Below are 42,405 nucleotides of genomic sequence, written 5' to 3'. Positions count from 1 at the left end.
GTTGCCGGAATTCCAGAGATAACCCTTTTCCAGATAGGAGATCGCCGTCTTCATATCCGGCTTTTCCACGAAGGCATCGACGGTGCTGAGGTCTTTTTCGCCATCGATCGCCTCACCCGGCTTGATATAACCGTAGGAGGTGCGCGGTTCGGTCGGCACTAGGCCGAAGACGACGATATTGCCCTGATCGGCGGCTTTTGCGCCGAGTTTCACGGCCTCTGAAAACTTGTCGGCATCGAGCACCACATGATCGGCGGCAAGCGCCAGCACCAGGCATCCGGGCTCGCGGCGCTCGGCCAGCACGGCAGCGGCGGCCATGGCGGCGGCGCTGTCGCGGCGGGCGGGCTCCAGCACCACGGTTGCCGGCAGATCGATCTCTTCGGCCTGGCGGCGTGCGAAGAACCGGAAATCCTCATTGGTGATCACCAGCGGCTCGGCATAAAGGCCCTTGTCGCCCACCCGCTGCAGCGTCTGCTGATAGGTCGAAAGATTGCCGACCAGCGGCTGGAACTGCTTGGGCAACTGATCGCGCGATACCGGCCAAAGCCGCGAACCAGCGCCGCCAGCAAGAAGAACCGGCGTGATCTTTCGAGAGTGTTCCTTCACAACAAAACCTTTCCAACTCTAAAAATTTCCCGGCGCGCCGGACAATATACATATTTCGAAATACCGCCATCATCGGTTCACGGGCGGATAAGCGCAAGCTCATAAATTCGCCTTGTGAAAGCTTGGTGAACGGACGATGGGGCATTTAGAGGCATGTCGATTGCCTGCGGACCCACCCCCGCTAACGCCAGGCGGCGGGCGAGGTTCCACTCGTGACAGGCACGGCAGGCGGCGAAGCGGATGGTGAGCGGGAATTAATCGATTGAATCGGCCGCAAATTTCATCACGCTTAAATTTGCTGCACTGAACAACATTCAAGGCTTGGCAGGCGCGCGAAAAATACAATAACAACGGCTGATATTTTTAGACTGTTATCGACACGAAAGCACGCTCAGCCCATGTCCGACACGACGAAACCCGCCAGCACCAGAACATCGGTTACGGATCAGGAAGCCCTGGATTTCCATGCGGAAGGCCGGCCGGGGAAACTGGAAATCACCCCGACCAAACCGATGGCGACGCAGCGGGACCTGTCGCTCGCCTATTCGCCGGGCGTGGCCGTGCCGGTGAAAGCCATCGCCGAAAATCCGGCGACCGCTTACGACTATACCACGCGCGGCAACATGGTTGCGGTCATCTCCAACGGCACCGCCATCCTCGGCCTCGGCAATCTCGGCGCACTCGCCTCCAAGCCGGTCATGGAAGGCAAGTCGGTCCTTTTCAAGCGCTTCGCCGATGTCGATTCCATCGATCTCGAGGTCGATACCGAAGACGCCGATGAGTTCATCAATTGCGTGCGTTACCTTGGCCCCTCCTTCGGCGGCATCAATCTGGAAGACATCAAGGCGCCGGAATGTTTCATCATCGAAAGCCGCCTGCGCGAGTTGATGGACATTCCCGTTTTCCATGACGATCAGCATGGCACCGCCATCATCGCCGCCGCCGGCCTCATCAACGCCATCGAACTGACGGGCCGCGACTTCAAGACAACCAAGCTCGTCTGCAACGGCGCGGGTGCGGCGGCAATCGCCTGTATGGACCTTATCAAGGCCATGGGGTTCAACCCTGAAAACATCACGCTCTGCGATACCAAGGGCGTGATCTATCAGGGCCGCACCGAAGGCATGAACCAGTGGAAATCCGCCCACGCGGTGAAAACCAACAACCGCACGCTGGCGGAAGCCATGAAGGGCGCTGATGTGGTATTCGGCCTCTCCCAGAAGGGCGCTTTCAGCGAAGAGATGATCCGTGCCATGGCGCCGAAGCCGATCATCTTCGCCATGGCCAATCCCGACCCGGAAATCACCCCCGAGGAAGTATCGCGCATCCGCGACGACGCCATCATGGCGACCGGGCGTTCGGATTACCCGAACCAGGTCAACAATGTCCTCGGCTTCCCCTATATCTTCCGCGGCGCGCTCGATGTCCGCGCCAGCCAGATCAATGACGCGATGAAGATCGCGGCGGCACAGGCGCTGGCCGATCTTGCCCGCGAGGATGTTCCTGATGATGTGGCCGCCGCCTATCAGGGCAACCGCCCGCGCTTCGGATCGCAATATATCATTCCGGTTCCCTTCGATCCGCGCCTGATCTCGGCCATTCCGGTGGCCGTGGCCAAAGCCGCCATCGAAACCGGCGTCGCCCGCCGCGAATTGCCCGATCTCGACGCCTATGCCCGCGAGCTTTCCGCCCGCCGCGACCCGATGGCCTCCACCACGCAGCGCCTTTACGAGCGCGTGCGCCGCTCGCCGAAGCGGGTCGTTTTTGCGGAAGCCGAAGAAGAACAGGTCATGCGCGCGGCGATTTCGTTCACCGCGCAGGGCCTCGGCACCGCCATCCTGCTCGGCCGTGACGATATCATCAAGGCCAATGCGGAGCGCGCCGGCATCGATCTCGACCGCGCCAATATCGAGATCACCAACGCCCGCCTTTCCAGCCGCGTCGATGCCTATGTCGATTATCTCTATGCGCGTTTGCAGCGCGGCGGTTTTCTGCTGCGCGACGTGCAGCGTCTGGTTCACAACGACCGCAACCATTTCGCCGCCTGCATGGTGGCTATGGGCGATGCGGATGCCGTGGTGACAGGCGTTACCCGTAACTATTCAACGGCGCTGGAAGATATCCGCCGCTGCATCAACACCAAGCCTGGCCATCGCGTCATCGGCGTTTCGCTGGTCGTCTCGCGCAACCGCACCGTCTTCGTTGCCGATACCGCCGTGCATGATATGCCGAATGCGGAAGACCTTGCCGATATCGCCGAAGAAGCAGCCGGCCTCGCCCGCCGTTTCGGTTACGAGCCGCGCGTTGCCATGCTCGCCTATTCCACCTTCGGCCAGCCGACCGGCGAACGCTCCGACAAGGTGCGCGAGGCGGTGAAAATTCTCGACAGGCGCAACGTCAATTTCGAGGTCGACGGCGAAATGTCGGCCGATGTGGCGCTGAACCATCACCGCATGCAGAGCCAGTATCCCTTCGCCCGGCTTTCCGGCCCGGCCAATGTGTTGGTCATGCCCGCCATTCATTCCGCCTCCATTTCCACCAAGATGCTGCAGGAACTGGGCGGCGCAACCGTCATCGGCCCGCTTCTTGTCGGTCTCGACAAATCGGTACAGATCACCTCGATGGGCGCGAAGGACAGCGACATCGTCAACATGGCGGCAATCGCGGCCTATAATGCCGGACGATAAGAACAGGGCGTGCGGTTTTTTTCTTCTCCCCGCCGCGGAGAAGATGCCCCAAAAGGGGCAGATGAGGGGGCACGCTCTCCCCATATCGCTGGCCTAGCCCCCTCATCCCGCTGCCGCGACCTTCTCCCCCAAGGGGAGAAGAGACGAGCCGGATGCGCTCGCTCCGCACATGGCCATCCGGTCCTCAGCGACATCCGGACTACTCTCCCGCTCCTAACAAACTGGCACATAGCAAGGGAGGAAAAGAACAGGATTCTACAATTCAAAATTATTAGGATAATTTTTCCCTCCAAAAGATTTATTGGAACCGGATTTTATTCATACTATTTTTCACGCAATGCCAATTCTCGCTCTTGGCGGGTGCCTCATGTAGTTTCCACCTACAATCAAAAGGAAATACCCATGGCCCTCTCTTTCTCCAGATTTGCCGCGAAACTCATTGCCGGAACCGTTGTCATCGCTTCGATGGCCACTGCCGCTCACGCGGATGCAACGCTCGACCGGATCAAGGGTCGCGGCAAGCTCACTGTCGGCGTTATCCTTTCCGGCGCGCCTTTCGGCTTTATCGATCCTAAGACGCAGGAGCAGAAGGGTCTCAACATCGACGTAGCCAAGGCGCTGGCAGCCGGCCTCGGTGTCGAGCTGGTCACCGAAACCGTGACCCCGCCCAACCGCGTGCAGTTCCTGCAGCAGGGCAAGGTCGATATTCTGATCGCCAACATGCAGTACACGGAAGAGCGCGCCAAAACGCTCGATTACGTACCGACCCCCTATGACCGCCAGGGCGGCGCCGCCATCGGCCGCAAGGACAGTGGCATCAAGGACTGGTCGGACCTGAAGGGCAAGATCGCCTGCGTTTCGCAAGGCTCCAACTACACCCAGCCGCTGATCGAGCAATATGGCGCGCAGGTAAAGGCGCTGCCAAGCCAGCCGGAATCGCTGCTGGCGCTCAAGGGCGGCAATTGCGACGTCTCCGTTCACGTCAACGGCACGCTGAGCCTGATGCTTCAGGACCGCGCCGATGAGTGGAAGGATTACGGCATCCTTATCCCCACCGACCTGATCCCGTCTGATTCCGTGATCTGGCTGCGCAAGGGCGAAAGCGACACGCAGGCCGCTCTCGACAAGATCGTCAAGGAACTGCACGCCTCCGGCAAGATGCTCGAATTCGCCAAGGCCAACCGTCTGCCGAGCATCGGCTATATGGAAGAGCAGCAGAAGAAGCTTTCTGCCGCCCAATAAGGACAGGTGCAGGACTTTTCCGTTATCTGCACGTCCCCATCGCAGGTGATGACGGCGGCAAAAGGGTGGAGTGATTTCCCCTGACCATCAGGAACGGCCGGTTTCGCCTGCCGTTCTTTTCTGCTTTATAACAAGGCAGGCCATTCTGGCGCCGCCCGCCGGGCGACACCCGCAATAACAGCATGGATTTCCGATGCAGGATTCATTTACAGCGCGCTTCATAGAACTGGCCGCGCATCTGGGCCTCAACTATGACTTTCTGAACAGCGGTTACGAGGTTCAGATCTGGCTCGACGGCATGAAGATGACGTTGATCCTCGTCGCCGTCGCTTTGCCGCTCAGCCTCGTCTTCGGCTTCATTTTCGCGGCCATGCTGACATCGGGCAAGGTCTGGCTTGCCGGCCCCGTCCGCGCGTATGTGGAACTGACGCGCAACACACCGACGCTGGTGCAGCTGATGTGCGGTTTCCTCGTGCTCAACATGCTGATTTCTAACGCTCTCGGCGGCGCGCAGAACAATCCGCTGACACCCTTTTTCTGGGTCGTCGCCATCACCGGCCTGCACATTGCCGCTTTCCATGCGGAAGCGTTGCGCGGCGGCATCGAGGCGGTGCCGGCGACCACCATCGAGGCGGCGCGTGCGATCGGTTTCAGTTCCTTCGAGATTTTGCGTTATGTGGAGTTTCCGCTGGCCATCCGCACGGCGCTGCCCTCCATCATCAACAACCTCGTCAATCTGGTGAAGCTCACCACGGTCGGCTCGGCAATTGCGGTGGGTGAAATCACCTATGCCTCGATCCTGATCTGGACGCAGCGCGACAATGTGGTCGAGCTGATGATCGTCATCCTGATCTTCTTCAGCGTCATCAATTTTATCGTCGCAAGGGCCGGTCTCTGGCTTGAGCGGCGTCTTGCGGTTCCGGGGTTCGGTCAATGAGTGCGGTGGTCTCTCCAACACAGGCGGTGAGGAAGCCACCTTTCGGCACCATTCTGCTGCTCGGCGTGTTGATTGCCGTCATTCTGTGGCTGATCCTCGACCCGTCCCTCGGTCAGGTGCTGCTGCAATGGCTGCCCTATCTGGCCAAGGGTTTTGCAATGAACGTGCTGATCAGCATCCTTGCGATCGCCATCGGCACCTTCATCGGCGTCCTCCTCGGCATCATGGAGCTTGCGCCCTACCGCCTCGTGCGCGCGCCGGCGCTCACCTATGTCCAGATATTCCGCAACGCCCCGCATCTGGTGCTGATCTTTGCCGCGACCTACATCTTCCCCTTCGAGATCGTCGCTTTCGGCAACTACATTCCATTCCCGGACTGGATCAAGGCCGTCGTCGGGCTTGCCATTCCGGCCAGCGCCCATATCGCCGAAATCACCCGCGGCGCCATCCAGTCCATTCCGACGGCGCAATGGGAAGCGGCGCAGGGCCTCGGTTTTTCGCGTAACCAGACACTGCGCTGGATCATCCTGCCGCAATGCGTGAAGCGCTCGCTGCCGCCATGGATGAACCTCTATGCGTCGATCACCATGGGTACGGCGCTCGCCTCACTGGTCGGCGTGCATGAGTTGCTGCATGCCGCAACAGACGCAAGCACCGCCGTGCAGCGCAACGATTTCACCGTCGTGGTTTACCTCACCGTTCTGATGGCGTTCTTCCTGTTCTGCTATCCCGTATCCCGTTTCACGCAGCGCCTCGAGCGGCGCTTCGCTTCCCGCTGATTGGAACAAGCCATGTCCGCACCCGCACCACAAACCGCCGCAAAAGCACTGGTTGAACTGGAAGGCATACACCTGTCCTTCGGCGACAATCAGGTCCTGAAGGGCATCGACCTTACGGTGAACAAGGGCGACGCCGTCTCCATCATCGGCCCTTCCGGCTCCGGCAAGTCCACCATCCTGCGCTGCATCAACGGCCTGCTCATTCCGCAATCGGGCAAGATCACCGTCGGCGGCACGCGAGTCGACCTGCTGAAGACCGAGGCTGAGCGCATCGCGCTGCGCAAGCGCATCGGCATCGTGTTCCAGCAATTCAACCTCTTTCCGCATTTGACGGTGATGGAAAATATCACCATCGCGCCCATCAAAATCCTAGGTACGCCGAAAGCTGAAGCCGAGCGCCATGCCCGCGAATTGCTGGAGAAAGTGCGCCTTTCCCAGAAGGTCGATGCCTATCCCGGCCAGCTTTCCGGCGGCCAGCAGCAGCGCGTGGCGATTGCCCGCGCACTTGCCATGCGGCCGGAACTGGTGTTGTTCGATGAGGTCACATCCGCACTCGACCCGGAAACCGTGGGCGAAGTGCTCGCCGTCATCCGCGATCTCGTCAATGACGGCATGACCAGCATTCTCGTCACGCATGAAATGCGTTTTGCCGAAGAAATCAGCGACAATATCGTCTTCACCGAAAACGGCCTGATCGTCGATCAGGGCACGCCGGAGCACATCTTCTACAAGTCGACAAATCCGCGCATCAACGCCTTCGTCAAGGGGCTCGGCGGACAGGTGGCGCGGGTCAATGACGGCGAAGGGATTTGATGCCATGGCCGCCGACGAAAAACTCACCCTTCATCTTGCAGAAGCGATTGCCGCCTCCGATCCCCTGCGTGATGAGGATGCGGTGGCCATCGCCCGCACGGCGCTGATCGATTTTTTCGCCTGCGTGCTGGGCGGCGCTGCCGACAGAAGCACGAAAATCCTGATCGACAGCTTTACACCCGGAACGTCAGGCACGGCGGGCATTATCGGCCACGATCTGCGCACGGATACCTTCACCGCCGCCCTCATCAACGGCCACGCCGGGCATGTGCTTGACTATGACGATGTGCACGGCAGCGTGCGCGGCCACCCGACTGTCGCCATCATTCCCGCTTTGCTGGCTGTCGCGGTCGAAGAGGGCTCCACGGCCGATGCCTTCATCGCCGCCTATATCGTCGGGCTGGAAACCATGGCGCGTCTCGGCCTCTCGCTCGGCACCAGGCATTACGAAAACGGCTTCCACGCCACCGCCACGCTCGGCCCCATCGGTGCCGCGGCAGCGATTGCCCATCTCCTGAAATTCGATCCGCAGACAACGGCCGTTGCGCTCGGCCTTGCCGCCACGCAATCGGCCGGGCTTCGCCTGCAATTCGGTTATGACGCCAAGCCACTGCATGCCGGGCTTGCCACGCGCGCCGGCCTCACCGCCGCGCGGCTGGCGCGATCCGGCTTTCAGGGCGCTCCGGATTTTCTGGAAAACCCCATCGGTTTTTATTCCGCCTTCGCCTTTGGCGCCGAGCAGCCGAAACGTGTTCTCTCCGGCTGGGGCGCACCCTGGCAGATCGTCTCGCCCGGCCTCACCCTAAAGGCCTTTCCCTGCTGCACCGCCAGCCATCCCGTTGCCGTCGGCGCGCTGGCGCTGCGCAACAGCAATGATCTGACGCCGGACGAGATCGAAACGGTCACCATCACCTTCCCGCCGGGCGGCGATGCCGCCCTCGTTGGCCCCGCCACGCCCACGACCGGCATCGATGCGCGCTTCAGCGCCGAATATGTCTTTGCCGCAGCGCTGACGGATGGAGCGCTCGGCATCGGCCATTTCGACGAACGCCCGACGCGCGACGACCTGCTTGCCCTTTCCGCCAAAGTCTCACGCCGGCATGACGAGACCGCCCGCCGCCTCTCGCCCGATCCGACCACCCGGTTCGTGGTCATCGACGTGACGAGGAAGGACGGCACGGCGCTGTCGCGCCGTGTCGACGGCCTTCCTGGCATCGATGACCCGACCGAAAAATTTGCCGACGCGACCCGCGGCAATGAGAAATTCGCCGGCATTCCGGCACTGGTGCGGTCCATGAAAACCGCAGCTGACCTCAGAAAGCTCGAAACGCTTCTGGTATCGCAAATATAACTCGACCGACATGAAGGCATGATCACCATGACCACCACGACACGCAAAAGACAGATGCATCTCGGCCTTTTCCTGCAGGGCGCGGGGCACCACGTTTCCGGCTGGCGTCACCCCGATGCCGAAGCCGGCAGTGAAAATTTCGATCTGCTCACCCGTCTTACGAAAATGGCCGAAGCCGCGAAGTTCGACATGGTATTCTTGGCCGATGGCCTGACCAGCGGCGTCGACGCCCATCCCTCGATGATCGCGCGTTTCGAGCCGCTGACCCTGCTTGCCGCGCTGGCCATGGTCACCGACAAGATCGGGCTGGCGGCCACCGCCTCCACCACCTATGGCGAGCCCTACCACACCGCCCGCGCCTTCGCTTCCATCGATCATCTGAGCCATGGCCGCGCGGCGTGGAACATCGTCACCACCTCTTATGCCCGCACGGCGGCGAATTTTTCCAAGGACCATCCCGAGCATGACGAGCGTTATGCGGTGGCGGAAGAATATGTGAATGTCGTTCGCGGCCTGTGGGACAGCTGGGATGACGACGCCTTCGTCAAGGACAAGCAGGCGGGCCGCTACGTCGATCCGGAAAAGGTCCATATCCTCAACCACGAGGGCAAATATTTCACGGTCAAGGGACCGCTCAATATTCCGCGCTCTCCGCAGGGCCACCCGGTTCTCATCCAGGCCGGCTCTTCCGGGCCGGGGCAGGATCTCGCCGCCCGCACCGCCGATATCGTCTTCACCGCCCAGCAGGCGATTTCCGAAGCGCAGGCCTTCTATACGAGCCTTAAAGCCCGCGTGGAAAAATTCGGCCGCGATCCGGCGAGCGTCGCCGTGATGCCCGGCTTCATGCCGATCATCGGCAGGAGCTTTGAAGAGGCTGGCGAAAAACTGAAGGAACTGAACCGCTGGACCGATATCAAGAGCGCAATGCCGCTGCTTGAAGAACGCATCGGCCACAGCCTCACTGATTACGATCTCGACGGTCCGCTGCCGGACCTGCCGATTTCCGACCAGCTGCGCAGCCGCGCCGAACTTCTGACCGAACTGGCGCGCCGCGAAAAGCTGACGATCCGGGAGCTTGCGCTACGCGTCGCCGCCGGCCGCGGCCACCATATCGTCATGGGCACGGCCAAGGATGTGGCAGACCGGATGCAGGAATGGTTCGAAAACGGCGCGGCCGACGGCTTCAACGTCATGCCGCCCTTCTTCCCCGGCGGGCTGGAGGAATTCAACCGCGAGGTCGTTCCGCTGCTCCAGGAGCGCGGCCTGTTCCGCAAGGACTACGAAGGCTCGACGCTGCGCGACCACCTCGGTATCGAACGACCGGCGCTGCGGTGAAAAAGCAATGCGGATGCCCGTTCAAAGGCATCCGCATCCACCGAATCTCATTCTCAAGCTGAAGCGGGCCTGAGCCCGCTCCTTACGCGGCCGCTCTTGCCGACGTCTGGTCGCGCCGGGCCGTATTCGGAGCATCCGGGCGGGTGGACGATCCGTCTTCCCGCTGCACCGTACGGCGGTTCAGCTTGAACAGGCTGACAAGCTGCGCCAGCGCATCCGCGCCCTGCGCCAGCGTTGTGCTGATCACCGTGGTACGGGCGCTCATCGCCGCATTCTCCTGCGTCATCCGGTCCAGCCGGCTGACCGCCTTGTTGATCTCGCTGATGCCGACGGCCTGCTCGTCCGCCGCCTTGGCGATCATGTCGACATTGCCGTCAATGTGCCTGACCAGCGCGTCGATCTGCTTCAGCGCTTCGCCGGTTTCGCCCACCAGCCTGACGCCTTCCAGAACCTCGGTGCCGGAATTGTTGATCAGCGCCTTGATTTCCTTCGCGGCATTGGCGGAACGCTGCGCCAGCTCGCGCACTTCCTGCGCCACGACAGCAAAACCCTTGCCCGCGTCACCCGCACGCGCAGCTTCCACGCCGGCATTCAGCGCCAGCAGGTTCGTCTGGAAGGCGATTTCGTCAATCACACCGATGATCTGGCTGATTTCCCGCGAAGCCGTCTCGATACGCTGCATGGCATCGACCGTCCGCTCCACGACCTCGGTGGAAGCCACGGTAGATGTCCGCGCGCGCTGAACGAGCTTGCGCGTCTCTTGCATATTTTCTGTCGAGGAACGGACCGTCGCGGTGATTTCTTCGAGTGCTGCCGAAGTCTCCTCGAGCGCCACGGCCTGCTCACGCGAACGGTCGGCGAGATTGACGGAGGCTTCGCTGACTTCCTGGCTGCTGCGGGTCAGGTCTCCGGTCTGGCCGAGAACGTTTTCCAGCGTCTTCTGGAATTCAGCGATGGATTTATTGAAATCGTGGCGCAGCCGTTCGAACTCGCCGACGAAGGGTTTGTCCAGCGTAATACGGATATTGCATTGAGAAAGCCGCTCGAGCGCAGCACCAAGTTCCTCGACCGCATGCATCCGGTCCGTCACATCGAAAGCGAATTTCACTACCTTGAAGACGCGGCCCCGATCATCGATGATCGGATTATAGGAGGCCTGAATGAAGACGCGTTTGCCATCCTTGCCAAGGCGCATGAACTGCCCCGTCGAGAAGTGGCCCTTTCCGAGTTCCTTCCAGAAATCCCGATAGTCCTGCGACTGGGCATAGGCAGGCTCGCAGAACATCGAATGATGTTTCCCGATGATGTCTTCCGCCGTGTAACCGAGCGTCGCGAGGAAATTTTCGTTGGCGCTGAGAATTTTCCCTTCGGGCGTAAATTCGATTATGGCCTGCGCGTGGGAGAGCGCCGCCAGTTTCCCGTCATCCTCAGCGCTCTTGCGCTTGATCGAGGTGATGTCGGTTGCAATCTTGACCACCTTGTAGGGCTTGCCGAAACGGAACACGGGATTGTAGGAAGCTTCGATCCAGATTTCGTCGCCATTCCGGGCCCGACGTCGATACTGACCCTGATCGTATTCGCCACGCGACAGCCTCGCCCAGAAGCTCTTGTATTCAGGCGAGGCCGCATCTTCGGGAGACAGGAACATGCTGTGGGTACGCCCAACGATTTCAGACTGCTGATAGCCGACGGCCTTGCAGAAATTATCGTTCGCTTTCAAAATCTTGCCGGTCAGATCGAACTCGATGATGGCCTGTGAGCGGCTAAGCGCATCAAGCACCGCAGAAGCGTCAAGACCAAGTTTAGAAAAGTAAGACATCTTTTTGAAACCCCCAAACAGTAATCCATATGCAGACCTGCTCCACCCTCGAAATATAGAGATGAAAAACGGTCGGCCCGCCTGCACGCGAAACTAGCCGGACACTGTTAAATAGCGATTAATAATGAACTATAACTATTGATCCGGAACATCAATCGACCGCGAGTATGCTTCATCGCGAATATATTCGCCTTGTTTATTTCGGACCGCTTATTTGCCACAGTGCTGATATTTCTGCGCCGGCAATACGATACGGCCTTTCATCGGGGCGGCATTCATTGTTATGCGGGGTTGAAAGATTTGTGTTGCAGGAGCGCCGATGACCAAAACCCTGAAATGCGATGTGCTGGTGATCGGCACCGGCATTATCGGTTCCATGGCGGCGCTTTATCTGCAGAATGCCGGACGCGAGGTGGTGCTGCTGGAGCGCGGCGAGGTTGCCCGGGGCGCGAGTTCCGGCAATGCCGGCATTCTGGCCTTCCCCGAAATCATCCCCATTCCCGCTCCCGGCATCATGAAAAAAGCGCCGCGCTGGCTGTTCGATCCGCTCGGCCCGCTCAGTGTGCCGCCCGCCTATGCAGCGAAGATCGCACCCTGGCTGTGGCGTTTCTGGCGCGCGAGCGCCGAGCGCAACTTTCGCCATGGGCTGAAGTCACTCACAGACATCAACCGCCTGGCTGCCGTGGAAATGGCTCATGTCGCGGCGATGCCGGAACTTTCGCATCTCGTTTCGAAGACCGGCACGCTCGATCTTTATGACAGCGAGGCAAGTCTCAATGCTGCCCGCAGGGACTGGGACGAAAAGGAAAACGCCGGTTTCACCTTTCAGCGCGTCGGCCGCCCCGAAATCGAGGAACTGCAGCCGGGTCTCGCGCCCCAGTTCCGCCATGCCATGTTTTCGCCGGATGGCCTGCAGGTCTCCGACCCTTACGATTTCACCCGCGCCATTTTCGATCTGGTAACGGCCCGCGGCGCCAGCCTGCGCAAAGGCGAGGCCGAACGCATCGATGCCGTGGGCGAAAGTACGATCGTGACGCTGGAAAATGGCGACAAGATCGATGCCGACAAAGTGGTGATCGCCTGCGGCGCCTGGTCGAGAAAACTTGCCGCGACGCTCGGCAACGTCGTGCCGCTGGAAACCGAACGTGGTTATAACACCACGCTTTCCCCCGAGGCTTTCAACCTGACGCGCCAGCTTTATTTCAACGATCATGGCTTCGTCGTCACTCCGCTATCGACGGGCATCCGTATCGGCGGCGCGGTCGAACTCGGCGGGCTGGAATTGAAGCCGAATTTCCGCCGTGCGGAAGCCATGCTGAAGAAAGCAGGACGTTTCCTGCCCGGCCTCAAACTGGAAGGCGGGAAACAATGGATGGGGTTCCGCCCGTCCATGCCGGACTGTCTTCCCGTCATCGGCACGGCACGCGCCACCCCGTCCGTCATCTATGCCTTCGGCCATGGCCATCTGGGGCTGACACAATCGGCAGCAACCGCCCGTCTGGTAACGCAACTGGCCAGCGGAGAGGATACGGAAATCTCGATCGATCCTTTCCGGCCGGGACGTTTTTCCTGAGTTCGGGAAGACGGAGCTATTTCACCGGCTGTATGGAACCGTCCGGAAACACCACCTCGGCGAAGGACGGATAGACCTTGCGCAGGATCGTGACCTGCTGCTGGTCGCTCACCCGCAGCAAATACCAGTCCGCACCGTCCATCAGCGCCAGCGTGTGGGATTTCGCCTCTATCGTCTGGCCGCCGGTTTCCATCACCGTCCTGGTCGGAATGAGCGCATAGGGCGTTCCATCGGACGTTTGCGCAAGGCTGATCGCCTGCGTATCCATGGTGAACTCGGTTATCTTGACCGCGGCGAGCGCCATCTGCATCTGCGCGGTCAAGGCGCCACGCAATTGCTCCGCGGTAATACCCGCTTCGCCTGCGATGAATTCAAAGATTTTCGGCGGCACCGTCTTGCCGACGACATCGAAATCCTGCGTGCTCAAAGCCGTCTGAAATCGCTCTATCTGCGTACGAAGACTATCCTGCTCGGCAGGTGAGAGATCGCGTGACAAAGCGGGATGCGCAATCGCCACCAGCAGAAACAGACAATATAACAGACGCTTCATGGCTTGGCCTTTCCGGTTATCCGGCATCGCCCGGTCCCCGGGAACGGGAACCGCTCATGAACGGGATCGTTCAGCGCAGCAAAAAGAAACCCGCAGCCGACAGCACGACGAAGACGACCAGGCCACCAAGGAAGCCGGCGGTGGTGAAGAAACCCGCGACCATGGCCAGCATCAGCACGCACAGCATCATGGTGCCGTACTTCGTCAAGGCCAGAAAACCGTTATAGGTCTTTTCGTGCTCGGCATAGTTCATCTCGGCGCCGACTTCGACAGGACCCGTGTGGTGTTCGCTCATTCCGCTTCCCCTTGTGCTCCATCCGTCATGCCCGTCACACGGTAAATCTGCCCGTGGACGATCACGGGCCAATGCCGGATTCTCCGTCACCAGAGGTAACATGAAGTCGCCGAAAAGCGCAATGCGTTCTCAGCGAAAGAGCGGCAATGGCATGCACCGTGACAGCTCAACCGGGCAAAACATGTCATTGGGCAACATTCTTTCGCAAACGGTTGAAAACGGCGGTCCGCCAAGCTGTTTCATGGTGGTTTTGGTTGCTTTTCGAACCGCCTGACCATACACGGGATTCTGTGGGGAGGAACTCTGGAGCCTGTGGCAGCGGAAGCACGTGGAGGCGTGGCCGCAGCAGGGGCACCGGGCTTTGCTCTCCGCCATAAACCCGCAAAGGGCCCGTAAAGGGAAGAGGGGAAAGTTATGAAATCGCTTTTAAAACTAAGCGCGCTGATAGACCTTGCAAGCGAAGCTCTGGGCAAGGTTGCCGGTTATCTCGTGCTCATCTGCTGCCTCGTCAGCGCCGGCAATGCCATGGTCCGTTATGCCTTCAATTACAGTTCGAACGGCTGGCTGGAAATCCAGTGGTACATGTTCGCTTTCATCGTGCTGATCGGCGCATCCTACACGCTGCGCATGAATGAACATGTGCGAGTGGACATCATTTATGGCGCGATTTCACCGCGCAGCCGCATCTGGGTGGACATTATCGGCATCGTGCTGTTCCTGCTTCCCGGCTGCTTTTACCTCGCCTGGCTTTCCTGGCCTATGTTCACGCTATCCTGGCATCAGAGCGAAATGTCCTCCAATGCCGGCGGCCTCATCCGCTGGCCGGTGAAATTCATCATCTTCGCCGGTTTCGCACTTCTGGTTCTTCAGGGTTTTTCCGAACTCATCAAGCGCATAGGCGCCCTCAACGGGCTTTATGCGCTCGATACGAAGTACGAAAAACCCCTGCAATGATCGCACCGATCTGAACCTTCAGGATATTTCCCATGTTCGAATATGGTATTCTTCCGCCACTGATGTTCCTCGGCATGATCATCTTCATGCTTTACGGATTTCCGGTTGCTTTTTCGCTCGCCACCGTCGGTCTCGTTTTCGGCGTCATCGGCATCTTCACGGAGCATTTTTCGCCGGCCTTTCTTCAGGCCCTGCCGCTGCGCATCTTCGGCATCGTCTCGAACGACCTTCTGCTGGCCATCCCCTTCTTCACCTTCATGGGCGCGATCCTCGAGCGATGCGGGCTTGCAGAGGATCTGCTTGAAGGAACGGGCAAGCTGTTCGGCGCCATTCCCGGCGGCCTTGCCTATGCCGTCATCATCGTCGGCGCGATCCTTGGTGCGATTACCGGCACGGTTGCCGCCTCGGTCATCACCATGGGCGTCATCTCGCTGCCGATCATGCTGAAATATGGTTACAACCCGCGACTTGCCACCGGCGTCATCGCCGCATCGGGAACGATCACGCAGGTCATCCCGCCTTCGCTGGTGCTGATCGTGCTTGCCGACCAGCTCGGTAAATCCGTTGGCGACATGTATCTGGGCGCTATCGGCCCCTCGATCCTGCAGGTCGCCATCTTCATGCTCTTCATCCTGTTCATGTCGGTCGTGCGGCCGAAGGACCTGCCGGCGCTGCCGCCGGAAGCGCGGGGAGAGCTCAACCGGGCGCTGGTGTTTCGCGTGCTGGCAGGCATGATCCCGTCCATCGTGCTGATCTTCCTCGTGCTCGGCACCATCTTCCTCGGCCTCGCAACGCCCACCGAAGCTGGTGCGCTCGGGGTCGTGGGCGCCATGGCGCTGGCCGCCGCGCACCGCCGCCTCACCTGGGACCTCATCAAGCAGGGCATGCATTCCACCATGCATATCACCTCCATGGTGGTGTTCATTCTGGTCGGCGCCACCTGCTTCTCCCTCGTCTTTCAGGGCATGGACGGTTCGCTCTGGATCGAGCATATGCTGTCGGGCATTCCGGGCGGCCCCATCGGCTTCCTGATCTTCGTCAACATCTTCATCTTCTTCCTCGCCTTCTTCCTTGATTTCTTCGAAATCGCCTTCATCGTCATTCCGATGCTGGCGCCAATCGCCCAGTCGCTCGGCATCGACCTCATCTGGTTCGGCGTTCTGATCTGCATCAACATGCAGACGAGCTTCATGCATCCGCCCTTCGGATTTGCGCTGTTCTACCTGCGCTCCATCGCGCCGCGCACGGTCAAGACATCGGATATCTACATGGGCGCGATTCCCTGGCTCGGCATGCAGCTCATCCTCGTCGCCATCGTGATCTTCTGGCCGGAATCCGTCACCTACTGGCTGGACAAGGCGCCCGAAGTCGATCTGAATTCCATCAAGATCGAAGTGCCCGCCTTCGGCAATCAGGGTGGCAACACCATGCCCAATTTCAGCCAGCCGGGTGGGTTACCGGGCATGCCGAATCTTGGCGAGCCCCCGAAGATCGGACCCTGATCGGCGTCTTGTAAGGGCTAGGCGAAACGCTTATAGTTGCGGAGTGGAAGACGGGAGTGCACACCCGTCTTCCGTTTGCTTATCTGCTTAGAAAATTGAACCGGACGGAGACAGACCAGCCCGTCCGGTTCTTCCTAAACCAAAGCGTAATGCTCAGCGTTTTCCACATCGCATCACCTCCACAGTTGAGAGCAAGGCCTTTGCCGAGGTCGGCGTGGCCAATCCTCGCCGACACTCCAGCTGGCCCGGAGCCTGCTGCTTTTGCCCACAACGGAATTGATCGTAAATCATCCTTTGTTGTCGGATGCGTGAAGGCATGCGCGCGCAACAAAAACCCCGGAGACCGAAATCCCCAGGGCCTTTGCTCGGTCCGCCGTCACCGAATAATCAGAGCTTGCCGTTACGCTGCTGGATCATCATGAAAGTATCGAACGTGTATTCCGCAAGCTGCATCCACAGATAACCTTCGCGCTTGAAGGCGACCTGATCTTCGTAGATCTTCTTGAAGTCCGGATTGGAGGCCGAAATATTGGCATAGACCTCCAGCGCAGCCTTGTAGCAAGCCTCGAGGATTTCCTGGCTGAACGGCCTGAGCACCGCACCTTCAGAGACGAGCTGCTTGATGGCGATCGGGTTTTTCGCGTCGTATTTCGCCATCATGCTGGTGTTGGCGAAGGCGCAGGCGTCCTGCAGCGCCGTCTGGTAGTTTTTCGGCAGGCTGTTCCACTTCTCCAGATTGACGAAGGAATGGATGACCGGGCCACCTTCCCAGAAGGCGGGATAATAGTAATATTTCGCCACCTTCTGGAAGCCGAGCTTGTGGTCGTCATAGGGACCGACCCATTCCGCCGCGTCGATGGTGCCTTTTTCCAGCGCCGGATAGATATCGCCGCCGGCGATCTGCTGCGGCACCACGCCGAGCTTTTCCACCACCTTGCCGGCGAGACCGGCAATGCGCATCTTCACGCCCTTGAAATCGTCGACGGTATTGATTTCCTTGCGGAACCAGCCGCCCATCTGCGCGCCGGTATTGCCCGAAATCATGCCGTAGAGATTGTGCTTGGCGTAAAACTCGTTGAGCAGCTTGTTGCCGTTGCCCTCATAGAACCATGAATTCGTGAGGCGGGCATTGAGGCCGAAAGGTATTGCCGTGCCGATGGCGAAGGTCGGGTCCTTGCCGACGTAATAATAGGAGCAGGTGTGGCACATTTCCACCGTGCCGGATGATACGGCATCGGCCGCCTGCAGGCCGGGCACGATTTCACCGGCGGCAAAGGGCTGGATGGTGAAATTGCCGTCGGTTGCGGCGGCGACATGCTTGGCAATATCTTCCGCGCCGCCATAGATCGTGTCGAGCGATTTCGGAAACGACGACGTCAGGCGCCAATTGATCTTGGTATTTTGCTGTGCAATGGCGGGCGCGGCCAGCGCTGCTGTAGCAGCTCCCGCAAGCGCACCTTTTTTCATAAAGGAACGGCGATCCATCTATATCCTCCCAGATATGAACGCTGCCCGCAGCTTTGAATTCCCCTCGTTGCTGTTCAGGCATCGCAGCAAAGTAAGCACGGTTACGGCCCGGCTGACAAGCACCCGCAGCAAGAATTAATCGCGGAAAAACCGGCCTTTCCAGGAATTTTCGGAAACTCTGCTTCGTATTTTATTTCCAACTGAAATATCCCGGCATCGCCTTATACTTTAGGCGCATAAAGGATCCTCATAACGCAAAACGCGTGCTTGACTTGGTCAGCCGGCAGTCGCACAAATTTCGAAGATTCGTCCCGGAGCCACCATGCCAAAACCCATTATCGCCGTTCCCGCCGACATCCGGCATTTCACCGGAGCCGACTGGCACGCCGCGCAGAACCAGTATGTTTCCGCCGCGCTGAAGGTGGCTGGTGTCATGTCCTTCATTGTCCCGGCCTTCGAGGACGGAAACGAGGTCGACGCTATTCTCGACCGGGTGGACGGCCTGCTCGTGTCCGGCTCCGCCACCAATGTGCATCCTTCCCTTTACGGAAAAGAGGCGCAGGAAAGCGACGGCCCGTTCGATCAGGCCCGCGACGCCACCAGCCTGCCGCTCATTCGCCGCGCTATCGAGCGCGGCATCCCGATGCTGGCCATTTGCCGCGGCATTCAGGAGCTGAACGTCGCGCTGGGCGGTACGCTTGCGTCCGAAATTCAGGAGCAGCCTGGCATATGGGACCACCGAAAGCCGGAACATGACGACCGCGACGTGGCCTTCGCCATCCGCCAGCCGGTGCATGTGCGCGAAGGCTCCTGCATCGCGCAGCATCTCGGCATGTCGGGCGAAATCCAGATCAATTCGCTGCACCGGCAGGCAATCGCCGAGACCGCTCCACGCCTGCAGGTGGAGGCGACGGCGGCGGACGGCACAATCGAGGCCGTTTCAGTCATCGACGCCAAAGGATTTGCTGTCGGCGTGCAATGGCATCCGGAATATTGGGCTGAGACGGACGCGCCCTCCCGGGCACTGTTCGAGGCCTTCGGCAAGGCCGTCCACGACTATCGGAACAGCAAGGCATGAACCTTAGCTAATCCCCCCGGCTCATAAGAACACAAAAAAGGGGCAAGCCTGAAGGCCTGCCCCAAGTCTGGGAGGAGGATTTAGCGCTTTGCGCGTTTCTTCTGTCGGTAGACGTCGGCAACGACCGCGGCCACGATGATCAGGCCCTTGACGATTTCCTGATAATAGGCGTCCACCCGGAGGAAGGTGAAGCCCGACGTCATGACACCGAGGATGATGGTGCCGATCACCGTTCCGGTGATGCGGCCGGCACCGCCGGCGAGCGATGTGCCGCCGATAACGGCTGCGGCGATGGCGTCGAGTTCATACATCACGCCCATGCCGGCCTGCGCCGTCTGTGCGCGGGCGGCGGTGACGACACCGGCGAGACCGGCGAGCAGACCAGCAATGGCATAGACCTTGATCAGATGCGCCTCGATATTGATACCGGACACGCGTGCCGCCTGCTGGTTGGCGCCGATGGCATAGGTGAACTTGCCGTAGCGGGTGTAACGCAGCGCCACGTGGAAGATGACGGCGACGACGAGGAACACCACGACCGGCCAGATGCCCGTGCCGATGAAGTTGAAACCGTCCGTCAGACCGGAGATCGGCTGCCCCTTCGTATACCACTTGGAAAGACCGCGCGCCGTCACCATCATGCCAAGCGTTGCGATGAAGGGCGGAATTTTGGTGCGGGCGATGAGTTGCCCGTTTATGAAGCCCGCAAGGGCGCCAGCCAATATGCCGACGGCGAGCGGTATGAAGAAGGGCAGATCGGTCAATCCCGGATAAAGCGCCCGCGGCCATGTGGACGATTGCGCCACGCTGGCGGACAGCATCGCCGTCAGGCCGACGACGGAACCGGAAGAGAGATCGATACCCCCGGTGATAATGACCTGCGTGACACCGACCGCGATGATGCCGATCACCGAGACCTGCAGGATCATGATCGTCAGGCGCTGCTGGTTCATCAGGAAGCTCTGGCCGATGAAAATCCAGCCGAGGATTTCATAAACCAGCGCGATGCCGATCAGCACGAAAAAGATATTGGCCTCCGGCGGGATGCGCCGGTGCGGCTTGCGTCCGGATTTTGCGTCCAACTCTGTGTTGGCGGCGGCGTTCGTATTCATAGTCATTCCTCCTCGAGAAATCCCGGCGCGCCTCACCGCGATGCGAGATCCATCACTTTAACCTGCGTGGCTTCACTTCTATCAAGGAAGCCCGTCACCCGACCTTCATGCATGACCATGACACGGTCGCTCATACCCAGAACCTCCGGCATTTCGGAGGAAATCATGATGACGGCGACGCCCTGGCGCGCCATCTCGCAAACCAGCTTGTGAATTTCCGCCTTGGCCCCGACATCGATGCCGCGTGTCGGCTCATCCAGAATGAGAATGCGCGGCTTGGTCAGCATCCAGCGGCCGATCAGCACCTTTTGCTGGTTCCCGCCCGAGAGATTCTCGATGCGCTCGTAAAGATGCGGCGTCTTGACCCGGAGCTTGCGGCACATCTCCTCGCAGGCATCCGACAGCGCATTTTCCTGCACGAAGCCATTGGCGACATATTTGTCCTGCAGGACAGCGATCTGCATGTTCTCCAGAATATTCAGGATCAGCAGGCACCCCGTGTCCTTGCGATCCTCCGTCAGGAACGCCATACGGTGACTGATGGCCTTCGTCGGGCTGTCGATCGAAACCGGCTTGCCGTCGATTGCAATCGTGCCCGAGGATGCGGGCGTTACACCGAACACCGTTTCCGCCACATTGGAGCGGCCCGATCCGACAAGGCCGGCAACGCCGAGAATTTCACCGGCGCGCACCTCGAAGGAAACGTCGTGGAAAATGCCGTCGAGAGTGAGATTCTTGACCGAAAGCACTACGTCGCCGATCGGAACCTCTTCCTTCGGGAACATCTGGGTGATTTCACGGCCCACCATCATGCGGATGATGTCGTCACGCGTTACATCGGTCGAGGCGTGGGTGCCGATATATTTGCCGTCGCGGAAAACCGAAAATTCATCGGCGATCTCGAACAGTTCGTTCATCTTGTGGGTGATGTAGACGATACCGATACCGCGTTCCCGGAGATCGCGGATGATGCGAAAGAGATGCTCGACCTCGCGCTCCGTCAGTGCGGATGTCGGCTCGTCCATGATGAGAACGTCGGAATCATAGGAAACCGCCTTGGCGATCTCGACCATCTGGCGACTTGCCACCGAAAGCTCGCCGACGCGGGTTTCCGGATCAAGATCGATGCCGAGCCTTTCCAGCAGCGTTTCGGTGCGGCGATACATTTCGCCATGGTCGATGAGACCCAGCCGGTTCTTCGGCTCGCGGCGTATCCAGATGTTTTCCGCCACCGTCATATAAGCCATCAGGTTCAGTTCCTGGTGGATCATGGCAATGCCGTTTTCCAGCGCATCGAGCGGGGAATCGAGACGTATGTCGGCCCCTTTCAGGCGAATTTCGCCACTGTCCGGCTGGTAGATGCCGGCCAGGATTTTCATCAGCGTCGATTTTCCGGCGCCATTCTCGCCCATCAGCGCATGCACGGTGCCGCGCTTCAGCTTAAACTGCACATCATCAAGCGCCACGACGCCGGGAAATTCCTTGCGTATGCCTTCCGCCGCGAGAAGATACTCCGCATTCGGCACGGCTCCGCTGGCGCGCACGGCGGCCATTGTCGATGGACTGACGACCATCTCATCCTCCACAATAGACAAAAATGACCGGAAACAGGCTTTGCCAGATGGCGCACCCTTGCCTCCGGGGAGGCTTGCAGCGCCATGTCGATCACGACATGAAAGGCGCTGCAACACTTTGAATTCACTGAAATTCAATCGTAATCCGCTCGCGTACCGAAGCTTGTCTTCGGCGCCGTCGGAAACCGGCATCTGCCTCCAATGTCAATCTGAACGGGCGCAGATGCCGGAAGGCGGCCGTTAGTTCTTGGCCACGTAGTCCTTGACGTTTTCAGGCGTGACGAGCTGGAAAGGAATGTAGACCTTCTTCTCCACCTTGTCGCCCTTGACGAGCTTCAGCGCGGCATCGAGAGCGCCCTTGCCCTGCCCTGCCGCATCCTGGAACACCGTCACATCCAGATCGCCCGCCTGCATCGCGGCAAGGGCGTCCTGCGTGGCGTCAACGCCGGCGACGACATAGCTTTTCATGTCCTTGCCTGCGGCCTTCAGGGCCTGGATCGCGCCAATCGCCATTTCATCATTGTTGGCGATGACGGCATTAAATTCGATACCGCTGGAAAGCCAGTTGGTGACGAGGTCGGAACCCTGCGTGCGCTGCCAGTTCGCGGTCTGCTCTTCAACAACCGAAATGCCCTTGCATTCGTCGGTCTTCAGAACGTCCTTGGCAGACTGCGTGCGCATGCGTGCCGCCTGGTTGGAAAGCTCACCCATCATGATGACCGCATTGCCCTTGCCACCGAGAAGGCGGCAAACTTCTTTCGCTTCAAGCGTGCCGGCCACCGTCTCGTCGGAGGCGACGAATGCCTGGCCATCCGGCAGGCTATCGACGTTCACCGGCTGGCGGTTGACATAAACCAGCGGAATCTTGGCGTCGGCGGCGAGCTTGGACATCGCCGCCGTCGCATCCGTATCAACCGGGTTGACGATGATCGCGTCGACCTTGGACGCGATGAAATTCTGAATCTGGCTCTGCTGCTTGGCAACGTCGTTCTGCGCGTCCTCGACCTGCAGGGTCACGCCCTTCAGCTCCTTGGAATAATCCTGCATGCCGTTGCGCAGCACGGTCAGGAAGTTGTCGTCGAACAGCGCCATCGAGACACCTACGGTCTCCGCATGCGCCGCCGTGCCCAGAAGCACAGACATGGCTGCGCCGATGATAAATTTCTTCATTGTTTTCTCCTCCTCGGTGTCCGGCGCCACCTCTCCCAGCCGGAGGCGAACCCGAGAGCCCGCCGCTACCTCCTCACAACCAGAAAACGGAATAATGAAACCGATTTTCTGTCTGTTCGATATATTTATTCCATTTTTGGTCCAAACGTCAATGCTTTCTTCACGGCAAGGCGGCGAAGCGGCACACAAGGCGGTGATCAAGGGGGATTTCAGGAGGAAGGAGTTCCGTGGCGGATTGCCGGGAACTGCGCCGAAGCTTCTTCAACGTTACCCCCACTCGTCAGGCGAGGATCGATAAGCCGTTGAAATCATGGATGCGCGGGCCGAAACCGAGGATCACGAAGAATATGGCGGAAAGTCCGTTTTCAATGCCGGACCCGTAGACCCCGCCATTGGCAAAGCCACCGGCGGGTCTCATCTTTTCGCTTAACGCGCCCATGTGAGGCACCATTCCACCGGCGAAAATACGCGAGAAGGGAACAGGTTCAGCAGAATGGGCGTGTTGGTGCACCACGTTCTATCGATGCGAACCAGGCATTACATCGGCGGGAATCGGGCAGACATATTTGCTGCCCTCGGTCTTTTCCTGCCATTCCCTTTTAGCATTGGCGAGCAGTTCCGGCGAGGTCATCAGCGCAAAGCCGGTCGATGCGAGTGTTTTGGCGGCATGGGCCATGGCCTTGTGGGCGGCAGGGCTTTTGCCCTGCGCCACCACCTGCCATGTATGTGGATTGGTGCCGATCGCCCAGGCGGGCGTCCAGCACTGCGCGGTTGGCGTCACCCAGCTGACATCACCGACATCGGTGGAACCCGCCCGGAAATGCGACTGGCCCTCGAAATCGCGCAGGCCGAGATGCAGGGGTGTCGACCCGTCAATCTTCCGGTTGGAAAAGACATCGCCCTTGATCTGGTAGAGCCGGATGCTGCTTTTGATCGCCTCGTCGGTGAAAGTGTCCTGAATGCGTTTGGCAAACGCGATATCCGCCTCGTCGAAGGCGATGGGGCCTAGCGCCACCATGTTTTCATGCATCGCCGTTTCCAGCGTGATGTTGGGCAAGAGATTGGTGGAGGCGGTATCGAAGACGATTTCCACCTCTGTTTCGGTCATCATCGCCGCGCCGCGCGCGACCTTGTCCACCCGCGCGGCAAGATCGAGCGCCTGGCGCATTTCCGGGGCTCGGATCAGATAGAGCACTTCCGCCCTGGCCTGCACCACATTCGCCGCCTTGCCGCCGGTATCGGTGATTGCGTAATGCACCCGACAATCCTGCGGCATGTGTTCGCGCAGGAAATTGACGCCGACATTCATCAGTTCGACGGCATCGAGCGCCGAGCGGCCCAGATGGGCAGCGTTGGAGGCATGAGCCGCAACACCCTTGAAACGGTAAAAATATTCCAGCACGGCCAGATTGTTGGTCGAGCGTACTCCGTTGAACGGTGCCGGGTGCCAAGTCAGCGCAGCATCGACATCGTCGAACAGGCCGGCGCGCACCATGAACGTCTTGCCGGAACCGCCCTCCTCGCCGGGGCAGCCGTAATAACGGACGGTGCCGGGCAAATTATTGGCTTTCAGATGCCGGGCGAGCGCAATAGCGGCCATCAATGAGCCGACGCCAAGCAGGTTGTGGCCGCAGCCATGGCCGGTGGCGCCGGGTTCGCGCGGCTGCGCCTCAGCCACATCAGCCACCTGGCTCATGCCGGCCAGCGCATCGAATTCACCGAGAAAAGCGATGACCGGCTTGCCGCTGCCAAATTCGCCGATGAAGGCCGTTTCCATACCTGCCACGCCGCGGCGAACCGCAAAGCCGTTTTCCTCGAGCGCGCCCGCCAGAACGCCGGCAGATTGCTGTTCCTCGAATTTGAGTTCGGCAAAATCCCAGATGCTGTCGCTCAAGGTGGTGAAATCGGGCTTCATCGCCTCGACTTCGGCGGCAATCGACATCACGGCGTCACGGTTCATGGCTTGTCCTCGCATTTTTGCCCTTTACGGGCACGCGCAAGCGCTTCGGCGGATGCACCGCCAAATTCCTGCGCTTCATATTGGAAAGCCCGCGCCGGGGTCCGCCTCCGGCGCGGGCATAGTGAATCAGTTGTCGACCGAGACTTCCCAGAGGCGGGCGTTCGACTGCCAGACCGGCTGGCCCTTCAGCTTCTTCGTCGCGCCCCAGACATCGACCATGTCGTAAAGGAAGATGCCCGGCATTTCCTTCAGCATCAGTTCGTGGAACTCGTCGAAAATCATCTGGCGCTTCGTCTGGTCGGCTTCGACATAAGCCGCCTTCATCAGTTCTATCGCCTTCGGATCGTCCCACATCAGGGAGGCGTTTTTGTCCTTGTTGCCGACATAAAAGGCATACATCAGCGCCGGGTCGAGGCGCGGAGCGACCGACTGAGAGATCACCTGATAATTGCCGGAACGGCGGCGATCCACCTGGGTGGCATAGTCCAGCACCTCGATCTGCACGTTGAGACCCGCCTGCTGCATCATGGCCTGCGCCATGACGGCGGCCGGGAAGCTCGGCACGTTGCCACGCTTGTTGGCGATGATGGAGATCGGCTCGCCCTTGTAACCGGCGGCCTCCAGCTCCTTCTTCGCGGCCTCGACATCATAGGCCGGGCGCTTCTTCTGCGCCTCGTCATAATAAACCGAGTCCTGCGAGACCATCGAGCCGTTGGCTTCACCCGTGCCGTTCGATGCGGCAGCAACCAGCTCATCAAGATCGAGCGCCATCGCCATGGCGCGGCGCACGCCGGGATTGCTCAGAACCTTGTCGCGGGTTTGAATGTAGAACAGGTTCTTGCCGTTGTTGCGGGCAACGATCAGCTGCATCTTTTCATTGGTCTTGAATTCCGGAATGAGATCGGGAGAAATCTCGGCAGTATCGAGCACACCGGATTCAAGCCCGGCCTTCACCGTCGAAGCATCGGGAATGACCATGAATTTGATGCCGTCGGCGAGCGGCCGCTTGGAGCCGACCATACCGTCCGGCTTGCCGTCGTTTGCCGGCGAAACATAATCGGCAAATTTGGCGAGGCGGATATATTCGCCTTTCTTCCACTCGTCCCACTGGAACGGCCCGGTGCCGATGGGCTTGGCGAAACTGCCATCGGCAGCAACCGATTCCGGCGAGATCATGCCGGTATAACCGCATTCCGGCCGCGACATCAGGCCAAGGAAAACGGCGGAGGGTTTTTCGAGGGTAATCTCGACCGTGGATGCATCCGTGGCCTTGACGCCGGTGACGTGCGCTGCCCCGCCTTCCGCGAAATCGTTGAGGCAGGTCCACTTCGTTTCCGGCTTCAGGTAGCGCGTCCAGTTCCAGACGACGTCCTCTGCGGTAAGCGGCTTACCATTGTGGAATTTCACGTCCTTGCGCAGCTTGAACGTATAGGTCAGGCCATCGGGCGAAACGTCGACGCTCTCGGCCAGAAGCGGCTTCACCTCACCGGCGTTGTTGTAGCCGACAAGACCTTCGACGATGTGCAGGATAACCCCATCCGTATTGCCGTCGCGGTTCACGCCGGGATTGTTGCTGCGAAGATCCGAGCTTTGGGCGATGGTGATGTCGCGGGCCGCCGCGATATTGGCCGTTACCAGCAGGGCAACGCCTGCGAGAAGAAGTTTTTTCACTGTTCTACCCTCTTTGTTGTCATTGATTGTCATTGGTGAAAGCCGTCCCAGCAGGCCTGTGCCAGCCGGCCGATCGTTTCGAGCGCGATGGTGTATCCCGGCGTACCGTCAGGCATCACCTGCGGCACCTCGTCGGTATAAGTGGTGATGATGAAGGACGGCGCGCCGTTTCTGTAGACGATGCCGGCATCCATGCGCCCGCGCTTGCCGCGACCGCTCTTGCTGGCCACCACAGCCTCAAAGGGCAGGCGGGAGCGGATACCATACCGCAAAATCTGGTTCTTCAGCGTCTGCATGGCCCATTCGCACAATTGCGGGCTGCAACCGAGCTTTGCCTGCGCCACCTGCGAGGACTGCGCATCGAGAATAGTCTGCAGCAGCAGCACCTGATCCGCCGCCGAGGTGGTGGTGACGGTTTTCAGCGGATGGTCGGCCGCCAGCGCCAGCGGCGGAATGAGGAAACGGTGATGGGTGTTGGCCATGCCAAGCGATTTGCAATAGCCGTCCACCTCTTCCAGCGTCAGCCTCTCCAGCACCATCTTGGTGCAGACGTTGTCGCTCAGCACCATCATGCCAGCGACGGCATCGCGTAGCGAAATGACGATGCCTGGCGTCATATAACGGAACATGCCGCTCGCAACCTCTTCCGCCAGCCGCTTTTCATAGGTAACGGGCTGGTCGAGATCGATCCGCCCTTCGCTGGCGGCTTTCAGCACAGCCATCATGATCGACGTCTTGCGGGTGCTGCCCGACGGCGTCTCCTCGTTTTCTCCCCGGCCGATCTCTTCACCGGTCAGGAGATTGCGCACCATGAAGCGCGTCACGAAAGGCTGTGCATCGCAGATCGCATTCAGTTGGGCAGCCACGGTCATAGTCATCTTCCTGTTAAACTTCATCTTCCAGACGCCATTTCAGTGTCACGCCGCCCTTTTCATTCTGGTCGAGGGCGGGAATGGCCGAGAGCAGCCGGCGCGTATAGGCCTCTCTCGGACTGTCGAAAATCGTGTCGCGGTCACCCTCTTCGATGATGCGGCCGTCCTGCATGACGACGACACGGTCTGCCACCTGTTCCACCACGCCGAGATCGTGGCTGATGAACAGGCAGGAAAAGCCGTAACGTTTCTGCAGATCGGAAAAGAGATTGAGCACCTGCGCCCGCACTGTCACGTCGAGCGCCGAGACCGGCTCGTCGGCAATCAGGAACCGCGGACGGCGGGCAATTGCGCGGGCAATCGCCACGCGCTGGCGCTGGCCGCCGGAAAGCTCGTGCGGATAGCGGGCGGCAAAATCAGCGCCGAGTCCCACCTCCTCCAGGGTTTCCAGCGCCCGCTTGCGCTTGGCGGCCTGATCGAGACCGGGAACGAGGCGTAGAGCCTCTTCCACCAGCGCCTGAATGGTCATGCGCGGATCGAGCGAGGAATAGGGATCCTGAAACACCATCTGGCAATTCAGGCGGTAATCCTTCCAGTCCTCGTTGCGCTCGCGGCCCTGAAAGCGGATATGCCCTTCGCTCTCCTGCACCAGCCCGGCGATGGTGCGGCCAAGCGTCGTCTTGCCGGAACCGGAACCGCCGACGAGCGCCACGACCTCGCCCTCATGAATGTCGATGCTGACGCCTTGCAGCGCCCGCTTCGGTTTGGCCTTCTTCAGCAGAGATTTGCGGCCGGCATAATCCACAACGATATCGCGGGCCGAAACCATTGGCGCCTTGGAGGTGTCGATATTGCGTGGCTCGCCGCGGAATGGCAGGGAGGAAAGCAGTTTTTTCGTATAGGGGTGCTGCGGCGCATCCAGCAGGTCCTCGGTGCGGCCCTGTTCGACGATAGCGCCTTTTTCCATCACCACGATACGGCTGGTATAACGTGCCACCATCGGCAGATCGTGGCTGATGAGGAGAACGGCGGTGCCTTCCGCCCGCGTCAGCTCCACCATCAGTTCCATGACATCGCGCTGGATGACCGCGTCCAGCGCCGTCGTCGGCTCATCGGCGATCAGCAAAGCGGGTTTCAGCAGCATGACCGAGGCCAGCATGATGCGCTGGCGCATACCGCCGGAGAACTCGTGCGGATAGGCCGTCAGCGCACCTTCCGGATCGCGGATGCCCACACGCCGCAGCATGTCGAGAATTTTCTCGCGGCGCTCTTCCGGCGACAATTTGGTATGAAGGATCAAGCCCTCTTCCAGTTGCCGGCCTATTGTCATCGATGGGTTGAGGGAGGTCATCGGCTCCTGAAACACGACGCCGATCTCCGCGCCGCGCAGACGCCGAAGCTCCTTCACCGGCAGGGACATGACATCCTGCCCCTTGTAGATGATCGACCCGCCGGTGACGGCGATGGCCGGTGGCAGAAGCGAGATGAGCGCGCGGGTGGCGAGCGTCTTGCCCGACCCGCTTTCGCCGACGATGCCGAAGATTTCGCCCGCCGCAATATCGAAGGAAACATCCTTGACCACCCGGTGGCCGGTTCTGGCGACTTCGAGGGAAAGGCCGCGAACGGTGAGAAGTGCATTATCCGTCATTTGAGACCTCTCATGCGCGGGTCAAGCCTGTCGCGCAGGGCATCGCCCAGAAGATTGATGCCAAGCAGCGTCAGCGCGATGCAGAGACCGGGGAAAAGCCCAAGCCACACGGCCTGCTGGATGAAGGGACGGCCGGCGGCCAGCATGTTGCCCCAGGTGGGGGCCGGCGGCGGCACGCCGAGGCCGAGGAAGGAGAGCGCGCTTTCCGACAGGATGGCCCAGCCGAACATGGAGGTGGCAAGAACCGTGATCGGCGCGATGCAATTGGGCAGGATGTGGCGGAACATGGTGTAGATCTCACCATTGCCCATTACCAGCGACGCCTCGATGAATTCCCGCTCGCGCAGGGAAAGCACGGCACCGCGCACCACGCGGGCCATGGATGGCGTATAGGCGATGCCGAGCGCGAAGATGATGCCATACTGGTTGGCGCCGAAAACCGCGAGCAGGCCGAGCGCCAGCAGAATGCCCGGAAAGGCAAGAAGCGCATTGTTGATGGCCATGATGACGCCATCCACCCAGCCGCGCGCATAACCGCTGACGAGGCCGATCAGCGTGCCGCAGACCGTCGCGAAGCTGACCGTCAGGAAGCCGATCCAGACGCTGGCGCGGGCACCCACCATCAGGCGGCTCAAAACATCGCGCCCGAATTCATCGGTGCCGAGAAGATGGCTGGCGCTTGGGCCGGCCAGACGCGAGGCAAAGCCGAGCTTCATCGGGTCATAGGGCGTCCAGAACAGACCGGTTGCGGCGGTGATGAGCAGGAGGGCGATGAGAAAGCCGCCGATAAGCCCGTTAAGTGTGAACTTTTTCATTCGGCAACCACACGCGGATCGAAGAGGGGATAAAGAAGGTCGACGAACAGGTTGACCAGCACATAGGACAGCGAGACGAACAGCAGGCATCCCTGAATGACGGGGTAATCGCGGGCGAAAATACTGTCGACCATCAGCCGTCCGAGCCCCGGAATGGTGAACACTGTCTCGATGACGGCGATGCCGCCGAGAAGATTGCCGAGGATAAGGCCGATCATCGTCCATGTCGGGCCGAAGGCGTTCTTGAAGGCGTGCCGCCAGAGAACGGCGCTTTCCGAAAGACCCTTGGCGCGGGCATGGGTGATGTAATCCAGCCGCAGCACTTCCAGCGTGGAGGCACGCGCCATGCGGATCAGAACGCCCATTTCATGGATCACCAGCGTCATGACGGGCAGGACGAGATAGAGTATGCCACCGACGAAATTGTCGCTGATCGACACATATCCCAGCACCGGCAACCAGCCGAGCTTGAGGCCGAAAAACAGAAGAAGCAGAAGACCCAGCCAGAATGTCGGAATGGACAGAAGCAGGGTCGCCGTTCCCACCAGCGCAAGATCGGTGAGGCTGTTCTGTTTCCAGGCGGCGATAACACCCGCCGGAACCGCGATCAGGCTGGCGAGCAGCACCGCGACCACCACGATCTCGGCACTGACGAGAAAACGCGAGACGACCAGCGGCAGCACCGCCTCATCATTAACGATGGAGCGGCCGAAATCGCCCTGCACCACATTGCCGGCCCAGATGAGGAACTGTTGCGGCATGGATTTGTCGAGGCCGAGTTCGGTCCTCATCGCTTCGATCTGCTCCGGTTGCGCCATGTCGCCCAGCATCAGGGCAGCCGGATCGCCGGGAATGAAGCGGATGAGCGCAAAGACCGTGATCGACACGAATGCGATCGTCGGCAGCGCCATCAAAAGACGGCTCAGTATGAATCTTATCATCGGTTCCCCACGATTGATGGCAGGGAATGGTATCCCGCCTCTATCGGTTTCGTTGTTGGTGACTATGACGGATTGATAAATAAGGCGCAATATTATGCATAAACGTCATATATCTATGCAGAATGACGGCGTGTTTCATCCTGATGAGGACAATGAGATTTTCCGCTCAAAATCCCGTTTTCAGTCGATTTTTTGCGAAAGCTGGATTTCCCGCTTCAAGGCATCGCTCAGCGCCTGCGCAGCGATGGACAGCGGTGCGCCGGAAGCACGGGCTAGGCCGAATTCCTGTGTGGCCTGCGGAACGAATGGCCGGGCGACAACGGGAAGATGCCGGTAGAGGTTCGCATAAAAACTGCTGATGATCGTGACCCCCAGCCCATGCGCGACATAAGCGCAGGCGGAACTGTTGGTGTGGGTCTCGATCTTCACCATCGGCTTGACGCCGGCCTTCTTGAAAACCTGATCGAGCGCCATGCGGTTCGGCCGCTGGCGGCCGATCAGGATGAGCGGAACATTGCGCAGGTCCTTGACGGTGATTTCCTCAAGCTTGGCCAAGGGATGATCCTCCCGAACCACACAGACGCTCTTGCCTGTCGCAACACGTTCGACATCGATGCCCGGCCCGATCTCGCCTTCCATCCGCAGGAAACCGAGATCGATCACCCGCTCGCCGACGAGCTTGTTGATGGCGGTCGTCGTTTCGAAAAATGTCTCGATGCGAACGCCGGGAAAATCCCTGACATAATCGATCAGCATGGCAGGCGCGAAATTTTCCCACATGCTGCTCGGCAAGCCGATGCGGACGATTTCCGGACCGGCCGCGCCATTGCGCAAATCCTCAGCGTGGCCGGACATGCGATCGACCGCAAGCAGCACGTTTTCCGCATCCCGCGCAAGAAGCACCGCCTCCGGCGTCGGGATCAATCGCCCCTTGTCACGGGCAAACAGCGTCAGCGACAGGTCGGCCTCAAGTTGGGCCAGAAGTCGGCTGATACCGGACTGGCTGAGACCCATGGCCTTGGCGGTGGCGATGGTGGAGCCGGTGGAAAGAAGCGTGCGCAGAACTTCGAGCTGCTTGATGTTCATGAGGCCAGCACCATGGGTGAAGAAACGAGCCGGTTTCGGTTCAGACGTTTTGCCGCCGATAGACCTTGATGTCACCGGTTTTTTTGCGTCGCCACTTGCCCGGCACGGTCGCCGGTTACAATTCCACCTCATAGACCGCGTCATGGGTGGCCACACGCACCTCTCCCGATGGCGTCACCCAGCCGCGAAACATGCCTGATGTATTATAGGGCGCGGATATGCCGCCTTCGGCATCGATTGCGACGAGGCCCGCGCCGATATCGTAGGGCGCCAGATCCTTGTGGACGAGATCGCCGGCGGCGGTCTCCAGATCCTGCCCGAGATAGGCAACGCGGGACGCGATCTCGTGGCCGACGACATAACGGATGAAAAACTCGCCCTTGCCGGTGCCGGAAACGGCGCAGGCCCCATCCCGCGCATAGGTGCCGGCCCCGATCACCGGACTATCACCCACCCGGCCATCCGGCTTGTTGGTGTAACCGCCGGTCGAAGTGGCCGCCGCGAGATGGCCCGCCGCATCGAGCGCCACCGCGCCGACAGTTCCGTGCTTTTCGTTTTCCGTTGCTTCCGTACCGGCGGAGGCATGGCGCTTCATCGCCCACAGCGCTTCAAGGCGCTTTTGGGTGGTGAAATAGGATTGCGGCTCGGTGGCGAGCCCCTTTTCCTTCGCGAAACGGTCGGCCGCCTCTCCCGTCAGATAGACGGCACGCTCATCCGCCATCAGCGCACGGGCCGCCTTTACCGGGTTGCGGATGGCGCGGGAGGCGCTGATCGCACCTGCCGCCAGCGTTTCACCATCCATGATCGAGGCATCGAGTTCGTGAATGCCGTTTTCGTTCAACGCGGCACCATGGCCGGCATTGAAATGCGGGCTGTCCTCCATGACAACGACCGCCGCCTCAACCGCTTCAAGCGCGGTTCCGCCAGCCTTCAGCACGCCATAACCGGCGCGCAGGGCCGCTGCCAGATCGTCGCGCGCAGCAGCCCACTCCCCGGCCGTCATGCTGTCTTCCGGCATCACGCCGCAACCACCGTGAATGGCCAGTGCGATCTTCGTCATGTGCTCACTCCCTCGTCGCCCCACCAGCGGCAGGGCCTCTTATCATCAATGAAAGGCGATATCGCCGATGACCCGCACGCGGACCCTGCGAGCGCCGCCCGGCAGATAGGCAATCGGGATATCCTCGACCTCAAGCGTCTTGAGGCTCGTCCGCTCCGCACCGGATGCGACCGCAGCGTTCTGCGCCTCGGTCTCGGCTTTCGCAAGGGCTTCGTCCCGGCTCAGGCCGGAAAACACCTGATCGACCTCGCCGGAAACCTGCGCCATCGCCGCGCCCAGCGCATTGGCAACGCCGGCATTTTCCACACGCAACACTTCCGACGCACCCGGAACCGTCTCGGGGATCAGGAACGCCCCGCCGCCTACAGCAACCAACGGTACGTCTTCGGCTGATGTCTTCATCTGGTCGAAGCTGTCGGCCACCATGTCACGGATGCGTTGAAGCGTGGCCTGCACGAAAGCCGGATCGAGGTCTTTTACACGGTCGCGATCACCCATTTCGATCAAGCCTGCGGCAACGGCGATATCCGATGTCGTCAGCGTCTCACCGCCGAAAACGCGGGCTTCCGTCAGAATGCGATAACCAACCGAGCGCGGACCGATCTTGCCCGTCTCAGGGTCAACGATGGTGCCGCCGCCGAGCGCAATCGGCAGGAGGTCGGGCATACGGAAGAGCGTGCGCACCCCACCGATATGAACGATATTGTTCGCCTCGCGCGGAAAACCGCCGACAAGGCAGCCGATATCGGAGGTGGTGCCGCCGACATCCACCACCATGGCATCGGAAAGACCGGTGAGGAAGGCCGCACCGCGCATCGAGTTCGTCGGGCCGGAAGCGAAGCTGTGCACGGGGTTGGCGGCGGCCACATCCGCAAGCGCAACGGTGCCGTCATTCTGGGTCAGATAAAACGGCGCCTTCACGCCCGCTTCGCGCAGCGCATCCGAAAATGCCTGAACCGTGGTCTTGCCGAGCGTTTGCAGCGCTGCGTTCAGGAGAGCGACATTTTCCCGCTCCAGAAGCCCGATGCGGCCAAGCGTATGGGAAAGCGTGATGCGTGCATCAGGGATCACCGAACGGACGATTTCCGCCGCCCGCACCTCGCACTCCGTCGTCAGCGGCGAGAAAGTTGCAGAAATGGCAATGGAGGTGATGCCCGCATCGCGAATTTTCATCGCCGCTTCGCGGATTTCATCGAGAACCATGGGCACCAGCGGACTACCGTCATATTCATGGCCGCCATGCACCATGAAGATCAGCGGATCGACGGCATCGCGCAGATCCTTCGGCCAGTCGCACATGGGCGGCAGCGAAGAACCTGTTGGCAGCGCGATGCGGATGGCCGCAACCCGCTCCAGCCGGGCGCGCTCCACCACCGCATTGGTGAAATGCGTCGTGCCGATCATCACCGCATCAATCGGCCGGTCCGCCGCGCCGACATGGCCCGCCACATGGGCAAGCGCCGCCTTTACGCCGGATAGGACATCCTGCGTGGTCGGAACCTTGATGGAAGCCACGATGGTGTCGCCATCGATCAAAACGGCATCCGTATTGGTGCCGCCAACGTCAATACCGATGCGTTTCATGGGAATACCGATCTGAAGTCAATGTCATAACCGAAGGCGCGCGGGCCGACGGCGGCGATGCCGGCAGGCGTCGTCAAAAGTTCCGGCGCGGGCAGGGCGACAACCGTCACGCGCTGACCGTAACGCACCGATTCCGTACCGATGGCGCCACCGGAAACCGTATCGAGAAGGCAGAGCAGGTCCGGCGTCATGGCGACTGGCTGGCCATCACGGAAGGCAACGGCCCACTCATTCTGGAAGGCGAGCTCCATGCGCGAACCGCGGTCGGCATCGATACCTTCAATGGTCGTGCTGCCGCGCAGAAAACCGCCAGTGGTCTCGCGCGCCACATCCACCACCTTGCCGCGGAACAGCTGCTTGCCGCCCTCGTGGTCGAGAACCGCCTGAACCGGATCGTCATGGCGCGCACGGGCTGCCATCACCGCGCGCCCGAGTTCGGTCGCCTTGGTGACGGTGTAATGAATACCCCATTCCTTCACTTCCTTGCCGGCGCGGGGGGCCTTGCATGTGGCGGCGGTGGAGCCTACTTCGGTGCAGACCTTGCGCGATATGCGCTCCATCCATTTCCAGGAAGCCGCGCGGGTCACGATCACCTCATTGTCGCGTACATCGACCAGCGACAGCGGAAACATCGGCAGGTTGCCGATGGCGAAAGATGTCATCTGCGCTTCGGGATAGGCGCGTCCCATGGCGTCCGCATTCACGACCGGCCGGTCGAGAACGGCGGCGGCGAGGAAGGAAGAAAGCGCATTCGAGCCGCCGATCTCAACGCTCATGATCGCCCGGAACGGCTTGCCGAGATAATCCTCCATCACCTCGACGGCACGGGCGAGATGCACGGGATCACTCAGTCGTTCCTGACCGACAAGCGGCGCACCCATCTTGGAGACGACGGCAACCATATCGTCATCGGCAAGCGCCATGGGATCCATGACCTTCACCCGCCGCCCTTCGGCATAGAGACGGCGCAGATTGAGCGTCGAGATATAGGGATTGCCTCCACCGCCGGTTCCCAGAATCCAGGCGCCGGTGGCCAGAGGTTCGATATCGTCTTCGGAAAATTCCTGGATCATGCGTCATCCTCGGGCATGCCGCAGCCTTTCCGGCCGCAGGCAATGCTCCTTCCCTTTGAAGTTCCAAGTCTGGCCAACCCCGCCTTTGTGGCGGGGCCGGTTTTCATGAGGCGAAGATCACTCCGCCTTGCAGTCCCAATGGAAGTTGGAGAAGTTCAGGTCCCAGCTCTGCATGGGAATGAACTCGTAACCCTGAAGGCACTTGTTCGCCGCGTAACGGCGGTTCGGCGCAACCGCCCAGACGTCAGGCTGAAGATCGGCGATCTTCGTCTGCAGTTCCTTGTAGGTGGCGTTCTGCTCGTTGACATCCGTGGTGGCGCGGACCTTGTCGATCAACCCGTCGATCTCCGCATTCTGCAACCATTCCATCGACATCCAGGTACCGGAGGCCTTGGAGTGATACTGGTTGTAGAACATCGAATCCGGCGACGGATAGGTCGGCGAGATGTTCACCTGCGTCGATGCCGGCGTCGTTTCCGGCTTGGAAGAAAGCTCGACGATCCGGTTCCATGGCTCCGGCTTGATATCGAGCGTGATGCCGATCTGTTCGAGGCTGGATTGCAGAAGCAGCGCCACTTCCGCCTCAAAGGCCAGCGAAGCGACATAGCTGTTGACCAGCGTGATCTTCTGGCCGGCATATTTCGACTTCGCCAGCTCTTCCTTGGCCTTTTCCAGATCGTAGACGCCCGGCTGGATATCGCCGTTATGCGCGTCCTTGAACGCGTCTGAGAGCGGTCCCTTCATATCGAAGCCCGGATAGATCACTTCCTGGATCGTCTTGTAGTCGGTCGCATAGGCGATGGCGCGGCGCACGTGGACGTCGTCCGTCGGATAGACCTTGGTGTTGAGCTTGATGACGAAACCGCCGGCGGTGCGGGTCTGGATCAGCTTGTAACCCTTCATCCGGCCAATGGACTCATAGGTGTCGTTGCCAAGCCCGTGCGAGGAAAGGCCGAGTTCGCCCTTTTCCGCCAGCGCCTTGACGGTGGCGTCGTCGCTGGTCTGCACGAAGCGTACTTCGTCAATCGGCTTGCCCTTGGTCCAGCCGAGGAAATAATCGGCATTGCGGGCGATGACCATATCGGCCGAACGATTGTAGCTGACCAGCTTGTAGGGGCCGGAACCGGCGGAGTGTTCCCCGACATAAGCCTCACCCCATTTGTCTTCGGGCTTGGCATTGGCTTCGATCAGCGTTTTGTTCATCACCATCATCAGCGGCGTCGCCGCCATGAACGGCGAGAACTGGCGCTCGATCTTCATGACCAGCGTGGCATCGTCAGGCGCGGTGACGTTTTCGGGCTTCAGAACGCCGACGATGAGGTTCGACGGGCCCTTGTTGATGCCGAGCAGGCGCTGGATCGACCAGGCAAGATCGGCAGCCTTCACCGCCGTGCCATCCTGAAACTTCGCATCGTCTCGCAGGTGGAAGGTATAGGTCAGGCCGTCCGGCGAAATATCCCAGGATTTCGCCAGATGCGGCACGATTTCGCCCTTGGCGTTCACCGTGGTCAGGCCGTCATACATGTTCACGATGGCCATGTAGCCGGTGTAATCGGTCACCTTCGCCGGGTCGAGCGAGCTGAATATCTGCATGGTGTTGACCGCAACTGACACCTTGTCTTCCGCAATGGCTGCGGAAGAAACAAACGGCAGCACGAGCGCCGTGCCGAGCGCCAGCGCGGCGAGACGGGAAGAAAGTACAGGCATTTTCATTATCGTTCTCCTCTTTATTGCGGGGCGTTGGCCCCGCTTATGGTTAGGCAGCCTTGCTGACCGGGAAGGGCAGCGGTGAGAAAGGAATGTCCGGATAACCGAAGGCCGCCGGCCCGACGACCTCAAGCGCGCGGGCGCTGCGCAGCAGGTCGTGACAGGGGATGGCGATGACGGCCACGCGCTGGCCGTAGCGCAGCACTTCGGTAGTGATCGGATAACCGGTGTCGACATCGAGCAGGACGATCAAATCGGGCACCGTCACTTCCACTTTGCCGTCACGGGAAAACAGCAGGAATTCGTTCTGGATGGCGACGCCTGCCGTCTGACCGGCGCAATCATCAAAGCCGGAAAGCGTGAGATCGCCAACCGCGAAACCGCCGCGAAGATGGCGCTTCAGATCGGTGATCTTGCCGTTGAAGATGCGCCGCCCGCCTTCGAGCGCGCAGACTGCGGCAATAGGGTCTTCCTGCTGTTTGCGGGCGCGGATCACTGCCTCGCCGATCGCGATCGCTTTGGTGTAAGTCTTCGGAATGCCATACTGGTGCACGTAATGCGCCTGCATCGGCGCGGTCGCCAACATCGCACCGCCGCCCTGCGAGACGACGCAGGCCCGCGCCATGCGCTCGTGCCAGACCTCGGAAACGGCATGGCTGAAGATGACGGCATTGCCATGCAGATCGCACATCACCGACGGCGTGGAACTATGGCCGTAGATGGAGAAGGTGGTCATCTGCATTTCCGGGAATGCCCGGCCCATGCCGTCGCAATCAAGGATCGGCAGGCCGCCCAGCGCCGCCGTCACCAGCGGGTTCATGGAATTGGAACCGCCGATTTCCTCGCAGACGATCGCGTCGATGGGGGTGCGGATCAGCTCTTCCATCGCGCGCAGGCAGCGCAGGCCTTCGCGACCTTCGCGAATGCGCTCGACGCCGACGACAGGCGCGCCGATTCCGCCGATGGACATGCAGAGCGCGTCCGGCTCGATGGCATCGGTTGAGAGGATCTTCATCTCGTAACCGGCCTTCATGGCTTCCAGCGCCAGCAGCTTGCCGAGATAGGGGTTGCCGCCGCCGCCCGTGCCGAGAATGCCTGCGCCGATTTCCAGCGCGTCGAGATCTTCACGGGTCAGCGTCCGCAATGCCGCGTCGTCATATTTCAGCTTGCGTGTCTCAGCCATGATTGGCTCCCATTTCTCCAACAACTTTCACGTGAATGCGGGTGGCGTTGCCGGGCAGGTAAGCCAGCGGCATATCCTCGCGCTCGATCACTTCGAGCGTCGAGGCAATCGCGCCAGCGGCAACCGCCTTTTCGCGGGCTTCCGCTTCTGCCTCAGCCAGTGCGCTTTCGCGCGTGCGTCCATCGACGAGTGAGAAGACCCGGTCGGTCTCGCCGCTGATCTGCGCAATGGCCGCGCCAACGGCATTGGCCACCGCGAAATTCTCGGGCCGAATGACATCAAGATCACCGATGCGATCCGGCATCAGGATGGAACCGCCGCCAACGGCGATAACCGGCACCGGCGACGAAGAGATACGGCTGCGCTCCACGCAGGCCTCCAGCATGTCGTTGATCTTGTCGACCGCCGCATCCACGAGCTTTTTATCAAGGCTGGAGACCAGCTTTTTCTCGCCAACATCGGCCTTGCCGGAGGCAACCGCGATATCGGTCGCCGTCAGGGTCGAGCCACCGAAGCAGAGCGCCTCGCGGCGGACGCGGTAACCGACGGATTTCGGTCCGACAGTCAGGCCATGGTCGCCATTGACCACGAGGGAACCGCCGCCGAGACCGATGGAGAAAACGTCAGGCATGCGGAAATTGGTGCGCACGCCGCCAATATCCACCGTGGTCGAGGCCTGACGCGGGAAACCGTGGGACAGCGAGCCGACGTCCGACGTGGTGCCGCCCACATCCACGACGACGGCATCCTTGAGACCGGTGAGAAAGGCCGCACCACGCATGGAGTTCGTCGGACCGGAAGCAAAGGTGAGCACGGGGAAACCGCGCACTACATCAGCCGCCATCAGCGTGCCGTCGTTCTGGGTGATATAAAACGGGCAGGTGATGCCCGCAGCCTTCAGCGCAGCGCCGAAAGCGGCGACCGTGCGGTCGGCAAGCGACAGCAGGCTGGCATTCATGATTGCCGCACTTTCCCGTGCAAGCAGGCCATGGCGGCCGATATCCTTGGACATCACCACCGGCAGACCGGGGCAACGTTCTTGCAGGATTTCTTTCGCCCGAAGTTCCATCGCATCGTTGATGCCGCTGAAAACGCAGGTAACGGCAGCGGCCTTCAGGCCCTTGGCGCGGATATCGGCGGCGATGCGGACGAGTTCGTCCTCATCGAGAGGCGAAATTTCGCGGCCGTCGAATTCGTAACCGCCGCGCACCTGATATCCGTGGTTGCCGACGATTTCCCGAAGGTCATCCGGCCAGTCGACCATGGGCGGCAGGCCAGCGCCGGAGGGCAGGCCGAGCCGGATGGCGGCCACCTCGTCCATATGCCGGCGCTCGATCACCGCATTGGTGAAATGTGTGGTGCCGATCATCACAGCACCGATGCGCGACCTGTCTATGCCCGATGCCTCGATGACCTTTTCAAGGGCTTCGATGACGCCTGACGTCACATCCTCTGTCGTGGAGGCCTTCACCCCCGCCAGAACGGTTTTATCCTGCAACACAACGGCATCGGTATTCGTGCCGCCGACGTCAATTCCAACGCGATACACGTCAGGCTCCTCTTTCATCAATCGGTCGTTTTTACGAGGAAGCGCATGCGCTCTTCCTCGGTCACCGTGGGTTTGAGACGTTCTTCCTCGTCGGTGACGACGGGGATGGCCGCGATCAGGGCGCGGGTATAGGGATGGGCCGGTTCGGCGAAGACCGCCGACGTCACACCCTCTTCGACAATCTCGCCGCGCAGCATGATGGCGATGCGCGAGCAGAAATTGCGCATTAGCGACAGGTCGTGCGAGATCATCAGATAGGTGAGGCCAAGCTCCTCGCGCAGCTGCAGCAGAAGGTCGATAACCGTCTTCTGCACGGAGACATCAAGTGCGGCCGTCGGCTCATCGAGGATGAGGATTTTCGGCTCGGCCGCGAGCGCCCGGGCAATCGCCACGCGCTGCTTCTGACCACCGGAAAGCTCGTGCGGATATTTGCCGAGATAGGATTGCGGCAGCCGCACCAGCCCCATCAGTTCCTGCATGCGGCTTTCACGCGCAGGCCCGTCCATGCCTATGGATTTCAGCGGCAGGGCAAGCGTCTGTTTCACCGTGCGCTTCGGATTGAGCGAGGTGCCCGGATTTTGATAGACAATCTGCGTCAGCCGCTTGCCGCGCTCAGGTGCCGGGGCGTCAATGACAAGATTGCCGGAGGTCGGGCGCGAAAGGCCCATGATCATGCGCGCAACCGAGGTCTTACCGGAACCGGATTCACCCGCCAAGCCGAAAACCTCGCCCTGCTTCAGCGTCAGGTTCACATCCCGCACGGCATGATAGCCATTGCGCCGGCCATAAATCTTGTTCAGCCCTTCGATGGTAATGATCGGCTGCCGCGTGCTCTGCATCAGATCGGTGACGCGCGGGCCATAAAGTGGAGGCACGGCATCCAGAAGCGACCGCGTATAATCCTTGGTGGGGCTATGGAGGATTTGCGTGCAGGGTCCGGTCTCAACGATATCGCCATGGTGCATGACCACGACTCGATCCGCCACCTTGCGCACGACGCCGAGATTGTGGGTGATCATCAAGAGCGCCATGTTTTCTTCGGCGACCAGCTGGTTGATAAGGTTGAGGATTTCATCCTGCGTCGTCACGTCAAGCGCCGTGCCGGGCTCATCGGCGATCAGGAGCTTCGGCTGGTGCAGCAGCGCAAGTCCGATCAGCACGCGCTGGCGCATGCCGCCCGAAAGTTCGGAGGGATAGGCGTTCATCACCCGTTCGGTATCCGCAAGCTGTACCCGACGCAGCACGGCCGCGATACGGTTGCGGCGCTCGGCCTTGGACGAGTTGATGCCGTCGCGTTTGTCGGCAAAACGCATGACATCATCGAGATGCGTGCCGATCTTGAAGACCGGATTGAAGGACGATAGCGGGTCCTGCATGATCAGCGAAAACGCCGTGCCCTTCAGCGCCTCACGCTCCCTGCGCGGTAAGGAAAGCACATCCCGGCCATCGATGACGATCGCACCGGAGGTGATCGCGGCATTCTTCGGCAAAGTGCCAATGATCGCCTTGGCGGTGACGGATTTTCCCGATCCGGTCTCGCCGATCAGGGCCACGCGCTCGCCGGCGGCAACCGTGAAAGCGACATCGCGCAGCACCTGCCGGGTGCGGCCGTAATTGGTGAAGGTGACGTTGAGGTTTTCGACCTTGAGAAGCGGTTCAGTCATGGCCTTAGCTTTCCACGTCGAACATGTCGCGCAGGCCGTCGCCCAGCAGGTTGAAACCCAGCGTCACGTAAAGCACGGCCGCACCGGGGCAGAGCACTTCCCACCAGAAATCCGGCATGAACTGGCGCCCGTCGGCGACCATCGATCCAAGGTCAGGCGTCGGCGGTTTGACGCCGAAACCGAGGAAGCTCAGCGTCGCCCCGAACAGGATGACGAAGGCGGCATCGAGCGTCGTCTTGACCGAAATGACCGAAACGCAGTTGGGCAGTATTTCGCGGAAGAGGATGTGTAACGGGCCCGCACCGGCAAGACGCGCCGCCTCAATATAGTCTTCCGAGGCGATGGACTTCGACACCGAATAGATCAGCCGCGCGTGCCAGGTCCACCACAGCAGCGTGATCGCGATCATGGCGTTCATCAGTGTCGGTTCCAGCAGGTTGGAGACCGCGAGCGCCATGACGAGTGGCGGCATGGCCAGCATCACATTCGTCAGGCCGCTGATAAGTTTTTCAGTCCAGCCGCCGAAATAACCGGCGATAAGGCCAAGTACGGTTCCGACCGGCACCGAAATTCCGAGCACGCCGATGACGAGAAGCAGCGAGACGCGGAGCCCGAAGATGGTGCGGGAAAAGATATCGCGTCCTGCTTTGTCGGTGCCGAACCAGTGTTCGAGATCCGGCGGCATGTGGCGGGCGCGGAAATCGACAACCGCGCCGATATGTTTCGGATAGGGCGTAAGCCAGGGTGC

The 42,405-nt window shown here is 60.4% G+C and carries 35 protein-coding genes (1 of these 35 cut by a window edge); 11 read left to right on the top strand and 24 right to left on the bottom strand.

Features of this window, described 5'->3' with window-relative positions; genetic code table 11:
* The coding region (locus RAC79_RS09160) for a sugar phosphate nucleotidyltransferase (protein WP_374996977.1) at positions 1-606 on the bottom strand (606 nt) is incomplete at its 3' end.
* A gap of 398 nt (positions 607-1,004) precedes the next feature.
* Between RAC79_RS09160 and RAC79_RS09155 the strand changes: the two genes are divergently transcribed.
* From RAC79_RS09155 to RAC79_RS09125, 7 genes are all read left to right on the top strand, one after another.
* Positions 1,005-3,293, top strand: a complete 2,289-nt coding sequence (locus RAC79_RS09155; RefSeq protein ID WP_142844632.1) for an NADP-dependent malic enzyme — start codon at positions 1,005-1,007, stop codon at positions 3,291-3,293.
* A 402-nt stretch (positions 3,294-3,695) separates the two neighbouring features.
* Complete coding sequence (locus RAC79_RS09150) at positions 3,696-4,535, top strand: transporter substrate-binding domain-containing protein (protein WP_065657278.1); 840 nt, start codon at positions 3,696-3,698, stop codon at positions 4,533-4,535.
* Between the two features lie 193 nt (positions 4,536-4,728).
* Positions 4,729-5,472, top strand: coding sequence for an amino acid ABC transporter permease (locus RAC79_RS09145; RefSeq protein ID WP_174039903.1), 744 nt, complete (start codon positions 4,729-4,731; stop codon positions 5,470-5,472).
* Positions 5,469-6,251, top strand: a complete 783-nt coding sequence (locus RAC79_RS09140; protein ID WP_125145747.1) for an amino acid ABC transporter permease — start codon at positions 5,469-5,471, stop codon at positions 6,249-6,251. Before RAC79_RS09145 ends, RAC79_RS09140 begins: the two co-directional genes overlap by 4 nt.
* Positions 6,252-6,263: 12 nt before the next feature.
* Positions 6,264-7,064: an amino acid ABC transporter ATP-binding protein gene (locus tag RAC79_RS09135; RefSeq protein WP_078052519.1), complete on the top strand. Its 801-nt coding sequence runs from the start codon at positions 6,264-6,266 to the stop codon at positions 7,062-7,064.
* A gap of 4 nt (positions 7,065-7,068) precedes the next feature.
* Complete coding sequence (locus RAC79_RS09130) at positions 7,069-8,415, top strand: MmgE/PrpD family protein (protein WP_174039904.1); 1,347 nt, start codon at positions 7,069-7,071, stop codon at positions 8,413-8,415.
* Positions 8,416-8,433: 18 nt separating this feature from the next.
* On the top strand, positions 8,434-9,750 hold the full coding sequence (locus RAC79_RS09125) for an LLM class flavin-dependent oxidoreductase (RefSeq protein ID WP_174039905.1): 1,317 nt from the start codon (positions 8,434-8,436) through the stop codon (positions 9,748-9,750).
* Between the two features lie 82 nt (positions 9,751-9,832).
* Here RAC79_RS09125 and RAC79_RS09120 read toward each other — a convergent pair whose 3' ends face one another.
* Positions 9,833-11,569, bottom strand: coding sequence for a PAS domain-containing methyl-accepting chemotaxis protein (locus RAC79_RS09120; RefSeq protein WP_174039906.1), 1,737 nt, complete (start codon positions 11,567-11,569; stop codon positions 9,833-9,835).
* A gap of 319 nt (positions 11,570-11,888) precedes the next feature.
* On the opposite strand from RAC79_RS09120, the gene RAC79_RS09115 reads away from it, so the two are divergent.
* Positions 11,889-13,142, top strand: a complete 1,254-nt coding sequence (locus RAC79_RS09115; protein WP_174039907.1) for an FAD-binding oxidoreductase — start codon at positions 11,889-11,891, stop codon at positions 13,140-13,142.
* A 16-nt stretch (positions 13,143-13,158) separates the two neighbouring features.
* On the opposite strand, the gene RAC79_RS09110 is transcribed toward RAC79_RS09115, so the two are convergent.
* Complete coding sequence (locus tag RAC79_RS09110; RefSeq protein ID WP_174036845.1) at positions 13,159-13,692, bottom strand: hypothetical protein; 534 nt, start codon at positions 13,690-13,692, stop codon at positions 13,159-13,161.
* A 70-nt stretch (positions 13,693-13,762) separates the two neighbouring features.
* Positions 13,763-13,987 carry an aa3-type cytochrome c oxidase subunit IV gene (locus tag RAC79_RS09105; RefSeq protein ID WP_003524572.1) on the bottom strand — a complete coding sequence of 75 codons (225 nt, stop codon included), beginning with the start codon at positions 13,985-13,987 and terminating at the stop codon, positions 13,763-13,765.
* A 414-nt stretch (positions 13,988-14,401) separates the two neighbouring features.
* On the opposite strand from RAC79_RS09105, the gene RAC79_RS09100 reads away from it, so the two are divergent.
* Positions 14,402-14,941, top strand: coding sequence for a TRAP transporter small permease subunit (locus tag RAC79_RS09100; RefSeq protein ID WP_065657269.1), 540 nt, complete (start codon positions 14,402-14,404; stop codon positions 14,939-14,941).
* A 32-nt stretch (positions 14,942-14,973) separates the two neighbouring features.
* Complete coding sequence (locus tag RAC79_RS09095) at positions 14,974-16,443, top strand: TRAP transporter large permease subunit (protein WP_078052517.1); 1,470 nt, start codon at positions 14,974-14,976, stop codon at positions 16,441-16,443.
* 387 nt (positions 16,444-16,830) lie between these two features.
* Here RAC79_RS09095 and RAC79_RS09090 read toward each other — a convergent pair whose 3' ends face one another.
* Positions 16,831-17,928 (bottom strand): TRAP transporter substrate-binding protein, encoded by a 1,098-nt coding sequence (locus RAC79_RS09090; protein ID WP_003524575.1) that lies wholly within the window; start codon positions 17,926-17,928, stop codon positions 16,831-16,833.
* Positions 17,929-18,232: 304 nt separating this feature from the next.
* On the opposite strand from RAC79_RS09090, the gene RAC79_RS09085 reads away from it, so the two are divergent.
* A complete protein-coding gene (locus RAC79_RS09085; RefSeq protein WP_003524581.1) occupies positions 18,233-18,988 on the top strand; it encodes a gamma-glutamyl-gamma-aminobutyrate hydrolase family protein in 756 nt (251 codons plus the stop codon).
* A gap of 80 nt (positions 18,989-19,068) precedes the next feature.
* Here RAC79_RS09085 and RAC79_RS09080 read toward each other — a convergent pair whose 3' ends face one another.
* The 19 genes from RAC79_RS09080 to RAC79_RS08990 all read right to left on the bottom strand — a co-directional run.
* Positions 19,069-20,100, bottom strand: a complete 1,032-nt coding sequence (locus tag RAC79_RS09080) for an ABC transporter permease (RefSeq protein ID WP_003524582.1) — start codon at positions 20,098-20,100, stop codon at positions 19,069-19,071.
* 32 nt (positions 20,101-20,132) lie between these two features.
* Complete coding sequence (locus RAC79_RS09075; protein ID WP_065657236.1) at positions 20,133-21,674, bottom strand: sugar ABC transporter ATP-binding protein; 1,542 nt, start codon at positions 21,672-21,674, stop codon at positions 20,133-20,135.
* 240 nt (positions 21,675-21,914) lie between these two features.
* Positions 21,915-22,844, bottom strand: a complete 930-nt coding sequence (locus tag RAC79_RS09070; RefSeq protein ID WP_003524584.1) for a sugar ABC transporter substrate-binding protein — start codon at positions 22,842-22,844, stop codon at positions 21,915-21,917.
* 280 nt (positions 22,845-23,124) lie between these two features.
* On the bottom strand, positions 23,125-23,262 hold the full coding sequence (locus RAC79_RS09065) for a hypothetical protein (protein WP_174039908.1): 138 nt from the start codon (positions 23,260-23,262) through the stop codon (positions 23,125-23,127).
* A 99-nt stretch (positions 23,263-23,361) separates the two neighbouring features.
* On the bottom strand, positions 23,362-24,804 hold the full coding sequence (locus RAC79_RS09060; RefSeq protein ID WP_374996976.1) for a M20 family metallopeptidase: 1,443 nt from the start codon (positions 24,802-24,804) through the stop codon (positions 23,362-23,364).
* A gap of 126 nt (positions 24,805-24,930) precedes the next feature.
* The gene (locus RAC79_RS09055; protein WP_174039910.1) at positions 24,931-26,475 is read right to left on the bottom strand and encodes an ABC transporter substrate-binding protein; all 1,545 of its coding nucleotides are present in this window, start codon (positions 26,473-26,475) and stop codon (positions 24,931-24,933) included.
* 29 nt (positions 26,476-26,504) lie between these two features.
* Positions 26,505-27,347: a serine hydrolase gene (locus tag RAC79_RS09050; RefSeq protein WP_174039911.1), complete on the bottom strand. Its 843-nt coding sequence runs from the start codon at positions 27,345-27,347 to the stop codon at positions 26,505-26,507.
* 13 nt (positions 27,348-27,360) lie between these two features.
* Positions 27,361-28,995: an ABC transporter ATP-binding protein gene (locus RAC79_RS09045; RefSeq protein WP_174039912.1), complete on the bottom strand. Its 1,635-nt coding sequence runs from the start codon at positions 28,993-28,995 to the stop codon at positions 27,361-27,363.
* Complete coding sequence (locus tag RAC79_RS09040) at positions 28,992-29,810, bottom strand: ABC transporter permease (protein ID WP_078052511.1); 819 nt, start codon at positions 29,808-29,810, stop codon at positions 28,992-28,994. The genes RAC79_RS09045 and RAC79_RS09040 overlap by 4 nt, the downstream gene beginning before the upstream one ends.
* Positions 29,807-30,751, bottom strand: coding sequence for an ABC transporter permease (locus tag RAC79_RS09035; RefSeq protein ID WP_149741804.1), 945 nt, complete (start codon positions 30,749-30,751; stop codon positions 29,807-29,809). The genes RAC79_RS09040 and RAC79_RS09035 overlap by 4 nt, the downstream gene beginning before the upstream one ends.
* Positions 30,752-30,931: 180 nt before the next feature.
* Positions 30,932-31,837: a LysR family transcriptional regulator gene (locus RAC79_RS09030; RefSeq protein WP_078052510.1), complete on the bottom strand. Its 906-nt coding sequence runs from the start codon at positions 31,835-31,837 to the stop codon at positions 30,932-30,934.
* A 115-nt stretch (positions 31,838-31,952) separates the two neighbouring features.
* Complete coding sequence (locus RAC79_RS09025) at positions 31,953-32,897, bottom strand: isoaspartyl peptidase/L-asparaginase family protein (protein WP_174039913.1); 945 nt, start codon at positions 32,895-32,897, stop codon at positions 31,953-31,955.
* Positions 32,898-32,942: 45 nt separating this feature from the next.
* A complete protein-coding gene (locus tag RAC79_RS09020; RefSeq protein WP_174039914.1) occupies positions 32,943-34,481 on the bottom strand; it encodes a hydantoinase/oxoprolinase N-terminal domain-containing protein in 1,539 nt (512 codons plus the stop codon).
* The gene (locus tag RAC79_RS09015) at positions 34,478-35,554 is read right to left on the bottom strand and encodes a DUF917 domain-containing protein (protein WP_174039915.1); all 1,077 of its coding nucleotides are present in this window, start codon (positions 35,552-35,554) and stop codon (positions 34,478-34,480) included. Before RAC79_RS09015 ends, RAC79_RS09020 begins: the two co-directional genes overlap by 4 nt.
* A gap of 117 nt (positions 35,555-35,671) precedes the next feature.
* Positions 35,672-37,267 (bottom strand): ABC transporter substrate-binding protein, encoded by a 1,596-nt coding sequence (locus RAC79_RS09010; RefSeq protein WP_174039916.1) that lies wholly within the window; start codon positions 37,265-37,267, stop codon positions 35,672-35,674.
* 43 nt (positions 37,268-37,310) lie between these two features.
* Positions 37,311-38,444: a DUF917 domain-containing protein gene (locus RAC79_RS09005; protein WP_142844642.1), complete on the bottom strand. Its 1,134-nt coding sequence runs from the start codon at positions 38,442-38,444 to the stop codon at positions 37,311-37,313.
* Positions 38,437-39,993, bottom strand: coding sequence for a hydantoinase/oxoprolinase N-terminal domain-containing protein (locus tag RAC79_RS09000; RefSeq protein ID WP_174039917.1), 1,557 nt, complete (start codon positions 39,991-39,993; stop codon positions 38,437-38,439). Before RAC79_RS09000 ends, RAC79_RS09005 begins: the two co-directional genes overlap by 8 nt.
* Before the next feature lie 17 nt (positions 39,994-40,010).
* Entirely contained in the window at positions 40,011-41,657 is a 1,647-nt protein-coding gene (gene nikE, locus RAC79_RS08995) for an ABC transporter ATP-binding protein (protein ID WP_174039918.1), read from the bottom strand.
* A 4-nt stretch (positions 41,658-41,661) separates the two neighbouring features.
* Positions 41,662-42,405, bottom strand: partial view of an ABC transporter permease gene (locus RAC79_RS08990; protein ID WP_020813268.1) — the 3' portion only. It continues 138 nt past the right edge of the window; 744 of the gene's 882 nt are visible here — the last part of the coding sequence; its start codon lies off the right edge, out of view; the stop codon is at positions 41,662-41,664.

Origin of the sequence: Agrobacterium sp. LR_9 (genome assembly GCF_041954855.1) — a bacterium.
Taxonomy (GTDB): domain Bacteria; phylum Pseudomonadota; class Alphaproteobacteria; order Rhizobiales; family Rhizobiaceae; genus Agrobacterium; species Agrobacterium leguminum.
The sequence above is the reverse complement of the archived record's forward strand: the minus strand, read 5'-3'. Positions and strand labels throughout refer to the sequence as shown.

Bases quoted from the DNA above. Each gene is read 5' to 3' on its own strand.
- RAC79_RS09155 (WP_142844632.1), top strand. From the start codon at position 1,005: ATGTCCGACACGACGAAACCCGCCAGCACCAGAACATCGGTTACGGAT.
- RAC79_RS09150 (WP_065657278.1), top strand. From the start codon at position 3,696: ATGGCCCTCTCTTTCTCCAGATTTGCCGCGAAACTCATTGCCGGAACC.
- RAC79_RS09145 (WP_174039903.1), top strand. From the start codon at position 4,729: ATGCAGGATTCATTTACAGCGCGCTTCATAGAACTGGCCGCGCATCTG.
- RAC79_RS09140 (WP_125145747.1), top strand. From the start codon at position 5,469: ATGAGTGCGGTGGTCTCTCCAACACAGGCGGTGAGGAAGCCACCTTTC.
- RAC79_RS09135 (WP_078052519.1), top strand. From the start codon at position 6,264: ATGTCCGCACCCGCACCACAAACCGCCGCAAAAGCACTGGTTGAACTG.
- RAC79_RS09130 (WP_174039904.1), top strand. From the start codon at position 7,069: ATGGCCGCCGACGAAAAACTCACCCTTCATCTTGCAGAAGCGATTGCC.
- RAC79_RS09125 (WP_174039905.1), top strand. From the start codon at position 8,434: ATGATCACCATGACCACCACGACACGCAAAAGACAGATGCATCTCGGC.
- RAC79_RS09120 (WP_174039906.1), bottom strand. From the start codon at position 11,569: ATGTCTTACTTTTCTAAACTTGGTCTTGACGCTTCTGCGGTGCTTGAT.
- RAC79_RS09115 (WP_174039907.1), top strand. From the start codon at position 11,889: ATGACCAAAACCCTGAAATGCGATGTGCTGGTGATCGGCACCGGCATT.
- RAC79_RS09110 (WP_174036845.1), bottom strand. From the start codon at position 13,692: ATGAAGCGTCTGTTATATTGTCTGTTTCTGCTGGTGGCGATTGCGCAT.
- RAC79_RS09105 (WP_003524572.1), bottom strand. From the start codon at position 13,987: ATGAGCGAACACCACACGGGTCCTGTCGAAGTCGGCGCCGAGATGAAC.
- RAC79_RS09100 (WP_065657269.1), top strand. From the start codon at position 14,402: ATGAAATCGCTTTTAAAACTAAGCGCGCTGATAGACCTTGCAAGCGAA.
- RAC79_RS09095 (WP_078052517.1), top strand. From the start codon at position 14,974: ATGTTCGAATATGGTATTCTTCCGCCACTGATGTTCCTCGGCATGATC.
- RAC79_RS09090 (WP_003524575.1), bottom strand. From the start codon at position 17,928: ATGGATCGCCGTTCCTTTATGAAAAAAGGTGCGCTTGCGGGAGCTGCT.
- RAC79_RS09085 (WP_003524581.1), top strand. From the start codon at position 18,233: ATGCCAAAACCCATTATCGCCGTTCCCGCCGACATCCGGCATTTCACC.
- RAC79_RS09080 (WP_003524582.1), bottom strand. From the start codon at position 20,100: ATGAATACGAACGCCGCCGCCAACACAGAGTTGGACGCAAAATCCGGA.
- RAC79_RS09075 (WP_065657236.1), bottom strand. From the start codon at position 21,674: ATGGTCGTCAGTCCATCGACAATGGCCGCCGTGCGCGCCAGCGGAGCC.
- RAC79_RS09070 (WP_003524584.1), bottom strand. From the start codon at position 22,844: ATGAAGAAATTTATCATCGGCGCAGCCATGTCTGTGCTTCTGGGCACG.
- RAC79_RS09065 (WP_174039908.1), bottom strand. From the start codon at position 23,262: ATGAGACCCGCCGGTGGCTTTGCCAATGGCGGGGTCTACGGGTCCGGC.
- RAC79_RS09060 (WP_374996976.1), bottom strand. From the start codon at position 24,804: ATGAACCGTGACGCCGTGATGTCGATTGCCGCCGAAGTCGAGGCGATG.
- RAC79_RS09050 (WP_174039911.1), bottom strand. From the start codon at position 27,347: ATGACCGTGGCTGCCCAACTGAATGCGATCTGCGATGCACAGCCTTTC.
- RAC79_RS09045 (WP_174039912.1), bottom strand. From the start codon at position 28,995: ATGACGGATAATGCACTTCTCACCGTTCGCGGCCTTTCCCTCGAAGTC.
- RAC79_RS09040 (WP_078052511.1), bottom strand. From the start codon at position 29,810: ATGAAAAAGTTCACACTTAACGGGCTTATCGGCGGCTTTCTCATCGCC.
- RAC79_RS09035 (WP_149741804.1), bottom strand. From the start codon at position 30,751: ATGATAAGATTCATACTGAGCCGTCTTTTGATGGCGCTGCCGACGATC.
- RAC79_RS09030 (WP_078052510.1), bottom strand. From the start codon at position 31,837: ATGAACATCAAGCAGCTCGAAGTTCTGCGCACGCTTCTTTCCACCGGC.
- RAC79_RS09025 (WP_174039913.1), bottom strand. From the start codon at position 32,897: ATGACGAAGATCGCACTGGCCATTCACGGTGGTTGCGGCGTGATGCCG.
- RAC79_RS09020 (WP_174039914.1), bottom strand. From the start codon at position 34,481: ATGAAACGCATCGGTATTGACGTTGGCGGCACCAATACGGATGCCGTT.
- RAC79_RS09015 (WP_174039915.1), bottom strand. From the start codon at position 35,554: ATGATCCAGGAATTTTCCGAAGACGATATCGAACCTCTGGCCACCGGC.
- RAC79_RS09010 (WP_174039916.1), bottom strand. From the start codon at position 37,267: ATGAAAATGCCTGTACTTTCTTCCCGTCTCGCCGCGCTGGCGCTCGGC.
- RAC79_RS09005 (WP_142844642.1), bottom strand. From the start codon at position 38,444: ATGGCTGAGACACGCAAGCTGAAATATGACGACGCGGCATTGCGGACG.
- nikE (WP_174039918.1), bottom strand. From the start codon at position 41,657: ATGACTGAACCGCTTCTCAAGGTCGAAAACCTCAACGTCACCTTCACC.